The sequence below is a fragment of the Acidovorax sp. LjRoot117 genome, assembly GCF_964252695.1.
Taxonomy (GTDB): Bacteria; Pseudomonadota; Gammaproteobacteria; order Burkholderiales; family Burkholderiaceae_C; genus Acidovorax.
The window spans coordinates 55,202-111,189 of sequence record NZ_CAXUPO020000007.1; the positions used below are offsets into that span (position 1 = coordinate 55,202).

At 66.0% G+C, this 55,988-nt stretch carries 50 protein-coding genes and 8 tRNA genes (1 of these 58 cut by a window edge); 39 read left to right on the forward strand and 19 right to left on the reverse strand.

Features of this window, described 5'->3' with window-relative positions; genetic code table 11:
* Window positions 1-189, forward strand: partial view of a ribonuclease E activity regulator RraA gene (gene rraA / locus ACSQ3D_RS18090; protein WP_056171945.1) — the end only. Its footprint begins 324 nt before the window's first position; 189 of the gene's 513 nt are visible here — the last part of the coding sequence; the start codon falls outside the window, past its left edge; it ends in the stop codon at window positions 187-189.
* 45 nt (window positions 190-234) lie between these two features.
* Here the strand turns inward: rraA and ACSQ3D_RS18095 are convergent, their stop codons facing one another.
* Window positions 235-1,182, reverse strand: coding sequence for a DMT family transporter (locus ACSQ3D_RS18095; protein ID WP_436127820.1), 948 nt, complete (start codon window positions 1,180-1,182; stop codon window positions 235-237).
* 38 nt (window positions 1,183-1,220) lie between these two features.
* On the opposite strand from ACSQ3D_RS18095, the gene ACSQ3D_RS18100 reads away from it, so the two are divergent.
* From ACSQ3D_RS18100 to ACSQ3D_RS18155, 12 genes are all read left to right on the forward strand, one after another.
* Window positions 1,221-1,625 (forward strand): gamma-glutamylcyclotransferase family protein, encoded by a 405-nt coding sequence (locus ACSQ3D_RS18100; RefSeq protein ID WP_436127821.1) that lies wholly within the window; start codon window positions 1,221-1,223, stop codon window positions 1,623-1,625.
* Between the two features lie 361 nt (window positions 1,626-1,986).
* Window positions 1,987-3,318, forward strand: a complete 1,332-nt coding sequence (gene aceA / locus ACSQ3D_RS18105; RefSeq protein WP_056171944.1) for an isocitrate lyase — start codon at window positions 1,987-1,989, stop codon at window positions 3,316-3,318.
* 350 nt (window positions 3,319-3,668) lie between these two features.
* Window positions 3,669-5,606 (forward strand): threonine--tRNA ligase, encoded by a 1,938-nt coding sequence (gene thrS, locus ACSQ3D_RS18110; RefSeq protein WP_436127822.1) that lies wholly within the window; start codon window positions 3,669-3,671, stop codon window positions 5,604-5,606.
* Between the two features lie 80 nt (window positions 5,607-5,686).
* Window positions 5,687-6,292 (forward strand): translation initiation factor IF-3, encoded by a 606-nt coding sequence (gene infC / locus ACSQ3D_RS18115; RefSeq protein WP_082485817.1) that lies wholly within the window; start codon window positions 5,687-5,689, stop codon window positions 6,290-6,292.
* Between the two features lie 204 nt (window positions 6,293-6,496).
* Complete coding sequence (gene rpmI / locus ACSQ3D_RS18120; RefSeq protein ID WP_056413729.1) at window positions 6,497-6,700, forward strand: 50S ribosomal protein L35; 204 nt, start codon at window positions 6,497-6,499, stop codon at window positions 6,698-6,700.
* 25 nt (window positions 6,701-6,725) lie between these two features.
* The gene (gene rplT, locus ACSQ3D_RS18125; RefSeq protein ID WP_056171937.1) at window positions 6,726-7,085 is read left to right on the forward strand and encodes a 50S ribosomal protein L20; all 360 of its coding nucleotides are present in this window, start codon (window positions 6,726-6,728) and stop codon (window positions 7,083-7,085) included.
* Window positions 7,086-7,186: 101 nt separating this feature from the next.
* Window positions 7,187-8,239: a phenylalanine--tRNA ligase subunit alpha gene (pheS, locus tag ACSQ3D_RS18130; RefSeq protein ID WP_056413726.1), complete on the forward strand. Its 1,053-nt coding sequence runs from the start codon at window positions 7,187-7,189 to the stop codon at window positions 8,237-8,239.
* A gap of 78 nt (window positions 8,240-8,317) precedes the next feature.
* Window positions 8,318-10,765: a phenylalanine--tRNA ligase subunit beta gene (gene pheT, locus ACSQ3D_RS18135; protein WP_436127823.1), complete on the forward strand. Its 2,448-nt coding sequence runs from the start codon at window positions 8,318-8,320 to the stop codon at window positions 10,763-10,765.
* A 34-nt stretch (window positions 10,766-10,799) separates the two neighbouring features.
* Window positions 10,800-11,129, forward strand: coding sequence for an integration host factor subunit alpha (locus tag ACSQ3D_RS18140; RefSeq protein WP_056413865.1), 330 nt, complete (start codon window positions 10,800-10,802; stop codon window positions 11,127-11,129).
* A gap of 102 nt (window positions 11,130-11,231) precedes the next feature.
* On the forward strand, window positions 11,232-11,666 hold the full coding sequence (locus ACSQ3D_RS18145) for a MerR family transcriptional regulator (protein ID WP_056171931.1): 435 nt from the start codon (window positions 11,232-11,234) through the stop codon (window positions 11,664-11,666).
* 29 nt (window positions 11,667-11,695) lie between these two features.
* Window positions 11,696-11,772: transfer RNA gene (locus ACSQ3D_RS18150), tRNA-Pro, on the forward strand.
* A gap of 183 nt (window positions 11,773-11,955) precedes the next feature.
* On the forward strand, window positions 11,956-12,261 hold the full coding sequence (locus ACSQ3D_RS18155; protein WP_056413605.1) for a single-stranded DNA-binding protein: 306 nt from the start codon (window positions 11,956-11,958) through the stop codon (window positions 12,259-12,261).
* Window positions 12,262-12,313: 52 nt separating this feature from the next.
* Here ACSQ3D_RS18155 and ACSQ3D_RS18160 read toward each other — a convergent pair whose 3' ends face one another.
* Window positions 12,314-12,514, reverse strand: coding sequence for a hypothetical protein (locus ACSQ3D_RS18160; protein ID WP_436127824.1), 201 nt, complete (start codon window positions 12,512-12,514; stop codon window positions 12,314-12,316).
* Window positions 12,515-13,161: 647 nt separating this feature from the next.
* Between ACSQ3D_RS18160 and nirB the strand changes: the two genes are divergently transcribed.
* From nirB to ACSQ3D_RS18185, 5 genes are all read left to right on the forward strand, one after another.
* Entirely contained in the window at window positions 13,162-15,705 is a 2,544-nt protein-coding gene (gene nirB, locus ACSQ3D_RS18165; protein WP_056413599.1) for a nitrite reductase large subunit NirB, read from the forward strand.
* Window positions 15,706-15,782: 77 nt separating this feature from the next.
* Window positions 15,783-16,139, forward strand: coding sequence for a nitrite reductase small subunit NirD (gene nirD / locus ACSQ3D_RS18170; protein ID WP_436127825.1), 357 nt, complete (start codon window positions 15,783-15,785; stop codon window positions 16,137-16,139).
* Between the two features lie 93 nt (window positions 16,140-16,232).
* Window positions 16,233-17,552, forward strand: coding sequence for a nitrate- and nitrite sensing domain-containing protein (locus tag ACSQ3D_RS18175; RefSeq protein ID WP_436127826.1), 1,320 nt, complete (start codon window positions 16,233-16,235; stop codon window positions 17,550-17,552).
* Between the two features lie 372 nt (window positions 17,553-17,924).
* Complete coding sequence (locus ACSQ3D_RS18180) at window positions 17,925-18,737, forward strand: formate/nitrite transporter family protein (protein WP_056413592.1); 813 nt, start codon at window positions 17,925-17,927, stop codon at window positions 18,735-18,737.
* 71 nt (window positions 18,738-18,808) lie between these two features.
* Entirely contained in the window at window positions 18,809-20,554 is a 1,746-nt protein-coding gene (locus ACSQ3D_RS18185; protein WP_436127827.1) for a protein kinase domain-containing protein, read from the forward strand.
* A gap of 42 nt (window positions 20,555-20,596) precedes the next feature.
* Here the strand turns inward: ACSQ3D_RS18185 and ACSQ3D_RS18190 are convergent, their stop codons facing one another.
* A complete protein-coding gene (locus ACSQ3D_RS18190; RefSeq protein WP_436127828.1) occupies window positions 20,597-20,977 on the reverse strand; it encodes a hypothetical protein in 381 nt (126 codons plus the stop codon).
* A gap of 455 nt (window positions 20,978-21,432) precedes the next feature.
* Here ACSQ3D_RS18190 and ACSQ3D_RS18195 point away from each other — a divergent pair, with 455 nt between their 5' ends.
* The 5 genes from ACSQ3D_RS18195 (at window position 21,433) to ACSQ3D_RS18215 (ending at window position 27,462) form a co-directional block, all read left to right on the forward strand.
* Window positions 21,433-22,377 carry a LysR family transcriptional regulator gene (locus tag ACSQ3D_RS18195; protein WP_436127829.1) on the forward strand — a complete coding sequence of 315 codons (945 nt, stop codon included), beginning with the start codon at window positions 21,433-21,435 and terminating at the stop codon, window positions 22,375-22,377.
* Window positions 22,378-22,501: 124 nt separating this feature from the next.
* The gene (locus tag ACSQ3D_RS18200; RefSeq protein WP_436127830.1) at window positions 22,502-23,128 is read left to right on the forward strand and encodes a LysE family translocator; all 627 of its coding nucleotides are present in this window, start codon (window positions 22,502-22,504) and stop codon (window positions 23,126-23,128) included.
* A gap of 146 nt (window positions 23,129-23,274) precedes the next feature.
* A complete protein-coding gene (locus ACSQ3D_RS18205; RefSeq protein ID WP_056413584.1) occupies window positions 23,275-23,832 on the forward strand; it encodes an RNA polymerase sigma factor in 558 nt (185 codons plus the stop codon).
* An 86-nt stretch (window positions 23,833-23,918) separates the two neighbouring features.
* Window positions 23,919-24,971, forward strand: a complete 1,053-nt coding sequence (locus ACSQ3D_RS18210; RefSeq protein WP_436127831.1) for a FecR family protein — start codon at window positions 23,919-23,921, stop codon at window positions 24,969-24,971.
* 100 nt (window positions 24,972-25,071) lie between these two features.
* A complete protein-coding gene (locus ACSQ3D_RS18215; RefSeq protein ID WP_436127832.1) occupies window positions 25,072-27,462 on the forward strand; it encodes a TonB-dependent siderophore receptor in 2,391 nt (796 codons plus the stop codon).
* A 195-nt stretch (window positions 27,463-27,657) separates the two neighbouring features.
* Here ACSQ3D_RS18215 and ACSQ3D_RS18220 read toward each other — a convergent pair.
* The 7 genes from ACSQ3D_RS18220 to ACSQ3D_RS18250 all read right to left on the reverse strand — a co-directional run bounded on the left by ACSQ3D_RS18220 (window position 27,658) and on the right by ACSQ3D_RS18250 (window position 35,502).
* A tRNA-Thr gene (locus ACSQ3D_RS18220) sits at window positions 27,658-27,733 on the reverse strand.
* A 12-nt stretch (window positions 27,734-27,745) separates the two neighbouring features.
* Complete coding sequence (locus tag ACSQ3D_RS18225; protein ID WP_436127833.1) at window positions 27,746-28,753, reverse strand: class 1 fructose-bisphosphatase; 1,008 nt, start codon at window positions 28,751-28,753, stop codon at window positions 27,746-27,748.
* Window positions 28,754-28,796: 43 nt separating this feature from the next.
* Entirely contained in the window at window positions 28,797-29,648 is an 852-nt protein-coding gene (locus ACSQ3D_RS18230; protein WP_056413579.1) for a tetratricopeptide repeat protein, read from the reverse strand.
* A gap of 14 nt (window positions 29,649-29,662) precedes the next feature.
* Window positions 29,663-32,461, reverse strand: a complete 2,799-nt coding sequence (pepN, locus tag ACSQ3D_RS18235; protein ID WP_436127834.1) for an aminopeptidase N — start codon at window positions 32,459-32,461, stop codon at window positions 29,663-29,665.
* Entirely contained in the window at window positions 32,445-33,158 is a 714-nt protein-coding gene (locus ACSQ3D_RS18240) for an HAD family hydrolase (protein WP_436127835.1), read from the reverse strand. The genes pepN and ACSQ3D_RS18240 overlap by 17 nt, the downstream gene beginning before the upstream one ends.
* A gap of 3 nt (window positions 33,159-33,161) precedes the next feature.
* A protein-coding gene (gene prfB / locus ACSQ3D_RS18245) for a peptide chain release factor 2 (protein WP_436127836.1) occupies window positions 33,162-34,266 on the reverse strand; the annotation gives its coding sequence in 2 pieces (ribosomal slippage) (window positions 33,162-34,184 and window positions 34,186-34,266; 1,104 coding nt in all).
* A gap of 327 nt (window positions 34,267-34,593) precedes the next feature.
* On the reverse strand, window positions 34,594-35,502 hold the full coding sequence (locus ACSQ3D_RS18250; protein ID WP_436127837.1) for an alpha/beta fold hydrolase: 909 nt from the start codon (window positions 35,500-35,502) through the stop codon (window positions 34,594-34,596).
* A gap of 229 nt (window positions 35,503-35,731) precedes the next feature.
* Between ACSQ3D_RS18250 and ACSQ3D_RS18255 the strand changes: the two genes are divergently transcribed.
* Window positions 35,732-36,793, forward strand: a complete 1,062-nt coding sequence (locus ACSQ3D_RS18255; RefSeq protein ID WP_436127838.1) for an aldo/keto reductase — start codon at window positions 35,732-35,734, stop codon at window positions 36,791-36,793.
* Between the two features lie 230 nt (window positions 36,794-37,023).
* Here ACSQ3D_RS18255 and ACSQ3D_RS18260 read toward each other — a convergent pair whose 3' ends face one another.
* Both ACSQ3D_RS18260 and ACSQ3D_RS18265 read right to left on the reverse strand, forming a co-directional pair.
* On the reverse strand, window positions 37,024-38,448 hold the full coding sequence (locus tag ACSQ3D_RS18260; protein WP_436127839.1) for a M20 family metallopeptidase: 1,425 nt from the start codon (window positions 38,446-38,448) through the stop codon (window positions 37,024-37,026).
* Window positions 38,449-38,486: 38 nt separating this feature from the next.
* The gene (locus ACSQ3D_RS18265; protein ID WP_436127840.1) at window positions 38,487-39,497 is read right to left on the reverse strand and encodes a Bug family tripartite tricarboxylate transporter substrate binding protein; all 1,011 of its coding nucleotides are present in this window, start codon (window positions 39,495-39,497) and stop codon (window positions 38,487-38,489) included.
* A gap of 177 nt (window positions 39,498-39,674) precedes the next feature.
* On the opposite strand from ACSQ3D_RS18265, the gene ACSQ3D_RS18270 reads away from it, so the two are divergent.
* The 3 genes from ACSQ3D_RS18270 to plsY all read left to right on the forward strand — a co-directional run bounded on the left by ACSQ3D_RS18270 (window position 39,675) and on the right by plsY (window position 41,954).
* Window positions 39,675-40,634, forward strand: coding sequence for a LysR family transcriptional regulator (locus tag ACSQ3D_RS18270; RefSeq protein WP_436127841.1), 960 nt, complete (start codon window positions 39,675-39,677; stop codon window positions 40,632-40,634).
* A 103-nt stretch (window positions 40,635-40,737) separates the two neighbouring features.
* Window positions 40,738-41,229, forward strand: coding sequence for an aminoacyl-tRNA deacylase (locus tag ACSQ3D_RS18275; RefSeq protein WP_436127842.1), 492 nt, complete (start codon window positions 40,738-40,740; stop codon window positions 41,227-41,229).
* Window positions 41,230-41,285: 56 nt separating this feature from the next.
* The gene (gene plsY / locus ACSQ3D_RS18280; protein ID WP_436127843.1) at window positions 41,286-41,954 is read left to right on the forward strand and encodes a glycerol-3-phosphate 1-O-acyltransferase PlsY; all 669 of its coding nucleotides are present in this window, start codon (window positions 41,286-41,288) and stop codon (window positions 41,952-41,954) included.
* Between the two features lie 82 nt (window positions 41,955-42,036).
* Here plsY and ACSQ3D_RS18285 read toward each other — a convergent pair whose 3' ends face one another.
* From ACSQ3D_RS18285 to ACSQ3D_RS18295, 3 genes are all read right to left on the reverse strand, one after another.
* Entirely contained in the window at window positions 42,037-43,056 is a 1,020-nt protein-coding gene (locus tag ACSQ3D_RS18285; protein WP_436127844.1) for an HD-GYP domain-containing protein, read from the reverse strand.
* A 48-nt stretch (window positions 43,057-43,104) separates the two neighbouring features.
* Window positions 43,105-43,752 carry a retropepsin-like aspartic protease family protein gene (locus ACSQ3D_RS18290; RefSeq protein WP_436127845.1) on the reverse strand — a complete coding sequence of 216 codons (648 nt, stop codon included), beginning with the start codon at window positions 43,750-43,752 and terminating at the stop codon, window positions 43,105-43,107.
* Between the two features lie 169 nt (window positions 43,753-43,921).
* Window positions 43,922-44,407, reverse strand: a complete 486-nt coding sequence (locus tag ACSQ3D_RS18295) for a YajQ family cyclic di-GMP-binding protein (protein WP_056413553.1) — start codon at window positions 44,405-44,407, stop codon at window positions 43,922-43,924.
* Window positions 44,408-44,487: 80 nt separating this feature from the next.
* Between ACSQ3D_RS18295 and murB the strand changes: the two genes are divergently transcribed.
* Window positions 44,488-45,564, forward strand: coding sequence for a UDP-N-acetylmuramate dehydrogenase (murB, locus tag ACSQ3D_RS18300; protein ID WP_436127846.1), 1,077 nt, complete (start codon window positions 44,488-44,490; stop codon window positions 45,562-45,564).
* A 256-nt stretch (window positions 45,565-45,820) separates the two neighbouring features.
* On the opposite strand, the gene argG is transcribed toward murB, so the two are convergent.
* From argG to ACSQ3D_RS18320, 4 genes are all read right to left on the reverse strand, one after another.
* On the reverse strand, window positions 45,821-47,158 hold the full coding sequence (argG, locus tag ACSQ3D_RS18305; protein WP_396504554.1) for an argininosuccinate synthase: 1,338 nt from the start codon (window positions 47,156-47,158) through the stop codon (window positions 45,821-45,823).
* Window positions 47,159-47,200: 42 nt separating this feature from the next.
* A complete protein-coding gene (locus ACSQ3D_RS18310) occupies window positions 47,201-47,518 on the reverse strand; it encodes a pyrimidine/purine nucleoside phosphorylase (protein ID WP_056413542.1) in 318 nt (105 codons plus the stop codon).
* Between the two features lie 172 nt (window positions 47,519-47,690).
* Window positions 47,691-48,332 carry a glycine zipper 2TM domain-containing protein gene (locus ACSQ3D_RS18315; protein ID WP_056171798.1) on the reverse strand — a complete coding sequence of 214 codons (642 nt, stop codon included), beginning with the start codon at window positions 48,330-48,332 and terminating at the stop codon, window positions 47,691-47,693.
* Window positions 48,333-48,467: 135 nt separating this feature from the next.
* Window positions 48,468-48,854, reverse strand: a complete 387-nt coding sequence (locus ACSQ3D_RS18320) for an arsenate reductase (protein WP_436127847.1) — start codon at window positions 48,852-48,854, stop codon at window positions 48,468-48,470.
* Window positions 48,855-48,902: 48 nt separating this feature from the next.
* On the opposite strand from ACSQ3D_RS18320, the gene folC reads away from it, so the two are divergent.
* The 11 genes from folC to ACSQ3D_RS18375 all read left to right on the forward strand — a co-directional run bounded on the left by folC (window position 48,903) and on the right by ACSQ3D_RS18375 (window position 55,720).
* Window positions 48,903-50,228, forward strand: a complete 1,326-nt coding sequence (gene folC / locus ACSQ3D_RS18325; RefSeq protein ID WP_436127848.1) for a bifunctional tetrahydrofolate synthase/dihydrofolate synthase — start codon at window positions 48,903-48,905, stop codon at window positions 50,226-50,228.
* A 34-nt stretch (window positions 50,229-50,262) separates the two neighbouring features.
* On the forward strand, window positions 50,263-51,129 hold the full coding sequence (locus ACSQ3D_RS18330) for an SPOR domain-containing protein (RefSeq protein ID WP_436127849.1): 867 nt from the start codon (window positions 50,263-50,265) through the stop codon (window positions 51,127-51,129).
* A 28-nt stretch (window positions 51,130-51,157) separates the two neighbouring features.
* A complete protein-coding gene (locus ACSQ3D_RS18335; protein WP_396504588.1) occupies window positions 51,158-51,646 on the forward strand; it encodes a CvpA family protein in 489 nt (162 codons plus the stop codon).
* A gap of 84 nt (window positions 51,647-51,730) precedes the next feature.
* Window positions 51,731-53,236: an amidophosphoribosyltransferase gene (purF, locus tag ACSQ3D_RS18340; RefSeq protein WP_436127850.1), complete on the forward strand. Its 1,506-nt coding sequence runs from the start codon at window positions 51,731-51,733 to the stop codon at window positions 53,234-53,236.
* Between the two features lie 306 nt (window positions 53,237-53,542).
* Entirely contained in the window at window positions 53,543-54,973 is a 1,431-nt protein-coding gene (gene gltX / locus ACSQ3D_RS18345) for a glutamate--tRNA ligase (protein WP_436127851.1), read from the forward strand.
* Between the two features lie 65 nt (window positions 54,974-55,038).
* Window positions 55,039-55,114: transfer RNA gene (locus ACSQ3D_RS18350), tRNA-Ala, on the forward strand.
* Window positions 55,115-55,144: 30 nt separating this feature from the next.
* Window positions 55,145-55,220, forward strand: a tRNA-Glu gene (locus ACSQ3D_RS18355).
* Between the two features lie 52 nt (window positions 55,221-55,272).
* Window positions 55,273-55,349, forward strand: a tRNA-Asp gene (locus ACSQ3D_RS18360).
* A gap of 64 nt (window positions 55,350-55,413) precedes the next feature.
* A tRNA-Ala gene (locus ACSQ3D_RS18365) sits at window positions 55,414-55,489 on the forward strand.
* A 27-nt stretch (window positions 55,490-55,516) separates the two neighbouring features.
* Window positions 55,517-55,592 (forward strand) — tRNA-Glu (locus ACSQ3D_RS18370).
* Between the two features lie 51 nt (window positions 55,593-55,643).
* Window positions 55,644-55,720: transfer RNA gene (locus ACSQ3D_RS18375), tRNA-Asp, on the forward strand.
* Window positions 55,721-55,988: the final 268 nt, after the last annotated feature.

The following is a 55,988-nucleotide window of genomic DNA, read 5'->3' on the forward strand; positions in this document are numbered from 1 at the left end:
GTCGCCGAGCTGAACGCAGCGGCCGTGGGCATCCGCGCGCTGGCGCTCATCCCGCTGCCCACCGAGCGGCGCGGGGAGGGCCAGCGTGACGTGCCGGTGCAGGTGCAGGGCGTGTGGGTGCGCCCGGGCGACTGGCTGTATGCCGACGCCGACGGCATCGTCGTCAGCGCCACGGCCCTGCACGCCTGACCCCCTTACCGGCTGGCCGACCGACCCGCCGACCTCCTGGCCGCGTCAGCCGCGGCGGCCCAGCCGCAAGGCCGCCCGTGAGGGCAGCGTGGCCAGCAGCACGCTGGCGAGCGCAATCACAAACGCCACCAGTTGCAGGCCTGTGAGCGATTCGCCCAGCGCCAGCACGCCCACCAGGGCGGCGCTGACCGGCAGCAGCACCGAGAACACCCCGCCTTGTGCGGCGGGCACGGCCTTGAGACCGGTCATCCACAGCCACACTGTCCACATGCACGCGGCCAGCGCATAGAACACCAGCAGCGCCCAGGTGCTCCAGCCGACGGCCCCGAAGTCAAAACCCAGCGCCACGTACAGGCCTGCCGGTGTGGTCAGCACAAAGCCCCACAGGTTGATGAGCGAGGTGATGCGCTTGGGCCCCAGGCTGCCCGTGAGCTTCTTGCCGATGACGGTGTATGCGGCCTCGCACAGTACCGCGCCCACCAGCAGCAACTGGCCCAGCCACACCAGGTTGTGGCTGTTTTTGCCGTCTACCGCTTGCCCAGCATGCGCTGCCAGCTCTGGTTTTGATAGCGCGAACAGCGCAATACCGAACACCGCACACACCACCGCCGCCCAGGTGCGCGGCGCCACGCGCTCTTTCAGGAAGGCCCAGCCCATCACGGCCACCGCGGCCGGAATGGCCGCCAGCGTCACGCCGGCAGAGATCGCATCGGTCAGGGTCACCCCGTACAGCATGCAGATGGTGAACATGAAGTTGCCCAGAAAGGATTCCAGGAACAACAGGCGCTTGGTTTGCGGGGTGAGCGGGGGCTCGTTGGCCGGCTTGCGCAGCCAGTGCACCATGGCAAGGCCGCCGATGCCGAACCGCATCCAGGCCAGCAGAAACACCGGCAGCACCGCAGCCAGCGGTTTGGACAGCGCCACGTAGCTGCCCACCAACGCCATGCTCAGGGCCAGGCACAGGTAGGCGAAGGGGCGGCTGGGAGTGGTCACTAAACTGCGGGCTGTTCAACAAAAAATGAGTGCGCATCATGCCCGACGAAACCAGCCCCCTTCCGCCGTCCCGCTGGGTTTTTGTGTACGGCACCCTGCGCCAGGGCTGCAGCAACGACATCACGCGCCTGGAGCCGCCGCCCCTGTTCGTGGGGCGGGGGCGCATCGCCGGCATCCTGTACCACCTGGGCGCCTACCCGGGCGTCACGCTCGGTGGGGCGGAATGGGTGCATGGCGAGGTCTACGCCATCGAGCCCGCGCTCGAAGACGTGCTGGACGAGATCGAGTCGCTGGGTGAGAACCCCACGGACGAATACATCAAGCGCGAGATCGACGTCGAAGTGAATGGTGAGCCGTTGCCCTGCCTGGTGTACGAGATCAACCCCCGCTTCGTGCTGTCGGCCGCGCGCGTTCCGGAAGGGGATTGGGTGAAGTTCTTGTGACAGCCTGGTGGGCGCAAGGGGAGGAGAAGGGGCACGGAGGGGTAGGGTGAGCCCAGGTGATGCAAAGGCTGACACACAGTATCTCTACGATCAGTCAACGAGGCAATCCAATTTTGCGATACGGAATTTTGATTCCACATGGCAAAACGCGATAGATGTTGCATTGCCGCAATTTTTCTCGATATGAGAAATCAATTTCTGTATTGAGAAATTGCGTGTTTAAGCTGTTGTTTTGCAAGGAAAAAATTTATCTCTTGTATAAGACATAAGAGCTTGCTCAAGTCTTATAGAAGACTTAAAGTTGTCTCCAAGGGCGGCACCAGCAGCCCGGCGTTTTCAACCAACCTTCGGAGTGATCCCCATGCCCCAATCCCTCAACGAACAACTGAGCCGCGAACAGCAAATTGCCGCCCTGGAAAAAGACTGGGCCCAGAACCCCCGCTGGAAGGGTGTGAAGCGCGGCTACTCCGCTGCCGACGTGGTGCGCCTGCGCGGCTCGCTGCCCATCGAGCACACGCTGGCCAAGCGCGGCGCTGAAAAGCTGTGGGACAAGATCAACGGCGGCGCCAAGAAGGGCTACGTGAACGCGTTCGGCGCCATCTCGGCCGGCCAGGCCATGCAGCAGGCCAAGGCAGGCCTCGAAGCCGTGTACCTGTCGGGCTGGCAAGTGGCCGCTGACGGCAACACCTCCGAGACCATGTACCCCGACCAGTCGCTGTACGCCTACGACTCGGTGCCGACCATGGTTCGCCGCATCAACAACACCTTCAAGCGCGCTGACGAAATCCAGTGGGGCCGCGGCATCAACCCCGGCGACAAGGAATTCATCGACTACTTCCTGCCCATCGTGGCCGACGCGGAAGCCGGTTTCGGCGGCGTGCTGAACGCCTTCGAACTCATGAAGAACATGATCCAGTCGGGCGCTGCAGGCGTTCACTTCGAAGACCAGCTGGCCGCAGTCAAGAAGTGCGGCCACATGGGTGGCAAGGTGCTGGTGCCCACGCAGGAAGCCTGCGAGAAGCTGATCTCCGCCCGTTTTGCCGCTGACGTGATGGGCGTGTCCACCATCGTGCTGGCCCGCACCGACGCGGAAGCCGCCAACCTGATCACGTCCGACCACGACGCCAACGACAAGCCCTTCCTGACCGGCGAGCGCACGCAAGAAGGCTTCTACCGCGTGAAGAACGGCCTGGAGCAAGCCATCAGCCGCGGCGTGGCCTATGCCCCCTACGCCGACCTGGTGTGGTGCGAAACCGGCGTGCCGGACATCGGCTTCGCCCGTGAATTCGCCCAGGCCGTGCACGCCGCCTGCCCCGGCAAGCTGCTGTCGTACAACTGCTCGCCATCGTTCAACTGGAAGAAGAACCTCAACGACAGCCAGATCGCGTCGTTCCAGGAAGACCTGTCGGCCCTGGGCTACAAGTACCAGTTCATCACGCTGGCCGGCATCCACATCAACTGGTTCAACACGTTCCAGTTCGCCCACGCCTACGCCAACGGCGAAGGCATGAAGCACTACGTGAACATGGTGCAAGAGCCGGAATTCGCCGCACGCGACAAGGGCTACACCTTCGTGTCGCACCAGCAGGAAGTGGGCGCAGGCTACTTCGACGACGTGACCACGGTGATCCAAGGTGGTTCGTCCAGCGTGAAGGCCCTGACGGGTTCGACCGAGGAAGAGCAGTTCCACTGATCAGCGGGGTGGACGGGGGTCTTGCGCCGCCGCGGTGTGGCGCAAAACCCATCAAAACCCGCCAGTCTGTGAAGCCCGGAGCACCCGCTTCGGGCTTTTTGCTTTGCGCAGGGTTAAAATGGCGGGAAATTCACTGCACAAGAGCGAGAAAGGCAATCTGGTTATGACACCGCGAACTACATCGGAGATGTCGACCGGCCGTTAAGGCTGGCTGTTCGCGCCTGCACGAGATTGCACACCCCTCCAAAAGCGCGGACCTGTTCCGCGCTTTTTTGTTTTTGGGCTTGGCGCGTGCCCGCACCCACCCTCACACCTTTTCGTACTGATTCCAAAGAAAGAGCAGTCGTCCCATGATTCACATCACCCTTCCCGATGGTTCGCAGCGCGAGTTTCCCGGCCCGGTCACGGTCGCTGAAGTGGCCGCGTCGATTGGCACCGGCCTGGCCAAGGCCGCCCTGGCCGGCAAGATCCCTGCCGAAGGTGGTGAAGGCTTCAAGGTCGTGGACACCAGCTACCAGATCACGGCCGACAGCCCGCTGTCCATCGTGACGGCCAAGGATGCCGACGGGCTGGACGTGATCCGCCACTCCACCGCCCACTTGCTGGCCTACGCCGTCAAGGACCTGTTTCCGGAAGCCCAGGTGACCATCGGCCCGGTGATCGAGAACGGTTTCTTCTACGACTTTGCGTACAAGCGCCCCTTCACGCCCGAAGACCTGGTCGCCATCGAAAAGCGCATGACCGAGCTGGCCGCCAAGGACGAGCCCGTGTCGCGCCGCGTACTGCCGCGCGACGAGGCGGTGGCGTACTTCAAGGGCCTGGGCGAGAACTACAAGGCCGAGATCATCGCCAGCATCCCCAGCAACGAGGATGTGAGCCTGTACCGCGAAGGCGCGTTCGAAGACCTGTGCCGCGGCCCCCACGTGCCCAGCACCGGCAAGCTCAAGTTCTTCAAGCTGATGAAGGTGGCTGGCGCCTACTGGCGTGGCGACCACCGCAACGAGATGCTCCAGCGCATCTATGGCACGGCCTGGGCCACGAAGGACGAGCTGCAGCAGTACCTCACCATGCTGGAGGAGGCCGAAAAGCGCGACCACCGCAAGCTGGGCCGCGAACTCGACCTGTTCCACATGGACGAGCACTCGCCCGGCACCGTGTTCTGGCACCCCAAGGGCTGGGCGTTGTGGCAGGAGGTGGAGCAGTACATGCGCCGCGTGTACCGCAACAACGGCTACCAGGAGGTCAAGGGCCCGCAGATCCTGGACAAGCAGCTGTGGGAGAAGACCGGCCACTGGGACAAGTACCACGAGAACATGTTCACGACCGAGTCGGAAAAGCGCGAGTACGCGCTCAAGCCGATGAACTGCCCCGGCCACATCCTGATCTACAAGCAGGGCATCAAGAGCTACCGCGACCTGCCGCTGCGGTACGGCGAATTCGGTGCCTGCCACCGCAACGAGCCCACCGGCGGCCTGCACGGCATCATGCGCGTGCGCGGCTTCACGCAGGACGACGGCCACATCTTCTGCACCGAAGAGCAGGTGCTGGAAGAGTGCGCCAACTACACGGCGCTGGTGCAGAAGGTCTACAAGGACTTCGGCTTCACCAACATCATCTACAAGGTGGCCACCCGGCCGGCCGCGCGCATCGGCACCGATGAGTCGTGGGACCGCGCCGAAAAGGCGCTGATGGACGGCTTGCGCCATTCGGGCTGCGAGTTCGAGATCGCCGAAGGCGAGGGCGCCTTCTACGGCCCCAAGATCGAATACACGCTGAAAGACGCGCTGGGCCGCCAGTGGCAATGCGGCACGATGCAGATCGACCCCAACCTGCCCGAGCGCCTGGACGCCGAATACGTGGCCGAAGACGGCACCCGCAAGCGCCCGCTGATGCTGCACCGCGCCACCGTGGGCAGCATGGAGCGTTTCATCGGCATGCTGATCGAACACTACGCCGGCGCCTTCCCTCTGTGGCTGGCTCCGGTGCAGGTGGCGGTGCTCAATATCACCGACGCGCAGGCCGACTACTGTCGCGAAATTGCAGCAAAGCTTGAAAAAGCGCTGCCGAATCAAGACCTTAGGGTGGCGGTAGATCTGCGCAACGAGAAGATTACGTATAAAATACGGGAGCATTCGTTGCAAAAGCTGCCGTACATCCTCGTCGCGGGCGACAAGGAAAAGGCCGCAGGCGCCGTCGCAGTGCGCGCCCGGGGCAATCGTGACCTCGGAGTGATGTCCATTGAAGCGTTCGCTGAGTTGATCGCCCAGGACATCGCCACCAAAGCCTGAGTTTGATTCAAAACATGCTTTGTCGCATGCCAGCTGCGCGGTTGTAGCTACATTTTTTGTAGTAATTTGATTGAAGGAAGATAGCCATCGCTACTGAATTTCGTGATCGTCGCCACCGTGAAGAGCGCAAGCACCGCCTGAACCGTGAAATCATGGCCCCGGAAGTCCGTCTGTCCGGGCCAGAGAACGAGCCTTTGGGCGTGGTCAGCCTCATGGAAGCCCTGCGCATGGCAGGCGAGCTGGATGTGGATCTGGTGGAAATCGCTGCCACAGCGAATCCGCCGGTGTGCCGCCTGATGGACTACGGCAAGTTCAAGTACCAGGAGCAAAAGCGCGCTGCCGAGGCCAAGGCCAAGCAGACGGTCATCGAGATCAAGGAAGTCAAATTCCGTCCCGGTACGGACGATGGCGACTACAACATCAAGATGCGCAACATCCGCCGCTTCCTGGCAGAGGGTGACAAATGCAAGATCACGCTGCGTTTTCGCGGCCGTGAAATCACGCACCAGGAACTGGGGCTGGCACTGCTCAACCGCATTCGCGATGAGCTGGCCGATTCCATCGTCATCGAGCAGTTTCCCAAGCTGGAAGGCCGCCAGATGATCATGATGATCGCACCAGGCAAGAAAAAGCCTGCACCGGTCAAGCCCGCTGCCGAAGGCACGCCTTCGGGCAGCGCCGCCTGAGGCGGCGAAGCCGCCGCCGCAGCAGCAGAGACAAAGAGACAGAATTTGCCAGGCTTGCTCCGCAAGGGGTACGCCGGGCAATAGGCAGCGTTCACGCGCTGCCATGCAGCTGGTGCAAACCGGCTGAAAAAGTGGCTCGGGGCCAACAAGTTTGCAGATCGGTTTGCAAACGCCTCGCGAGCACAATGAAAAAGGAGCATTCACATGCCCAAAATGAAGACCAAGAGCAGCGCGAAAAAACGTTTCCGCGTTCGTCCCGGTGGCACCGTCAAGCGCGGTCAAGCCTTCAAGCGTCACATCTTGACCAAGAAGACCACCAAGAACAAGCGCCAGTTGCGTGGTGCAGTGGCTGTGCATGAGACCAATATGGGTCACATCGCGCAAATGCTGCCCGGCATGGGCGTTTAATTAACGACGAACAAGGAGTACATACATGCCTCGCGTCAAACGTGGTGTAACGGCCCGTGCCCGTCACAAGAAAGTTCTCGCCCTTGCCAAGGGTTTCCGTGGCCGCCGCGGTAATGTCTACCGTATCGCCAAACAGGCGGTAATGAAGGCTGGGCAATATGCCTACCGTGACCGCCGCAATAAGAAGCGCGTGTTCCGCCAGCTGTGGATCGCCCGTATCAACGCCGCTTCGCGCGAACTGGGCCTGACCTACAGCCAGTTCACCAACGGCCTGAAGAAGGCATCCATCGAGATCGACCGCAAGATGCTGGCCGACCTCGCAGTGCACGACAAGGCTGCCTTTGGCAGCATCGTAAGCCAAGTCAAGGCCAAGCTGGCTGCTTGAGTTCACGATGGGCGGCTATCTTTTTGATAGCTGCCTGCGCAATAACAACAAGGGCTAGGGCTTGAAAGAGCGCTAGCCCTTGTTCATTTTCAAGAGTCGATATGAACGAGTTGGATTCCCTGGTCGAAAGCGCGACGCAACTGTTTGCCCAAAGCGCCACCCCTGCTGATCTGGAAAACGCCAAGGCGCAGTTTCTGGGCAAGTCGGGTCGCGTGACCGAGCTCATGAAGGGCATGGCGCAGCTGTCCGTCGAGGAAAAGAAATCCCGCGGCGCCGCCATCAACGTTGCCAAGCAGGCCATCGAAGCCGCTCTCACGGCACGGCGCCAGGCGCTGGCCGATGCCGAGCTGCAGGTGCAGCTCAAGGCCGAAGCGCTGGACGTGAGCCTGCCGGGCCGCCAGCGCGGACAGGGCGGGCTGCACCCGGTGTCGCTCACGCTCGAGCGCATCGAGGGCATCTTCGGCTCCATGGGGTTCGACGTGGCCCAGGGCCCCGAGATCGAGACCGACTGGTTCAACTTCACCGCACTGAACACGCCGGAAGACCACCCTGCGCGCTCCATGCACGACACCTTCTACGTGGAGGGCGGCACTGACACCGCCCCCAACCTGCTGCGCACCCACACCAGCCCCATGCAGATCCGCCACGCGGTGCAGCATGTGAAAAAGCACCGTGCACTGCTGGATGCCGGCCAGGCCATGCCCGAGATCCGCGTGATCGCGCCCGGCCGCACCTACCGCGTGGACAGCGACGCCACGCACTCGCCCATGTTCCACCAGTGCGAAGGCCTGTGGATCGGCGAGAACGTGAGCTTCAAGGACCTGAAGGTCATCTTCACGGCGTTCTGCCGCACCTTCTTCGAAAGCGACGACCTGGTGTTGCGCTTTCGCCCGAGCTTCTTCCCCTTCACCGAGCCCAGCGCCGAGATCGACATCCAGTTCCAGACCGGCCCGCTGGCCGGCCGCTGGCTGGAAGTGGCGGGCTCCGGCCAGGTGCACCCGAACGTGGTGCGCAACATGGGCCTCGATCCGGAAAAGTACATCGGCTTTGCCTTCGGCATGGGCCCCGACCGCCTGACCATGCTGCGCTACGGCGTGAACGACCTGCGCTTGTTCTTTGACGGCGACATCCGCTTCCTGTCGCAGTTCCAGTAAAGCCCGCCGATTGAGTGACGCACGCGCGCATGAACGCCCGGCGGCAGCGCGCCGATCCTTTAGAACAAGAGTCCGACTATGCAATTTCCTGAATCCTGGTTGCGCGAATTCTGCAACCCACCCCTCACGACGGCCGAGCTGGCCGAGACGCTGACCATGGCCGGCCTGGAGGTGGAAGAGCTGCGCCCCGTGGCGCCTCCCTTCACCAAGATCGTGGTGGGCGAGATCAAAGAAGCCGTGCAGCACCCTGATGCCGACCGCCTGCGCGTCTGCCAGGTGGATGTGGGGCAGGGCGCCTTGCTGAACATCGTGTGCGGTGCGCCCAACGCCCGCGTGGGCATCAAGGTGCCTTGCGCGCTGGTGGGCGCCGAACTGCCGCCTGGCGACGACGGCAAGCCGTTCCTCATCAAGGTCGGCAAGCTGCGCGGCGTGGAGAGCCAGGGCATGCTGTGCTCGGCCCGCGAACTCAAGCTGTCCGAGGACCATGGCGGTCTGCTCGAGCTCGATGCCGCAGCGCCCGTGGGCCAGGACATCCGCACCCATCTGAACCTGGACGACACGCTGTTCACGCTCAAGCTCACGCCCAACCTTGCGCACTGCCTCAGCGTGTACGGCATTGCGCGCGAAGTGTCGGCCCTTACTGGCGTGCCGCTGCAGCAGCCTTTGTTCCCTGCCGCGGCTGCAAAGCTGTCCGACAAGCTCGCCGTCAAGGTGAGCGCGCCCGACCTGTGCGGCCGCTTCTCCGGCCGCATCGTGCGCAATGTGAACACGCGCGCCGCCACGCCCCAGTGGATGCTGGACCGCCTGGCGCGCTGCGGCCAGCGCGGCGTGTCGCCGCTGGTGGACATCTCCAACTACGTGATGTTCGAACTGGGCCGGCCGTCGCACATTTTCGACCTGGACAAGATCCACGGCGGCCTGGACGTGCGCTGGGGCAGGCCGGGCGAGCAGCTCAAGCTGCTCAACGGCAACACCATCACCGTGGACGACAAGGTCGGCGTGATCGCTGACGAGCAGCAGGTCGAGTCGCTCGCCGGCATCATGGGCGGCGACGCCACCGCCGTGTCCGACGACACGAAGCACATCTACATCGAGGCCGCCTTCTGGTGGCCCAAGGCCGTGGCCGGGCGCTCGCGCCGCTTCAACTTCTCCACCGATGCCGGCCACCGCTTCGAACGCGGCGTGGACCCGAGCCTCACGGTCGAGCACATCGAGCGCATCACCCAGCTGGTCATCGATATCTGCGGCACCCCGGACACCGCCTGCGGCCCCATGGACGACCAGTCCGTGAACCTGCCGGTGCCCCAGCCCGTCACGCTGCGCGTGGCGCGCGCTTCCAAGGTCATCGGCATGCCCCTGACCCAGGCGCAGTGCGCCGACGTGCTGGCCCGCCTGGGCCTGCCGGTGGTGCAGGGCGAAGGCACGCTCACCGTCACGCCGCCCGCGTACCGCTTCGACATCACCATCGAAGAAGACCTGATCGAAGAAGTGGCGCGCATGGTGGGCTACAACAACCTGCCCACCACGCCGCCCCTGGCGCCCATCACGCCCAAGCTGCCGGCCGAGGCCACGCGCAGCCCATTTGCCGTGCGCCGCTCGCTGGCCGGGCTGGGTTACCAGGAGACCATCAACTTCAGCTTTGTCGAAGAGCGCTGGGAGCATGAGCTGGCCGCGAACGCGCAGCCCATCAAGCTGCTCAACCCCATCGCCAGCCAGATGAGCGTGATGCGCTCGACGCTGCTGGGTTCGCTGCTGCAGGTGCTGAAGTTCAACCTGGACCGCAAGGCCCAGCGCGTGCGCGTGTTCGAACTGGGCCGCGTGTTCCTGCGCGACGCCACGGTGCGCAACACGGACACCACCGTCGAAGGCTTCAACCAGCCCATGCGCGTGTCCGGTCTGGCCTACGGCCCGAACGACGCGCTGCAGTGGGGCCGCAAGGAACAGGCCATCGACTTCTTCGACGTGAAGGGCGACGTGGAGGCCTTGCTGGCCCCGCTGCAGGCCAGCTTCGAGCCCGCCACGCACCCTGCCATGCACCCCGGCCGCTGCGCACGCGTGCTGGTGGACGGCCGCGCCATCGGCTTCGTGGGCGAGCTGCACCCGCAGTGGCGCCAGTCCTGGGACCTGCCGCTGGCTCCGGTGATGTTCGAGCTCGAACTCGACGCCGTGCTGCAGCGCGTGGTGCCGCAGTTCAAGGCCGTGGCCAAGCACCAGGCCGTGGAGCGCGATCTGGCCGTGGTGGTGGCCGAGCGAGTCACGCACGGCGACATCATGTCGGCGGTGCAGCAGGCCGTGCCTGGCGGCATGTTGCGCTCGGCCGTTCTGTTCGACGTGTACCGTCCCAAGCCCGTGCGTGCGGGTGAAGAGGCGCCCACCGGTGGTCTTGCCCAAGGTGAAAAGAGCCTGGCCGTGCGCCTGACCCTGGCGCGGGACGAGGCCACGCTGACCGAAGCGGAGATCGAGACGGCTGTGCAGGCTGTGGTTGCCCAGCTGGTGCAGCGCACGGGTGCGCGCCTGCGTGTTTGATGACAACGAAATTGCCCAAGAGGGGAGTGATGCCATGATCGAATTTGCCGTCGAAAGCCTGGAGACACCGGCACTGACCAAGGCGCAACTGGCCGATCTGCTGTTCGATCAGATCGGCCTGAACAAGCGCGAGTCCAAGGACATGATCGATGCGTTCTTCGATCTGATCGCGCAAAGCCTGGTCGAGGGCAAGGACGTCAAGCTCTCGGGCTTTGGCAACTTTCAGATCCGCACCAAGGCACCGCGCCCCGGCCGCAACCCGCGCACCGGGGAGGCGATCCCGATCAAGGCGCGCCGCGTGGTGACGTTTCACGCCAGCAGCAAGCTCAAGGAGCAAATTCAGACCGCGGCCGTGGCGTCCTGAGTGAATTTGTGCCGTCTTTGTGACCGGAATGTGGCTGGTCACTGGCGGTCTTTGCGTCTGTGCAGTACGCTACGCGGCTCCCTGGTCTGAAACGCTTTCTCGATGGGCACACCTCTTCCTTCCATACCCGCCAAACGCTACTTCACCATCGGTGAGGTAGCGGAGCTGTGCGGCGTAAAACCCCACGTGCTGCGGTACTGGGAGCAGGAGTTCACGCAGTTGCGGCCCATGAAGCGGCGCGGCAACCGCCGCTACTACCAGCACCACGAAGTGCTCATGATCCGCCGCATCCGGGACCTGCTGTACGACCAGGGCTTCACCATCAGTGGCGCCCGCAATCGTCTGCAGGAACTCGCGCATCCGGCCCGCGATGAGGCCGGTGCAGAAGGCGATGCCGCGGACGGCGGCACCGAGCTGCCCAGCATGCTGATCGACAGCGCGCAGAGCTTGTCCATCGATGCGGTGGGCTATTCGCTGGACTCGAATGCGGTGCGCAAAGAATTATTTGAGATTCGTGCGCTACTTTCTCTGACCTAGTGTTTTTCTGCATATAATCTAAGTCTTGTCGGCGTGTAGCGCAGCCTGGTAGCGCACTTGCATGGGGTGCAAGGGGTCGCGAGTTCGAATCCCGCCACGCCGACCATTGATAGCAAAAGCCCAGAACCGAAAGGTTCTGGGCTTTTTTGCTGGCGCCGCCCAATGCGGGCTCGTCATCTCTGCGGTGCTTCGGCTGCGGCGCCACCCAGGGCCCGCTTCAGGTGCCCCACAAACCAACTGCCCCCGCTGCCACGTGCCCCCCGGTGCGTCCCCGGGGCCAAGGATTCGCATGATCGATGGATTGGTGTCAGGGCGCCTGTACGGCGATGCCGAGCAGCGGACCGACAAGACCGGCAAGCTCTTCACCGTGGCCAAGGTGCGTGCCAGCACTTCCGATGGCGAGACGCTGTTCGTGAACGTGATTGCGTTCGACAGCGATGTGCGTGCGTCGCTGCACCACCTGCGCGATGGCGATGCGCTGGCCCTTGCCGGCAGCCTGGTGCCCAAGGTCTGGACCGACAAGCAGGGCATCACGCGGCCCGCGCTGGACATGGTGGCGCACCGGGTGCTCACGGTGGCCGACAACGGGCATTGATGGGCTCTGGCCGCGCCGGCTGGCGCCGAGGTTGCGCGTGCGGCGGCCCGGATCAGCCGGGTTTTGGGGAGGCCGGCCCGCCTTGCTGGAACCCCAGGGCACGAAGTTCTTCGTCGCTCAGGTGCAGCTCGGTCAGTTCGGGTTGCCGCGCCTCGATCGTGCGCCGCCGTTCGTAGTGTGTGGGAGGGCCTTGTTCCTCCTGCCGGCGGTCGGTGCCGCTGCGCCTGTCGCTGGTGGATCTGCGTTCTGTCATGGTGGTGTCTCTATGGCTGCGGTGAGAGAAGGTCTCCCCGAGGGCTATGGCTTCCCGCGGAAGTTTGCATCCGGATCGCGGGTTTGAACACCAAAAAATGGCCGCGCACGACCGGCCGGACCCGAAGCGACAGCAGGGTTCGGGCGAAGTGGTCAGGCATCGGCATTCCACGCCGCGTGTCGGCGGCATTGCGTACGCCCAGCCCCTCACCTGAGCCCGCGTGCCGGGGGCCGTGGCCCCTGGGCCCTGTGCCTGCCTGGCACGGCCGCTGCAGACGCCCTCCCGCCCTATGTTGGGGCTGCCTTGCACCGCATTGATGCGCCATGCCACGGCACGTGCAGGCAGCGTGGCGCGCCATCGCTCAAAAGGCCCTGCGCGCCGGTTTCTCCGCGCCATCACACCCCGGCATGGATATTGCAGTTGGGTCAGTGCCCGCCGGTGAAGCTGCCTGCGGGCCGACGACACCCCTCCGCTAATGATGGCGGAACCCAGGCGGGCCTAGGCCTCGTTGCCTTTCGCCTGGTTGTTCCAAACCACACCCGTGCTACCGCGGAGGGTGAGGGTGCGGCGCCGACCCACGGTCCGGCACGCATGCCCATCCTGCTTCGAGCTCTCCAGGTCAGCCGGGTCATTGCAGGACCACGATCATGAAAATTGTTCTCATCGGCCACGGAATGGTGGGCCACAAGTTCCTCGAAAGCCTGGCGGAAACCGGCATGACCGGCGTGGAAGTCACCGTGCTGTGCGAGGAGCCCCGCGCTGCCTACGACCGGGTGCATCTATCCGCCTTCTTCAGCGGCACCTCGGCCGAACAACTCTCCCTGGTGGAGCCGGGCTTCTTCGAGCGCACGGGCTTCACCCTGCGGCTGGCCGCACGGGCCGCGTCGGTAGACCGCCGCATCCGCACCGTGACCACGGCCGATGGCGAAGTGCTCACCTACGACAAGCTGGTGCTGGCCACCGGCTCCAACCCCTTCGTGCCGCAGGTGGCCGGGCGCGACCGCGAGCACTGCTTCGTCTACCGCACCATCGAGGACCTGGAGGCCATGCAGGCCTCGGGCGCCAAGTCCAAGACCGGTGTGGTCGTGGGCGGCGGCCTGCTGGGCCTGGAATGCGCGAAGGCGCTGAGCGACATGGGCCTGGAAACGCACGTGGTCGAGTTCGCCCCGCGCCTCATGGCCGTGCAGGTGGACGAGGGCGGCGGCCGCGTGCTGCGCGCCAAGATCGAGGAGCTGGGCGTGCAGGTGCACACCGGCCGCAACACGCAGGAGATCACCGACGGCGCTCGCGCACGCCACCGCATGGTGTTTGCCGACGGCACCTACCTGGAGACCGACATGATCGTGTTCTCCGCCGGCATCCGCCCGCGCGACGAACTGGCCCGCCAGAGCCTGCTGGCCATCGGCCCGCGCGGTGGCGTGGCCATCGACAGCGCCTGCCGCACCAGCGACCATGACGTCTATGCCATCGGCGAATGCGCCTCGTGGAACGAACAGACCTTCGGTCTCGTGGCCCCGGGCTACGACATGGCCCGCGTGGCGGCCCGCCACATTGCGGGCGATGCCGACGCCGCGTTTGTCGGCGCCGACATGAGCACCAAGCTCAAGCTCATGGGCGTGGACGTGGCCAGCATCGGCGACGCGCATGGAAAGACTCCGCACAGCCGCACCTGCCAGTATGTGGACGAGCGCCGCCAGGTTTACAAGAAGATCGTCATCAGCGAAGACGGCAAGCAGCTGCTGGGCGCCGTGCTGATCGGCGACGCGACCGAATACGGCACGCTGCTGCAGATGGCCCTGAACGGCATCGCGCTGCCCGAAGACCCCGAGTTCCTGATCTTCCCGTCCAGCGACGGCAAGGCCAAGCCCGGCCTGGGCGTGGATGCCTTGCCCGACACGGCGCAGATCTGCTCGTGCAACAACGTCACCAAGGGCGGCATCTGCGAGGCCGTGGGCAATGGCGTCTGCACCATCGCCGAGATGAAGGCCTGCACCAAGGCCGGCGCCACCTGCGGCGGCTGCGTGCCCCTGGTCACCCAGGTCATGAAGGCCGAGATGGCGCGCCGCGGCATGGCAGTCAACAACCACATCTGCGAGCATTTCGCGTACTCGCGCCAGGAGATCTACCACCTGGTGCGCGTGGGCCAGATCAAGAGCTTCGACGACCTGCTGGCCAAGCACGGCAAGGGCCTGGGCTGCGACATCTGCAAGCCGGTGGCGGCCAGCGTCTTCGCATCGTGCTGGAACGAGTTCGTGCTCAAGAAAGAACTGGCGGGCCTGCAGGACAGCAACGACTACTACCTGGGCAACATCCAGAAGGACGGCACCTATTCGGTCGTGCCGCGCATGCCCGGGGGCGAGGTCACGCCCGACGGCCTGATCGCCGTGGGCCAGGTGGCCAAGAAGTACGGCCTGTACACCAAGGTCACGGGCGGTGCCCGGGTGGACATGTTCGGCGCACGCCTGGAGCAGTTGCCCTTGATCTGGGAAGAGCTGATCACCGCCGGCTTCGAGTCGGGCCACGCGTACGGCAAGTCGCTGCGCACGGTCAAGAGCTGCGTGGGCTCGACCTGGTGCCGCTATGGCGTGGGTGACAGCGTCGGCCTGGCCGTGGAGCTGGAGAACCGCTACAAGGGCCTGCGCGCCCCGCACAAGATCAAGTTCGGCGTCTCGGGCTGCACGCGCGAATGCGCCGAGGCGCAGGGCAAGGACATCGGCATCATCGCCACCGAAAAGGGCTGGAACCTGTACATCTGCGGCAACGGCGGCATGAAGCCGCGCCACGCCGAGCTGTTCGCGTCCGACCTGAACAAGGACGAGCTGGTGCGCATGATCGACCGGGTGCTGATGTTCTATGTGCGCACGGCCGACCGGCTGCAGCGCACCAGCACCTGGCGCGAGAACCTCGAAGGCGGCCTCGACTACCTCAAGGACGTGCTGCAAAAGGACAGCCTGGGCCTGTGCGCTGAGCTGGAAGCGCAGATGCAGAGCGTGGTCGACACCTACCAGTGCGAATGGAAGACCGCCGTGACCGACCCCGAAACGCGCAAGCGCTTCCGCTCGTTCGTGAACAGCGACAAGGGCGACGAGAACGTGCTGTTCGTACAGGAGCGCGGCCAGATCCGTCCTGCCACCGCCGATGAACGCGTGCGCGGTGCAGCCAAGGTCATCCCCATCGCCCAGGCAGCCTGAGCGTGGAGCGCGCAGCCGTCCATCTGGCCGGCTGTGCCTCCACCGCATGCGCAACCCACTTTTGAAAGCATCACGCCATGAGCGCACTTCCCCAAAGCACTGAAGACACATTCGCCTGGACCGACATCTGCGCGGTCGACGACATCCTGCCCAGCACCGGCGTGTGCGCACTGGTGGCCGACCGGCATGTGGCGGTGTTTCGCCTCGGCGCCGACCGCTTCTTCGCCATCGACAACGTGGACCCCAAGTCGGGCGCGAGCGTGCTGTCCCGCGGGCTCATCGGCAACATCGGTGACCGCGTCGTGGTGGCCTCGCCGCTGTACAAGAACCACTTCGACCTGGCCACCGGCGAGTGCCTGGAATCGCCCGAGCAGTCGGTACGGGCCCACAATGTGCGGGTCGACGGCGGCCGCGTCAGCGTGGCCGTGGCCTGAATGGCCATCACAATGGTGTATCGATGGCGCAGCGACGGGCCCCATCGCCCCTCACGCCGATAACACGATAACTTTCGAACCCAGGAACCCTGCATGCTTGACCCGGTGGCGACCTTGTCCGTCTCGAACCTTGTCCTGCGGTCCAAGCAACTGGAGATCGATGCGGTGCGGCACCTGGCCCGCCGCGCAGAGCTGGTGGATGTGATCGGGCAACTGATCCAGGGCCTGCAGCGAGAGCGCGGTGCATCCGGCGTGTACCTGGCATCCCGCGGGCAGCGCTTTGCCGACGTGCGCCGCAAGATGGTGGACGAGGTGGTGCTGCTCGAGACGCGGCTGCGCGAGGTGTTTGCCGAACATGTCGAGCCTGCCCAGGGTGCCACGGCCAAGGCGCTGTCACTGATGGCGTGGGCCCTGTTGGGCATGGAGTCGCTGCCCGCGCTGCGCACCCAGGTCGAGCGGCAGGCGATGTCGGCCCATGACTCCGTGGCCGCCTATAGCCACCTGATCGCAGGCTTGATCGAGCTGGTCTTCCACGTGGCCGACGCGGCGGGCCTGCCCAGCGTGTCGCGCCTGCTGGTGGGCCTGCTGCACCTGGTGCAGGCACAGGAAGAGGCGGGGCAGGAGCGGGCCCTGGGCGCGCTGCTGTACGCATCGGGCACCGGCAGCGAGGCGCACCAGCAGCGGGTTCTGCACCTCATCGACGCGCAGGAGCGCAGCCTGCGCATCTTTGCCGAGTTTGCCGACCCCGCACTGCGCACCCGGTGGGAACAGCAACAGCTGTCGCCCAGCGTGGCCCAGCTGGAGCGGCTGCGCCGCACGCTGTGCGTGGCCCGGCCGGGCGCGGTGCTCGACAGCGACCTGAGCGACGTCTGGTTCGATGTGTGCTCCGAGCGCATCGACGCGCTGTGGCACCTGCAGGTCGATCTGGTCAAGCAGCTGCGCGATGACTGCGCAGCCCGCATCCAGGAGGCGCAGCAGGACTTGCAGGATTCCAAGGGCCTGCTGCGCGGCCTGCGCGACAACCCGCCGCAGCGCACCCACGCGGTAGACCGGTTCTTCGACATGGCACTGGCGCCCACCGCCGTGCCCGAGCAGCCCGGCAGTGCCTACGGCAACGAGGCCGCGTCGCTGCTGGACCTGCTGCAGGCCCAGTCGGCGCGCATGTCCACCATGGAGGCGGAGCTCGATGCCGCCCGCCGCACGCTGAACGAGCGCAAGGTCATCGAGCGGGCCAAGGGCGTCTTGATGGCCCGGCTGGGCATGAACGAGGAAGTGGCCTTCCGGGTGCTGCAAAAGACCTCGATGGACCAGAACCGCCGCCTGCTCGATGTGGCCGAGGCCACGCTGTCGCTGCCGGATCTGGCGGTGGCGCTGCAGCAGGGCCTGCGCGCCCCAAAGACGCCCCCCGAGTGATCCAACTTGGTGCCGGGCTGCACAGAAGCGAGGCGCGTGGACTGCTGCGGCTTCCAAAGCAATCTCGGAACGCGCGTTGCACGCCTTGGCGACGGCCCCGTTGACGGTACAGAACTTGCTCATACACAGCACAGTGCCGGGCTGACGAAGGCCCGCGCTGCCCGCCCTGCAGGCCACGATGTGGTCAGAGGGTTGCGGAAATCGCGCATCCAAGGATAACGGCGTCCCTGTGTGTCACCCGGTCAGACGGGTTGCATGCTGGACGCCGTTTTCCTTTGTTGCGCCCCCTCGTGCCGAGGGCTAGACGGGGCAGTCACTCACTCAGTCGGTCTGTCTGTCAGTCAGTCAGTCACCGCACCCCAAGGAAACTCCATGGCCTATCTCGCCCCTTCCGAATTCGTGACCAAGATGGTCGATTCCGGCGAATCCAAGCTGCTCATGTCCACCCGCGATACGCTGATCCGGTCCTTCATGGCCGGTGCCATGCTGGCGCTGGGCGCTGCCTTCGCCGTCACCGTCACGGTCAATACCGGTAACGCACTGCTGGGCGCTATGCTGTTCCCGGGCTGCTTCATCCTGCTGTACCTGCTGGGCTATGACCTGCTGACGGGCGTGTTCACCCTGGCACCGCTGGCCGTGCTCGACAAGCGCCCGGGCGCCACCTGGGGCGGCGTGTTCCGCAACTGGGCCCTGGTGTTCTGCGGCAACTTCGGCGGGGCCTTCATGGTGGCCGTGTTCATGGCCATCATCTTCACCTTCGGCTTCAGCGAGGCGCCCAACGCGGTCGGCGTGAAAATCGGCCACATCGGCGAAGGCCGCACGGTGGGCTATTCCGCGCACGGCGCCGCCGGCATGCTGACCCTGTTCATCCGCGGCGTGATGTGCAACTGGATGGTATCCACCGGCGTGGTGGCCGCGATGATGTCCACCTCGGTGTCGGGCAAGGCCATCGGCATGTGGATCCCCATCGCGCTGTTCTTCTACATGGGCTTCGAGCACAGCATCGTCAACATGTTCCTGTTCCCCTCGGGCCTGCTGCTGGGCGGCAACTTCACCGTCATGGACTACCTGGTCTGGAATGAAATCCCCACCGTGATCGGCAACCTGGTGGGTGGCCTGACCTTCGTGGGCGCCATGCTGTACTCCACCCACTACAAGACCGCGCCCAAGCGCAAGGTGGCCTGAAAGGCGCTGAACGAAATGCAGACACTGCAGGGCCGGAGCGGTTCGGCCTTGCCTGCGATGACACCTGTGCCATGAGCGCAAAGAACCACACCCTGCGCGTCACGCTGGGCCAGCATTCGAGGGCGGGGCAGGGCGGCGTCAACCAGGACTTCCACGGCGCCGTGCTGCCGGCCGAGCCGCTGCGCAGCACCAAAGGCATTGCCGTGGCACTGGCCGACGGCATCGGCTCCAGCGCCGTCAGCCAGGAGGCCAGTGCCGCTGCGGTACGCAGCTTTCTGGACGACTACTACGCCACCTCCGACGCCTGGTCGGTGCGCCGGTCCGCGCAGCGTGTGCTGGGTGCCACCAATGCCTGGCTGCATGCCCAAACCATGCGCAGCCATGCGCGGTTCGACAAGGACCGGGGCTATGTCTGCACCTTCAGCGCGCTCATCCTCAAAGGCCGCGACATCCACCTGCTGCATGTGGGCGACTCGCGCATCTACCGGGTGCACGCGCAGTCGCTGGAGCCGCTGACGCAAGACCACCGCGTGCATCTGTCGTCGGTGGAGTCCTTCCTCGGCCGCGCGCTGGGCACGGGCCCCAACGTCGAGATCGACTACACCAGCCTGCCGGCGGACGTGGGCGCGATCTACCTTCTGGCCACCGACGGCGCATACCTGCACATCGACGCCGCGGCAGTGCACGAGGCACTGGCGCTGTATCCCGACGACTGGGATCACGCCGCGCAGGCGCTGGTGGACACCGCGCAGGCACGCGGTGCCGACGACGACATGACGGTGCAACTGCTGCGGGTCGATGCGCTGCCCGAGGTGCCGCTGCGCGACCTGCAGACCCTGCGGGCCGACCTTGCCACCGCACCGCTGCTCGTGCCCAACGCCCTGTTCGAAGGCTATCGCATCGTCCGCGAACTGCACGCCAGTGCCCGCAGCCATGTCTACCTGGCGGTCGATGGGGAGACGGGCCAGCAGGTGGTGATCAAGACGCCCTCCACCGACATGGCCAGCGATGCGCAGTACCTCGACCGATTCCTGCTGGAGGAATGGGTGGCCCGGCGCATTCAGAGCCCGCACGTGCTGCGGCCCCATGTGCACGAGCGCCGCAGAAGGCACATGTACGTCGCCATGGAGTTCGTGGAGGGGCATACCCTGGGCCAGTGGATGATCGACCACCCCCACCCGGACCTCGACACCGTGCGCGGCCTCATCGCCCAGGTCGGCAAGGGGCTGCACGCCTTTCACGTCAAGGAGATGCTGCACCAGGACCTGCGCCCGGACAACGTGATGATCGACCGCCAGGGCACCCTGCGCATCATCGACTTTGGATCGACGCATGTGGCGGGGCTGCAAGAGGGGCGGCAGGACCAGCGCGCGGACTTCATCGCCGGCACCCTGCAGTACACCGCGCCTGAATACTTCGTAGGGCACGAGGGCAGTGCGCAGTCCGACCTGTTCTCGCTGGCCGTGCTGGCCTACCAGATGCTGACCGCACAGCTGCCCTATGGCCTGCACGCCGCGCGCGTCCGGTCGGTGGCGGACATCAAGGCACTGCGGTATGTGCCGGTACGCCATTTCAGGCCCGACCTTCCGGCGTGGCTGGACGGCGTGTTGCAAAAGGCCTTGAGCGCAGACCCGGCCCGCCGTCAGGAGGCGGTGTCGGAGTTTCTCTTCGACTTGCACTCGCCGGGTCGGCCCTTCCATGATCGCCCGTCGGTGCCGCTGGTGCAGCGCAACCCGGTGGTCTTCTGGCAGGCCGTCAGCCTGTTGCTGGGCCTGGTGGTGGTGGCCCTGATCGCCGCGCGCGTGTTCGGCTGGTAGGCACTGCGCTCCCCATGCCGCCATGGCAGTCAAGGATCCTTTTCAGGACGCCTTCAGGAATGCGTTGCCTGCGGGCCTGAACAGAAAGAAAACGATCACCGCGAACAGAACCGCCCCTGGAATGAGCGCCGTCTTGACGGGCGACGTGGCGAACCCGATGAGCAGGCCCATGGTGCCCCAGCCGGTGTAGACCAGCCGGCCCCAGGGCCGCCCCCTGAGGATGGCGATGGCGCAAACCACCTGCACTGCGAGCCCGAAGTAGCCGATGCCGTACTGCAGCAGCAGAGGCAGCGGGTTTTGCCGCATCACGTCCTCGGCCAACGAGTTTCCATGCGAGGTGGCAAAGCCAGCCAGGGCCACCGCGCTGGACGCGATCAGGAGCCATGCAATGACAGTGAATGAAGTCGGGCGATTTTTGGGCATGGGGTATCCGCAGGGTTGAGGGCAAAACAATGAAGCGCTGGATGGTCTTGCATGGGCTCGCCAAGATAAAGAGGCGGCCTGTTATCGAAGCCATTAGCCATTCTTTGGACCCTGGCCGCCCATCGGCGCGTGAACTTTGCGAAGATCGGGGCCTGGCCCATCCAGGCCAACCCCGTGCACCCCTCACCCAGGGACCGCAGCGCGCAGGCCGGGCGCCATCACAAAATAAATGACGCCGCTGTATCCGGCAAACGCACTTCCCGTGCGTCTACGTACGGAACCCTCCTCCCGCATGGCCGACCAGGACGTGGCGGCCCCTTCGATTCAGTGCGCCCAGTGATGAGACTTCTGATGTGTGTTGTTGCCAGCATGGCCGCGGCGGTGCTGCGGTCTGACGGTCTGTGCGCCTCTTCGCCCGCCTGCTGTCGCCTGAAACCACCCACGTTGCCTTTGCCATGAGCTCCATGCACTCGAATACGGGCTCTTACTTCAGCGTGGAGCAACTGCGGCGGCTGGAGCTCGTCGTGCAGCTGGGCAGCTTTACCCTGGCGGCAGGGCAACTGGGGCTGACCCAGCCTGCGGTGAGCCAGCAGATACGGGTGCTCGAGCGGCAACTGGGCGTACGGCTGCTCGAGCGCTTCGGTCGGACGGTCGTTCCCACCTCGGCGGGTCTGGATCTGCTGAAGCACCTGCCGCACATCAATGCCGCGATGGAGTCGGCCTATGCCGCTGTGTCGGCCTACGCGGACGATGTGATGGGGACGATACGGATCGGGGCGGGAGCCACCAATTGCCTGTACCTGCTGCCCACCGTCCTGGGCAGACTGCGGCAGGTGTTTCCCAAGGTCCGGTTGATCATCAGCACCGGCAACACCGACGACCTGGTCCGGCGTGTGGAAGACAACGCCCTGGATATCGCGCTGGTCACGTTGCCGGTGTCCAGCCAACTGGTCAGCCCCAACATCATCCTGGAGGATGAAATCGTGGCGATCCGGCAGCGGAGTGCCGGTAGTTTTCCTGACAGGGTCGACGCCCCATCGCTCATCGGCATGCCTTTGATCATGCTCAGCGCTGGGACCTCCACCCGCGGGTTGATCGATGCCTGGTTCGGCAGCCACGGCATGAAGCCCATCCCCGAAATGGAGCTCGACAGCGTCGAAGCCATCAAGGCGGTCGTCGCCTCCGGTGCCGGGTGCAGCCTGCTGCCGAGAATGGCGGTCGTGGGCACCGGCCATCATCCGGACCTGGACGTCAGCCCCGTATTCCCGCCGCTGCACCGCACACAGGTGAGTGTGACCCGCCACGACAAGACCATGACCGCCGCTTTGCGCGTGGTGATGAACGCCATTGCAAGCGAAGGCAAGCGTTTGAGCGGCGCAGCCGCCGGGCCGGCGCAGTGAGCCCGCGTGCTTCGACGACAGGCCTGGCCCGGTGGCTGCGCCTTGGGCCATCGGGTCAAACACCTTGCGGCGGCTGGCGAAGCAGCGCGCTCCGCTGGCGACATTTGTTATCTGCAGGATTCCCATGCCCACCAACGAACTGATTTTCCTGGCCAGCATTGCCGGTCTCTACCTGATGCTGGCCATCAGTCCCGGTCCCAATTTTCTGGTGATCACCGCCACGGCCATCGGCCAGTCACGGGCGCGTGCCGTGTGTGTGGGCCTGGGTGTTTCCACCGCGAGCGTGGCGTGGGCCAGCCTGGCGGCGGTGGGGCTGGGCGTGGTGGTGGCCCAGTACCAATGGGTTCAGCAGGCATTGCGCATCGCCGGCGGGGTCTACCTGCTCTACATCGGCGCCCGGATGTTCTTTCAGGCCGGCCGGCCGTTGGCGGGGCGCGACGGCATGGCTGCAGGCAAGACGGCCTGGCAGGCCTACCGTTTCGGTCTGGCCACCAACCTTGCCAACCCCAAGTCGCTGGTTTTTTTCACCAGCGCATTCGCCACCTTGTTCACGCCGGACCTGTCCCTCTGGGCCAAGATCGCCGCGGTCCTGGTGGTGGGGGCCATCTCGCTCACGTTGAACGTGGTGATCGCAGGCCTGTTCTCTTCGGCCGTGGCCCGGCAAGGGTATGGCGCCGCGAAGCCCGCCATCGACCGGGTGACGGGCGGACTGATGGCCTTCTTCGGCATCAAGCTGCTGCTGGGCCGATAGGCCAGCGGCCCGCTGGGCCGCCAGGGTGCAGGCGCGGGCCCTGCCGGCTGCCGCGCAGATAATTCAGGCCATCTATTTTCAACTCGCTTGAGGCTGGCCACGCTGGAGCCAGCCTGTAGAGCCAACGTGCGGGCTACTCAGACACCGTGTTCGAGCGTTACTACCGCGAATTGCTGAATTTTCTGGCGCGCAAGGTGAGCGACCGCGACACCGCGGCCGACTTGACGCAGGAAAGCTTTGCACGGATCTACGCCGCGCAGCAGGCCGGCCAGGCGGTGCGCGAGCCCCGCGCATGGCTCTATGCCACTGCGCGCAACCTCCTGACGGACCACCACCGCCGCGCTGCGGTGCGCGAAACGGGCGCTGCAGACGGCGATGGAGACCGGGGTGATGCCGACGCCCATGTCGGCCCGCCATCCCTGGAGCCCGACGCCATCCTGTCCGGCCGCCAGCGCCTGGCCGCCATCGAGCAGGCGCTGCTGCAGCTGTCGCCACGCCCGCGCGAAGCCTTCGTGCTGTTCAAGCTGGAAGGCCTGAGCCGCAGCGAAGTGGCGCAGAAGATGGGCGTCAACGTCAAGACGGTGGAGACCCACCTGGAAGTCGCGATGGACGCCTGCATGCGCCAGCTGCAGGCGCTGGAGGGCGAAGTGGTGCCCCCGGCCGGCGGTCGCCGCCGCCGCCGTACAGGCAGTGCCCCACCGTGAACCACCGTGCCCGTGTGCGGGCTCCGCACCGAAGACTCCGGCTTTGAGGCCGCTCGTTCGTCTACAACCCGACACCTCCCGCGATCATGATGCCCATAGAGCCCACGACCGATGAAGCCCGCCGACGCCAGGAAGTGGCGGGATGGTTTCTGCGCCGCGATGCCGGGGATGGTGCGTGGTCCGCGGCGGACGAGGCCGCTTTCACGCAGTGGCTCGGTCGCGATGCCGGTAACCGCCAGGCCTATGCGCGCTGGGCCACCGACTGGGCCTTGATCGACACGATGCCGCGCGACACCGCAGCCAGACTGCGCGCGCTGGTGGCCGCTGAGCGCGCGCCGGCCGCAGTGCCGGTGCCGCGGCGCCGTGCGATGGCGGGGTGGGCCCTGGCGGGCGTGGCTGCGGTGGCCGTCACGGGGGGCTGGTTTGGCTGGCAACACCTGGAGGCCCGCCCGGTGTACGAGCAGGCCTTCGGCACGCAGCGCGGCCAGCAGTCTCACGTGACGCTGCCCGATGGCTCCGAGCTGCGGCTGGACACCTCCACCACACTCATGGTGACGTTCTTTCGCGGCCGGCGCGAGGTGCAGCTTGTCCAGGGACAGGCCCTGTTCACGGTGCGTGCCGACCCGGACCGGCCTTTTCAGGTCACGGCGCAAGACGTGCGTGTGACGGTGGTCGGGACGCGCTTTACCGTGCGCTCGACACCCGGCATTCCCTCGCGGGAAGGCGTTGAAGTCGCGGTGGAGCATGGCCGCGTGCGGGTGGCGAACGGCCTGGTGGCGGGCGGTGGTGCGGACGCTGCGGCGCATCAGGTGGAGCTCACGGCCGGCCAGCATCTGGTGCTCCAGGGGCCCGGTGCGCAGCCGGTCGTGAAGGCGCTGCCCACGGACGGCGCGGCGGTCTGGCACCAAGGGGCGCAGATCAGCTTCAGCAACGCCCCGCTGAAGACGGTGATGGCCGAGATGGGGCGCTACGCCGATCTGGGCCTGGTGGACGTGGACCGATCAGCGCTCGACCTTCGGCTCTCCGGCACCTTCGATCCGCGCGATGCGGCCGCGGCGCGCCGCCTGCTGGCTGGCGCGCTGCAACTGCAACTCGTGCCCCTGGGTGACGGCTACGCGCTGCGGCGGCAGGGTGGATGAGCAGCGATTTTTGAAAATGTTTGGCCCAGGTATCCGGCAAACGCCCTGCCGGTACGTCTACACGAACGAGAACCATTCGTATCTTGTTGGTGAAGTGACCATGAAAAAACCTCCATTGCCCTCTTCGGCAGCGCTTGCGCTGGCCATCCCTTTCGCCGTCGCGTCGGGTGCGTTCACCGCATCCGCCGGGGCGCAGGCGGTCGACAGCGCGCTGTCGTCCGCTGCCGAGCGCGACATCGCCATCGCCGCCCAACCGCTGGGCGATGCGATCAACGACTGGGCCAGGCAAGCCCGCATGCAGGTGGCGGTGCCGCAGTCGCTCGTGGCCGGCAAGACGGCCCCGGCAGTCAGTGGCCGCATGACGCCCCGGCAGGCGCTGGACAGGCTGCTGGCCCACAGCGGCCTGATGGCGGTCAGCGAAGGCGCCTCCGTGCTGATCCGTGCCGTGCCGCCCCCGGGCTCTGCCGCGACGCTGCCCTCGGTCACAGTGAATGCCAGCGCCGAGCCAGAGACCGCCACTGGCCCCGTCCCGCGCTATGTGGCCCAGCGCAGCGCCACGGGCACCAAGACGGACAGCTCCATCCTGGAGGTTCCGCAGTCGCTGTCCGTGATCGGCCGCCAGGAGATGGAGGCGCGCGGCGCCCTGGATCTGATGGACGTCGTAGGCCAGACGCCGGGCGTGTCCGTCGCTGCCTACGGGCCCGACAACCGTGGCTGGGAATACCTGTCCCTGCGCGGCTTCCCGGGCAACAGCAGCAGCTTCCGCGACGGCCTGCCCCAAAGCCAGTTCGGCGTCATCTACCGCATGACGGAGACCTACGGCCTGGAGCGGGTGGAGGTGCTGCGGGGGCCCTCGTCGGTGCTGTACGGACAGGGCGATGCCGGCGGCATCGTCAACCGGGTGAGCAAGGCGCCGGGGCCGCAAGCCACGCGGGAGGTCGAACTGCAGGTGGGCAACTTCAACCGCAAGCAGTTGGGCGTGGACCTGGGGGGCTCGGTGGGGGAGGGCGGCGACCTGGCCTTCCGGCTGGTCGGTGTGGCCCTGGACAGCCAGGACCAGGACCGGTACGCGAACGGCGACCGCATCACCCGGCAGCGCGCTTACCTGGCACCGTCGCTGCGCTGGAGCCCGAGCGCAGCGACCTCGCTCACCGTGTTTGGCGAACTGCTCAACGACGAGTCCGGCGAGGACCCGTACTACGCCATCTTCACCGACCCCGGCGGTGTCCGCAGGCAGGTCAAGTATGGAGACCCTTCCTTCAGCCGTTTTCAGCAGGACCAGTACTCGGTGGGCTACCGGTTCGACCATGCGCTCGGCAATGGATGGAGCGTGCGGCAGAACGCGCGCTATACCGACATCTCGATGGCACGGCGGGCCTTGTGGGGCGACACGCTGCAGCCCGACGGCCACACCCTGTCGCGCATGACCCGGTCCTGGGACGACGCGCTCGAACAGGCATCGGTGGACACGCAACTGCAGGGCAGCCTGATCACCGGCACCACGCAGCACCAGTTGCTCTTCGGCGTGGACTGGAACCATCTGAAAGGCACCGCCTTGCGCTGGCGTGGCACCGGGCCTGACCTCGACCTGCTCAACCCGGTGTACGGCATGTCGGTGCCGCAACCCCGCCTGCCGTGGGCCGACTTCCGCCAGAGCATGCAGCAGGTGGGGGTCTACGCCCAGGACCAGATCCGGTTCGGTGATCGCTGGATCGCGACGCTGGGCGGTCGCCACGACCATGTCAGGTCCACCATCGACAACCGCCTGAGCACCCGGTCCACGCAGAACGACCACGCCTTCAGCGGCCGGGCCGGGCTGAACTACCTGCTGGGCAATGGCTGGGCGCCGTATGCGAGCTATGCCCAGTCGTTCCTGCCGACCAGCGGCGTGGATTCCGCCAACAACCCGTTTCAGCCCAGCCGGGGCCGGCAGGTCGAGGTGGGCGTCAAGTACAGGCCGCACGATGGCGGGAGCCTTTTCACGGCGGCCTTGTTCGAGCTGCGCAAGACGAACATCGTGACCAACGACAGCATCACGTTGGAAGCGCGGCAGATCGGCCAACAGCGTTCCCGGGGGCTGGAGCTCGAAGCCAAGACCGACCTCACCCACCGCCTGAGCGCCACGGCCTCTGCCACCTGGATGAGCGTGAAGGTCCTTCAAAGCGCCAATGCGGCCGAGGTCCACAAGAGCCCCGCCGCAGTGCCCGGCAAGATGGCATCGCTCTGGCTCGACTACGCCGTGGGCGCGGGCCTGGGCGTGGGCGCAGGCGCCAGCTATGTGGGCCCACGGCAGAACGACGAGGCCAACACCTCGACCGAAGGCGGGTTCACGCTGCTCAATGCCGTGCTGCAGTACGACCAGGGCCCTTGGCGCTTTGCCCTGAACGTGACCAACCTTCTGAACAGGAAGTACAACTCCATCTGCTACCACGGCGAGTGCTACCTGGGCCGGGAGCGCACGGTGACGGCATCGGCCAAGTACAGGTTCTGAGGGGGCTGTTCGCGTGGTTTCAGATCGCCCCACAGGCCAAGGTGGCCGGTGGGGCGATGGCGGTTGCCTGGTGATGTCGGGTGCTGCGTGGTGCGTGGTGGGCCTGGCATCGTGTCGTACCGTTGCCAACTGCGCTGCCGCCAAGGCCCCCCACAACAAAAAAGCCCTGACTCTTGCGAATCAGGGCTTTTCATTTGGTGCCGGAGAGATGAATCGAACACCCGACCTTCTCATTACGAATGAGCTGCTCTACCGACTGAGCTACACCGGCGTAAGCCTCAAATTATAGCGCGGAATGGTAGCTTGTCACGCGCTCGACCTCATTTTTGGAGCCGAGGATCACGCTGACGCGCTCGTGCAACTGGGTGGGCTGGATTTCCAGGATGCGCTGCTTGCCGTTGGTGGCGGCGCCGCCGGCCTGCTCGACCAGCCAGCCCATGGGGTTGGCCTCGTACATCAGGCGCAGCTTGCCCGGCTTGTTCGGCTCGCGCTTGTCCCAGGGGTACATGAAGATGCCGCCACGGGTCAGGATGCGGTGCACGTCGGCCACCATGGACGCGATCCAGCGCATGTTGAAGTCCTTGCCGCGGGGGCCGTCCTTGCCCTGCAGGCATTCGTCGATGTAGCGCTTCACGGGCTCGTCCCAGTGGCGCATGTTGCTCATGTTGATCGCGAATTCCTTGGTGTCGTCGGGAATGCGCACGTTCTCTTCGGTCAGCACGAAGGAGCCTTGCTCGCGGTCCAGCGTGAACATGGCCACGCCGTCGCCCACGGTCAGCACCAGCGTGGTCTGCGGGCCGTAGATGCAGTAGCCCGCGGCCACCTGTGCGGTGCCGGGCTGCAGGAAGTCTCCAGCCTCCACGCCGCGGTCGTCGTCGGGCTTCTTGAGCACGCTGAAGATGGTGCCGATGCTCACGTTCACGTCGATGTTGGAAGAGCCGTCCAGGGGGTCGAACAGCAGCAGGTATTCGCCCTGCGGGTAGCGGTTGGGCACCAGGTAGATGCCGTCCATTTCTTCGGACGCCATGGCCGCCAGGTGGCCGCCCCATTCATTGGCTTCGATCAGCACTTCGTTGGCGATGATGTCCAGCTTCTTCTGGATCTCGCCCTGCACGTTCTCGCTGGAGGCCGTGCCCAGCACGCCGCCGAGCGCGCCCTTGTTGACGGCCTGGCTGATGCTCTTGCACGAGCGGGCCACCACTTCGAGCAGCAGGCGCAGCTGCGAGGGGATGAGCCCGTCGATGCGTTGCTGCTCGACCAGGTAGCGGGTGAGGGAGATGCGGGAGCTCATCGGTGGATCGTCCTTGAGGCTGTGGGTGGTGGTGTGAAAGGGGTCAGCGCGACTGCTCGCGCTCGGTCAGCTCTGCCAGGGTCGCCTCGGTTTCGGCCAGCAGGTCGTCGTCGCCGCTGGCATGCGCGATGGCCACGCGTTGCTGGAACAGGCTGCGGGCCAGCGCGGAGTCGCCGCCTTCGTGGGCGAGCACGCCTTGCTGGAAGAGGGTGTCCAGCACGATGCCGTCGTCGTGCAGCGCCTGGCCCAGGGCGAGGCGCTGCGCCAGATACTGCCGTGCCTGGGCATGGTCGCCCAGCTCGTAGGCGTTTTGCGCCAGGTTGTTGATCAGGCCCGACAGGCGCACGTCCTTGTCGGAGCCAAAGGCGCTCTGGGCATCGCTGAGCAGCTGCTGGTTGTGCGCCAGGGCCTCGGCAAAGCGGCCGGCTTCGTGCAGGGCGTAGCCGATCTCCTCGCGGATGCCCAGCTTCTGCTCGGGGCTCAGCACCGCGCCGTCCTGCTCGGCCCATTGCGCCGACTGGCGCAGGTGTTCGATGGCGGTGTCGTATTCCTCGGACTGCAGGGCCGATTCGCCGATGGCGTAGTGCTGCTGGTAGCGGTCGGTGGGCGTGAGCTGGCCCAGTGCCGCGCGGATAGCCAGCGCACGCAGGCCCAGGGGCAGGCCCTCGTCGTCCATCTGGCGTTTGGAATAGACCACGAACTGCAGCCACAGCAGCTCGGCCAGCTCGGGCGATTCGGCCCCCAGGCCCTCGGCCAGGGGGCGCAGCGCCGCCAGGTCGGCCGACATGGCCGAGCCGCTGAACATGGCGCCCTCGTCGTACACGGTGTCGCGCAGCGGGTTGAAGCGCTGCGCGAACTGCTGCGCGGGGCTGGAGGTTCGGGAGAACAAGGCCATGCGTGCGGTCCGGCTCAGTCGGCCAGTGCGCGGGTGACCACCTCGCGCACGTCGTTGGACAGGTCGGGCTTGGCGGCCACGCGGGCGATGGCTTCGCGGGCGGCGGTGCGCCAGGGCTCGGCCAGTTTCTTCCAGCGGTCCAGCGCGCGCGCCAGGCGGGCAGCGACCTGCGGGTTGATGGCGTCGAGCTCGATCACCCGGTCGCTCCAGAAGACGTAGCCTGCGGCATCCGCGCGGTGGAAGGCGCCGGGGTTGGCGCTGCAGTAGCTGAAGATCACGCTGCGCGCGCGGTTGGGGTTCTTCAGGCTGAAGTCCGGGTGCTGCATGAGCTGGCGCACGGCGGGCAGCACGTTGCCACCACGGTCGGGGGCGCCGGCCTGCAGCGCGAACCACTTGTCGATGACGAGCGGCTCGTCCTTGAACATCGCATGAAAGCGCGCCAGCGCTGGCGCCGCCAGCTCACTGCCGCTGGCCACCAGCGCGGTCAGGGCGTTGAAGCGGTCGGTCATGTTGCTCGCCACCTTGAAGCGCTGCAGCGCCTTGCCGGGCCAGACGGCGTCGCCGGTCTTTTGCGCGGCGATGCACAGCATGTGCAGCGCCAGGCCGCTCAATGCGCGGCGGCCGGAGGAGACCGGGTCGGGGCTGTAGCCGCCGGTGTCCTGGTTGTGCTCCCACACGGTCTCCCAGTCGGCTTGCAGCGACACGGCCAGTTGCTCGCGCATGGCTTCGCGCACCGCGTGGATGCGCTGCGGGTCGACCACGGCCAGCTGTTCGGCGATGTAGGTCTCGGACGGCAGCGTGAGCACCAGCTCCTTGAACGCAGCGTCCAGCAGCGGGTTGCGCAGCACGGCGCGCATGGCGTCCACAAACTCTGCAGGCAGGATTTGAGAGTCTGATGGGCCGCTACCGCTTGTCTGTTGTGCGCTACCAGCTACAACATTGATAGCGGCGCACGCAAAGCGCAGGGCCAGGCGCTGGCCAGCTTCCCAGCGGTTGAACGCGTCGGTGTCGTTGGCCAGCAGGGCCAGCAGCTGGGCGTCGGTGTACTCGATGTCCAGCACCACCGGGGCGCTGAAACCGCGCAGCACGGATGGCACGGGCTCGGCGTCCACGTTGGTGAAGGTGAGCGTCTGCGATGCCTCGGTGAGGACGACCACGCGCGACGTGGGCACCGCGGCATCAGCAGCGTCGGTGCCAGCGCCTTCACCCGACAGGTGCAGAGGCAGGGCGGCGCCGGTGGCGGCGTCGATGAGGCCCAACTCCACCGGTATCACGAAGGGCAGCTTCTCGCTCTGGCCGGGCGTGGGGTCGCAGCTTTGCGCCAGGGTGAGCGCATAGCAGCGCGTGGCGGCATCGTAGCGGCCCGTGGCGCGCACGCGGGGCGTGCCGGCCTGGCTGTACCAGCGCTTGAACTGGGGCAGGTGCTGCGCCAGGGGGCTGCCCGGGTTGGCGTCGGCAATGGCCTGCACGAAGTCGTCGCAGGTCACGGCGTGGCCGTCGTGGCGTTCGAAGTACAGCTTCATGCCCTTGGCAAAGCCTTCGCGGCCCACCAGGTTGTGCTGCATGCGCACCACTTCCGCACCTTTTTCATAAATGGTGACGGTGTAGAAGTTGTTGATCTCGACGTAGCTGTCGGGCCGCACCGGGTGGGCCATGGGGCCCGCGTCTTCGGGGAACTGGGCGGTGCGCAGCACGCGCACGTCTTCGATGCGCTTGACGGCGCGGGCCGACGGGCTGCCGGCCAGGTCCATGCTGAATTCCTGGTCGCGGAAGACGGTGAGGCCTTCTTTCAGCGACAGCTGGAACCAGTCGCGGCAGGTCACGCGGTTGCCCGTCCAGTTGTGGAAGTACTCATGGCCGACCACGCTTTCGATGTTGGCGAAATCCACATCGGTGGCCGTCGATTCGCTGGCCAGAACGTACTTCGTGTTGAAGATGTTCAGGCCCTTGTTCTCCATGGCGCCCATGTTGAAGTCGCTGGTGGCGACGATCATGAAGCGCTCCAGGTCCAGCGGCAGGCCGAAGCGGGCTTCGTCCCAGGCCACGCTGTACATCAGCGAGTTCATGGCGTGTTCGGTCTTGCCCAGGTCGCCGGGGCGCACGTACACCTGCAGCAGGTGGTCGGTGCCCGAGCGGCTCTTGATGTGCTGCTCGCGCGCCACCAGCTTGCCCGCCACCAGGGCGAACAGGTAGCAGGGCTTCTTGTGCGGGTCGACCCACTTGGCGAAGTGCCGGGCGCCGTTCGGGCCGTCTTCCAGCGGACCGCTGTCCACCAGGTTGCCGTTGCTCAGCAGCACCGGGTACTGGGCCTTGTCGGCGCGCAGCGTGACGGTGTAGCTGGCCATCACGTCGGGCCGGTCCAGGAAGTAGGTGATGCGGCGAAAGCCCTCGGCCTCGCACTGCGTGAAGAATGTGCCCTGGCTCACGTACAGGCCCATGAGCTGGGTGTTCTTGGCGGGGCAGCAGGTGGTGAAGATCTCGAGCGTGAAGGGCTCGTTGCCGTTGTCTTCGATGGTGGGCAGGTTCTCCAGCACCAGGCGGGAGCCTTCCATCTTGAACGAGGTGCCCTGGCCGTTGACCAGCACGCGCGCCAGGTTCAGCTCGTCGCCGTCGAGCTTGAGCGGCTGCGCGGCCACGTCGGGGTTGCGGCGCAGCAGCATGCGGTTGAGCACGCGGGTCTTGGCGGGGTCCAGGTCGAAGGTCAGCTCGACGCTGTCGATCCAGTAGGCGGGGGCGGTGTAGTCCTCGCGGCGGATGGCGGCCGGGTGGGCCACTGCGTCTCCGCTTCCGTCTGCTTTATGCAGTTGCAACATGGATGCTCTCCAGAAAGTCGGTGTTCATGAGTTCGGTGTAGTCGCGCACGGCGGCCACCACGTGGGGGCCCGCCAGTTCGTCTGCACTGTGGGTGCTGCAAATGGCCACGGCACGCATGCCGGCGCGCCGCGCGGCCTCGATGCCGAAGGGCGCGTCTTCAAACACGATGCAGTGCTCGGGCGCCACGCCGATGCGGCGCGCGGCCTCCAGAAAGATCGCCGGCTGCGGCTTGCCGGGCAGGCCCTCGTCGCCGCGCACGATGGCCAGCGGAGCGGGCTGCAGGGCGAGGTGGCCCAGCGCGAACTCCACGTTGCCGATATCCCCCGCCGTGCCCACCGCCACCTTCAGGCCGCGCGCATGCACCTGCGCCGCGAACGCGCGAAAGCCGGCCACTTCGGCAAAGCGTGGCGCGAACAGCTCGCGGTAGATGGTTTCCTTCTCGTGCGTGAGCGCGTCGGCTTCTTCCTGCGACACCGCGCGGCCCAGCAGCTCCACGATGCACTCGGTGCCATTCTTGCCCGTGGTGCGGGCCATGAGGTCGGGCACATCGATGTGCATGCCGCGGCGGCGCGTGAACTCGACCCAGGCCTGGGCGTGCCAGGGCATGGAGTGGATCATGGTGCCGTCCATGTCGAAGATGATGGCTTCGGTGTGCGCGGGCGCACCTGCAGTGCGCAGCAAAGGGGTGGCGGACATGGATTACACGCCCTGCTTGAGCGAGGCTTCGATGAACGCGTCCAGGTCGCCGTCCAGCACCTTTTGCGTGGCCGAGATTTCGACGTTGGTGCGCAGGTCCTTGATGCGGCTGTTGTCCAGCACGTACGAGCGGATCTGGTGGCCCCAGCCCACGTCGGTCTTGGTGTCTTCCAGCTTCTGGGCTTCTTCCTGGCGCTTGCGCATCTCGAAGTCGTACAGCTTGGAGCGCAGGCGCTGCCACGCGATGTCGCGGTTGCCGTGCTGGCTGCGGCCGTCCTGGCACTGCACCACGATGCCGGTGGGGATGTGGGTCAGGCGCACGGCCGAGTCGGTCTTGTTGATGTGCTGTCCGCCCGCGCCGGATGCGCGGTAGGTGTCGGTGCGCACGTCGGCCGGGTTGATGTTGATCTCGATGGAGTCGTCGATCTCCGGGTAGACGAACAGCGACGCGAACGAGGTGTGTCGGCCGCCCGAGCTGTCGAACGGGCTCTTGCGCACCAGGCGGTGCACGCCGGTTTCGGTGCGCAGCAGGCCGTAGGCGTACTCGCCCTCGACCTTGATCGTGGCGCTCTTGAGGCCGGCCACGTCGCCCGGGGTTTCTTCTTCGACCGTGGTCTTGAAGCCCTTGCGCTCGGCGTACTTGAGGTACTGGCGCAGCAGCATGCTGGCCCAGTCGCACGCCTCGGTGCCACCGGCGCCGGCCTGGATGTCCACAAAGCAGTTGAGCGGGTCGGCCTCGTTGCGGAACATGCGGCGGAACTCCAGCTCTTCGATGAGCGGGCGCAGCTTGGCGGTCTCGGCCTCGATGGTCATCAGGCCGGGTTCGTCGCCTTCTTCCTTGCTCATGTCATAGAGCTCGGTGTTGTCGGCCAGCTCACGCGTGAGCTTGTCGAGCGTGACGACCACGCCGGACAGCGACTTTTGTTCCTTGCCCAGCTCCTGGGCCTTCTTCGGGTCGTTCCAGACCGAAGGGTCTTCCAGCGATGCGTTTACCGTGCGCAGGCGTTCGAATTTGGCATCGAAGTCAAAGATACCTCCGTAACTCTTGCGTTCGCAGAGTCAGGTCGCTGAGGGAGGTGCCGATGAGGTTGATACGTTCTGCGTCCATGATTCTTGTCCTTGGGTGTTCTGTGGAATAACCCGCGATTTTCTCATGGGACGGCCGCTTCACTGCGCAAAGCCCTCTGGGGCGCTGACGGGTGGGGCCGCTGGCGCGCGCTGCACAGCCGCCTGGGGCAGAAAATTTCAAAAATGATAGCTGCTCGCGCTTGCTGGACAAGCGGTGGCGGCCATTTTGGCTTTAAATACCGCAGTTGGCACCGCCGTGGATGTGCCAGTGGGGCCGTACACGGCGCGTCGGTTGCACGCCAGTTCGGCGCCACGGCTGCGTCACCGCCGCGTCGGTGGCACATCGTTCGGCGCTCAGCCGATGGCCTCAGTGGCCGGCCAGGAAGGTCTCGATGAGCTGCGCCACCTGCTCGGGCTGGTCGTGGTGCAGCATGTGCCCGGCGTCCTGCACGACGGCGGTGCGCACGTCGCGCACATGGGTCAGGCGCTGGTGGTATTCATCGAGGCTGTACTTGCCCTTCCACCACTGGCCCAGGCTGTCGTCGCTGGCCTCCACCGCCAGCACCGGGGCGGCGATGCGGTCGTACAGCGCCAACGCCTCGTCCAGCCGGTAGAGCTGCGCACTGGTGATCTTGTGGGCCGGGTCGCCCAAAATTTCCCACTGGCCCTGGGCGTTGGGTCGGGCCCAGTGGCCGGCCAGCCATTGGGCCTTGTCATCGGACAGGCGCGGGTTGGTCTTCATCAGCCGGCGGGCCACACCGTCCTGGCTGTCGTAGGTCTTGAGCGCCAGCTCGCCGCTGCGCAGCTGCTTGAGCTCGTCGATCCACTGCGCATAGCGCTTGGGCGCCTGCTCGGGCTTGGAAGCAGGCATGCCGAAGCCCTCCAGGTTGACCAAGCGCCGGATGCGCTCGGGGCGCACGCCCGCATACATCATGGCGATGTTGCCGCCCATGCTGTGGCCCACCAGGTCGATGGCTTCGCCGGGGGCGTAGTGGTCCAGCAGCATGTCCAGGTCGGCCAGGTAGTCGGCAAAGAAGTAGTGGTCGGCCTGCGCGGTGGAGGTGAGCCCAAAGCCGCGCCAGTCGGGCGCGATGATGCGGCGGTCCTGCTGCAGCGCATCCACGGTGAACTGGTACGACGCGCCCACATCCATCCAGCCGTGCAGCAGCACCAGCGTGGGCAACGGGCTCTGTTCCGGGCCCCAGTGGCGGACGTGGTAGTTCAGGTGGCGCAGGGGCAGCGTGCTGCTGCGGGAGGGCTTGAGCGGGGTGTACATGGGCGGCGGCGCGAAGTGGGGCAGCAAGAAGGTTCCGCAAAGCCATTGGCCTGCAGGTGCCACTGGATGGTAATGGGGCGGCCCTCTGCACTGCCGCCATCGGTGTCGCCTGCGCGGCTGGTGGGGTAGGGGCGAGGCGGGGTCGTCGGGCCGCCCTGGGGCGGCCTGCAGAGCGCAGCGAAATCCATTATTCTGCGCAGTCCTTCGTTTGCCCGTACTCCTTCTTCCCATGCAAAAAATCCAACTCGGCACCAGCGATCTGCAGGTCACTCCCATCTGCCTGGGCACCATGACTTTTGGCGAGCAGGTGGCAGAGGCCGATTCGCACGCCATCCTCACGCGCTCGCTCGACCGGGGTGTGAACTTCATCGACACGGCCGAGATGTACTCGGTGCCGGCCAAGGCCGAGACCTTCGGCGCTACCGAGACCATCATCGGCAACTGGTTCGCCAAGAACCCCGGCGCTCGCCAGAAGCTGGTGGTGGCCACCAAGGTCGCAGGCCCCTCGCGCGGCATGCCCTGGGTGCGTGAAGGCAAGGGCATGACGCCGGCCGACATCGTGGCCTCGTGCGACGCCAGCCTGCGCCGCCTGCAGACCGACGTGATCGACCTCTACCAGATCCACTGGCCCGAGCGCCATGTGCCCGCCTTCGGCAACCTGTACTACGACCCCGCCAAGGAAACGTCGCAGACCTCCATCCATGAACAGCTCGAAGCGCTGGCTGGCCTGGTCCAGGCCGGCAAGGTGCGCCACATCGGCCTGTCCAACGAGAGCCCTTACGGCGTGCACGAATTCGTGCGCCTGGCCGAGCAGCACGGCCTGCCGCGCGTGGCCACGGTGCAAAACCCGTACTGCCTGATCAACCGCACCTGGGAAAACGGCCTGGACGAAACCTGCCACCGCCTGAACGTGTCGCTGCTGGCGTACTCCCCGCTGGGCTTCGGTTTGCTGACCGGCAAGTACGACGACAGCGGCCTGACGGGCCCCGGCGCGCCGCAGGGTGCGCGCATCGCCACGTACGAGTCGGTGCGCAAGCAGCGCTGGGGCCGCCCCGAGGCGCTGACCGCATCGCGCCGCTACAACCAGCTGGCCCGCGACAACGGCCTCACGCCCACGCAACTGGCCCTGGCTTTCTGCTACACCAAGTGGCAAGTGGCCAGCACCATCATCGGCGTGACGTCGGTGGCGCAACTGGATGAGGACCTGAACGCCTGGGACACGAAGCTCTCGACCGAGGTGCTGCAGGCGATCGACGCGATCCGCTGGGAAATCCGCGACCCTGCTTTGTGATTTGCGGCGTTCCCCGTCGCGTTGAAGCAGCTGAGCACCACCACCACCGTTCACGCTGAGCCTGTCGAAGCGCCGCGCAGCGTTTCGACTTTTCTGCTGTGGGGTGGGCGTTCGGCAGGCTCCACACCGCTGTTGCGTCGGTGATGGAGTGCGCTCCGTGAAGGGGCTTGAGGATCGCTGACCTCTTCGGGCACCGCCAGTGCACCTTTGCACTGGCGAGCGTGCCTTCATCAGGCTGCTGCGGCTTCTGCCGTCAGCGCGCCGTCCTTCCACGGCACGCCGTGGGCCTCGCCCAAATCCCAGAACAAGCCTGCCATCACCGCCAGCCCTTCGCGCGCCACCGACGCCAGCAGATGCTCGTTCGGCGCATGCTGTGCGCAGGCCGGGTACGAATGCGGCACCCACAGCGTGGGCAGTCCCAACTGGTCGGCAAAGATGTCGTTGGGCAGCGAACCCGCCAGGTTGGGCAGCAGCGTGGCGGCCTGGCCAGCGCTGGACTGCAGCGACGCCAGGGTCCAGTCCACCCAGGGGTTGTGCAGGTCCAGCCGCGTGGCGCCGCACACCATGCCCATGGTGATCTCTACCCCAGCGAAACCATGGGCGTCCAGGTGCTCGCGCAGGGTGCGCTCCACGTTGCGCCAGTCGGTGCCCACCACAAAGCGCAGCTGGCAGTGCGCCACCGCGCTGGACGGTATGGCATTGATCGGACGTTGCGCATTGCCAGAGCCCAGCGCCAGCACCTCCAGCGTGTTCCAGCCCACCAGTTGCTCGGCGGGCGTGAGGCCCGGCTCGCCCCAGCCGGGCGTGAGCGCGGGGTCGTCCGCACCGGCGCCGATCACCACGTCTTTCAGCGCGGTGCGCAGCTTGTCGGGCACCGAGGGCGGCAGCAGGCCTTTGACGAGGATGCGGCCTTTGGCATCCACCAGCGTTGCCAGCGCATGCGTGACCACCGTGGCCGGGTTGGCCAGCACGCCGCCCCAGTTGCCGGAGTGGTAGGCCTTGTCGCGGCTGCGCACGGTGAGCGAGAAGTTGATCGCGCCGCGCGACCCGAGAAAGAGGGTGGGGTGGCCCGCATTCACGCGGGGGCCGTCGCTGGCGACGAAGAGGTCGGCCTTCAGCGCATCGCTGTGCTGCTCGCAGAACGCCGCCAGGCCGGGTGAGCCGGCTTCTTCGCCCATCTCCATGATCAAGGTCACGTTGTAGCCCAGGCGGCCGCTGCGCGCTTCGATGGCGTGGGCCAGAGCTGCCAGGCTCACCGTGTGCTGGCCCTTGTTGTCGGCCGTGCCGCGGCCATACCAGCGGTTGCCTTCGATGGTCATCTCCCAGGGAGAGAGGCCTTCGCGCCAGTTGCTCTCCTGCCCGTTGACCACGTCGCCGTGGCCGTAGGTGAGCACGGTGGGCAGGGCCGGGTCTTCCACGCGCCGCGCGACGAGAAAAGGACCGCCCTGGGGCGAGGGGTTGCCCAGCACCTGGCATTCGAAGCCCAGGGGCGCCAGCCACGGCACCATTTCATCGGTCAGGTACATGCGCAGTTCGGGTGGCACCTTGCCGGTGTCGCTCTCGGTGCGCCAGGCCACGCGGCGGCGCAGGTCGCCTTCGAAGCGGCCGTCGTCGAAGTAGCGCTGGACGCTGTCTATCAGTTGTTCGCGGGTCATCGTGCGGGTCCTTCCGGATGTTGTCGTCTCTGCATTCATCAGTCCACCACGATCTTGGCGCGGTGGGCCAGCGCGCGGTAGCGGCCGATCTCGTTGTCCATGGCGGCGTGCATGGCTTTGGGGCCGATGAACACCGGCTCCATGCCCTGGGCGCGGATCTGCTCTTGCAGCTGCGGGTCGCGCAGGGCGGCTTCCACTTCCTTGAGCAGCTTGTCCACGATGGGTGCCGGCGTGCGCGCGGGCGCGGCCACGGCATACCACCCATCGAAGGCGGCGTCGGGCAGCTTGAGCTCTTGCACGGTGGGCACCGTGGGCAGGGCGCGGGCGCGTTCGTTGCCCGCAATGGCCAGGGCGCGCAGCTTGCCGGACCGCACGTGCGGCGCGGCGCTGGCCACGGTGTCGACGGCCATCTGGATCTCGCCGCCGATCAGGCCCATCATGGCCTGGGCGCTGCCGCGGTAGGGCACGTCCTGCAGGCGCACATCGGCCGCCTGCTCGATCAGCGCGCCCACCAGGTGCGGTGCAGAGCCCGAGCCGAAGGTGGCGTAGTTGATGGTCTTGGGCGCGGCTTTGGCCGCTGCCAGCAGCCCCGCCAGGTCCTTGTACGGCGAGGTGGCACTGACCACCACCACTAATGGTGCGCGCGCAATGATGGCCACGGGGGCCAGGTCCTTGAGCGGGTCGTAGGGCAGCTTGGGGCGCAGCGCGGCGTTGACGGTGTAGCTGGTGGAGCCCGACACCAGCAGGGTGTAGCCATCGGGCTCAGCTTTGACCACGCTGTCGGTGCCGATGATGGTGGAGGCGCCGGGCTTGTTGTCGACGACGACCGGCTGGCCCAGGCGGGTGGCCAGCTTCTGGCCCAGCGCGCGGGCCACGGCGTCGGTGCCGCCGCCGGGCGGAAACGGCACCACCAGGCGCACGGACCGCTGGGGCCAGGCATCCGGCTGCGCAGCCGTCTGGGCGAAGGAGGGGCTGCCGACACCGGCAAGGACTGCAAAGGCGGTCAGTAGGGCGGACAACAACGAGGGGCGGACAAGGCGTTTTTTCATGCGGACTCCGGTGGTGAGGCCTGGGCGCAGGTTGCAGCTGCCACAAGGCGGCGCGGCATGTGCACACGGGCATGGATGAATTGGAGCCCTAAGCCATGCAAGATGGAAGCCGGTTTACCATTGCTTTGAATAGAGATTTGGCAACTGACCATTGCCTTTTTATGACTTGACGCCGCCATGCCGATTTCATTGCTCAGCCTGTCCGTGCGCTACTTTCTGGAAGTGGCGCGCACGGGCTCCGTCAACCAGGCGGCGCAGCGCCTGCACGTGGCCGCATCGGCCGTGAGCCGCCAGTTGGGCAAGCTGGAGGACAGCCTGGGCGTGGTGCTGTTCGAGCGACAGGCACGCGGCATGGCGCTGACCGAGGCGGGCACCCACCTGCTGGCCCACGCCAATGCGCACGACGCGCAGGCCACTGAGCTGGTGGATCAGCTGCAGGGCTTGTCGGCCCAGGGCGCGGTGCGCGTGCGCGTGGCCTGCACCGAGGGCTTTGCCGCCACGTTCATGCCGCTGGTGATGTCCAGCTTTCGGCAGGCCTACCCGCAGGTCCAGCTGCAACTGCAGGTGGCTGTGCCGCAGGAGGTGTCGGCCCTGGTGCTGCGCGGGGAGGTCGACCTGGCGCTCAAGTACAGCGTGGCGCCGGAGAAGGGGCTGCAGGTGCTGCACTCGGCCATCGCACCCATCTACGCCATCATGCCGGCGCAGCACCCGCTCGCGCGCCAGCGCAGCGTGTGCGTGGCCGATGTGGTGCGGTACCCGCTGCTGATGGGCGCCAGCAGCACCACCGGGCGGCAGTTGTTCGACCTGAGCTGCGCGGTGCAGGGGCTGCGCTATGTGCCGGCGGTGGAGAGCAACTTCTCGTCCGCGCTGCTGCCGCTGCTCAGCGGCCAGGACGTGGCGCTGGCCAGCTACCTGACCGCGGCGCGCTGGGTGGAGGCCGGCCTGCTGGCGGCCCGGCCTTTCGACGAGGCGCAGCTGCAGCAGCGGCGCCTGCAGGTGCTGGCGGGCGACGGGCGGGTGCCGTCGGCGCTGGTGCAGCAGTTCACCGATGCGCTGGTGGCGGCCATCGAGCAGTACGGCAAGCGCAAGGTCGGGCGGCGCAAGTCACGCGACGCCGCGCAGGCTGCGTGGCCTTGATGGCACCGGCGGCACTGGTGGCGGCACTGGCGTCGGCAGCCGTCGCACGGCGGGCGGGCGGCTCTGCAAGTGGCTACCATTCGCTTCCTACCCAGACCGCACCATGGCCAAGAAAGAACACGTCTCCGAAACCCAAGCCACCCAGTTGCTCAAGGCGAACAAGGTGGCCTTCACCGAGCATCCGTACGAGTACCTGGAGCACGGCGGCGCGCTGCACAGTGCCGAGGTGCTGGGGCTCGACCCTTTCACCGTCGTCAAGACGCTGGTGATGCAGGACCAGGACGCCAAGCCGCTTTTGGTGTTGATGCATGGCAACCGCAAGGTTTCCACCAAGAACCTGGCGCGCCAGATCGGCGCCAAATCGGTGGAGCCGTGCGCGCCCGAGGTGGCCAACCGGCACAGTGGCTACCTGGTGGGCGGCACGTCGCCGTTCGGCACGCGGCGCGCCATGCCGGTGTACATCGAAGAGACCATTCTGGAACTGTCCCGCATCGCCATCAACGGCGGGCGGCGGGGCTTTCTGGTGCAGCTGGACCCGCAGGTGTGCGTGCAGTTGCTGGGTGCCAAGCCCGTGCACTGCGCGCTGGCAGAATAGGCCGCCCTGACCACAGCCCGCCAGAAGGCTGATCCACCGACCAACGAGGAATTGCTTTGACCGCCGTCTACCCCCTGCTTGCCACCGTGGCCGCCTACCTGCTGGGCTCGCTGTCGTTCGCCGTCATAGTGACGCGCGTCATGGGCCTGAGCGACCCGCGCACCTACGGCAGCAAGAACCCTGGCGCCACCAATGTGCTGCGCTCGGGCTCCAAGGCCGCGGCCATCATCACGCTGCTGCTCGACGCCCTGAAGGGCTGGCTGCCCGTGGCGCTGGTGATGTGGTTCGGCCACCCCTATGGCCTGGAAGACGGCACGGTGGCCCTGGTGGGCCTGGCGGCGTTTCTGGGGCATTTGTGGCCCGTGTTCTTCCGCTTCGAGGGCGGCAAGGGCGTGGCGACCGCACTGGGCGTGCTGATGGGCATCAGCCCGTGGCTGGGCCTGGCCACGGCGCTCACCTGGGTCATCATCGCGTTCTTCTTTCGGTACTCGTCGCTGGCCTCGCTGGTGGCTGCGGCGTTTGCGCCGGTGTACTACCTGCTGGTGGACGGCGTGGTCTGGTATGCCGAAGGCACGATCGCGGTGTCCATCGTGGTGATGGCGCTGCTGCTGGCCTGGCGGCACAAGGAAAACATCCAGCGGCTGATTGCGGGCAAGGAATCCCGCCTGGGCAGCAAGAAGACCGCGCAGGCTGCAGAGGCTGCGGGCAACAAGGCCGCCAAGTAGGTCTGATGTTGGCGGCGCCGACGGGCGATCGCTGCCGGCCAGGTTTGCGCAGTGCGTTGGTGCCTGCCGTGCCGAACGTGTTCTAGAGCGCGCTCGGCCCCGTGGTGAAGCTGCGCAGCCCCGCGCTGTGCTGCGCGGCATACAGGCCCAGGCGCATCATCGTGCGGTGGTTGAGCTCCAGGCTCACGGCAGAGCGGGCCAGGGCCGACTGGATGCGGGGCTTGCCGCTGGCGGTCTGGTACAGGCTCGGCTGGGCGTGGTGATGGCCGCTGCGGTCCAGCAGGCTGGCGACCAGCGGGTGGTTAGCCTTCTCGCTGCGGCGCAGCACGATGGCGGTTTCACCGTTGTCCAGTTTCACGAAGGTGCCGGGCGGGCACAGGCCGATGGAGCGCACCAGCGTGTAGCTCACCTCGTCGCGCTGGTCGATCTCCTGCCCCACGATGGCCCGCACCGAGTCGGTCGCGCTGCGGCCGGCGCGGGACTTTCGCGGGCTGATCATGGCCGCGTAGCGGTCAATGGTGCCCAGGATGCGGGTCAGGCGGTCTTCGGGGTCCTGCTGCGCCAGCGGTACCCGGTCGGCAATGCTCGCGTGGTGCTGCCCCACCACATCCAGCCACAGGGTGTCGTTGATGAACAGGCGCTCCAGCACCAGCATGCTTTCTTCCGGGTGGCTCTTGATGGCTTCCTGCTGCGCGCTGGTGGGGCGTTCGCGCTGCTCGGCCAGCTCGTCCTGCAGGGCGGTCATGCCGATGTTCATCGTCAGGGCTGCGCGCACCAGGCTGTCGCGCTCCCGCTGGGGCAGCTGCAGCTCCTGCGCCATGATGTGGCACAGCGTGCCGCACACCAGCGCGTGCGACGCGCTGTAGCCCACGGTGGACGTGGCCGCGAGCTGGAACATCAAATACAGCGCGGCGTCGATGTCGTGCGCCACCAGGTCCTGCAACCAGCCGTCGAACTGGCGCACCTTGGCCGGAAAGTCCTGCACCTGCAGGGGCCGCGAGAGCAGCACCGACAGGGCGGCCTCCAGGTCCGACCACAGGCTCAGCAGGTCCTCGTATTCGCCTTCGGCGTGGTGGTTTCCGTTGGGGTATTGGACGGACATGGCCGGGTGTGAGGGGCGTGCTGGGGTGCTGGTGGGCTGGCTGCGCGGTCAGTTGCGCTTTTCCAGCACCATCTCGTTGTTGATGCGGGTCATCTGGAACTCGTTCAGCAGGCTGTTGCCCAGCAGCACATAAGGCATGGGTTGGGGCGTGATGACCGCCTCGACACCGAACACTTCCACGTCGCCCAGCCGTACGGAATCGAGCTTGATGCGCCAGCCCTGCGTGACGCCGTTGGCGGTGTTCATGCGCACCGGCTGGCCGTTCAGGTAGTTCAGGCCCATGCGGTCGGCATCCGCACGTCCGATGGCCACCGACGACGCGCCGGTGTCCACCATGTACTGCATCACCCGGCCGTTGATCATGCCGCTGTTCAAAAAATGCCCGCGGCTGTCCGCCATCAGCACCACGCGCCGGCCGCTGCCACCTTTCCTGCCCACGCTCACCGGCGCCTCGCCCAGGCGCAGCACGCGCTGTGCGCCCTTGACCTCGACCGTGGCTTCCTCCTTGCCCACGGAGAGCACCTTCACCCCCTGGAACTCATCCCCCGCGCCCAATGCCCGTGGCGGATGCGCATCCACCACCAGCAGCGCCTTGCTGCCCAGCATGCCCGCAATGCCCACCGACTGGGCGTGCGCCCAGACAGGTGCCAGGCACAAGGCGGCGATGGCGAGAGAAACAAACGATCGGGTTTTCATGGATTCACCGCTCTGGGTTGTGCAGCGACTGCGCTTCGAGACTGTCGCTGCCCAGGCCCGCAGACGCCGCGCAAGGGCCGCCCCGCCGCGCTGGCGTCGTCCCCCTTCCCGCGCAAAGCGCGAGAGAAGGGGGAAGGCGCGCAGCGCCTCAGGGGGTTGCCACACAGGCCTAGTCCCTGAAGTTGTCGAACGACAGCGGCACGTCCGTCACATCCTTGCGGATCAGTGCCATGGCGGCCTGCAGGTCGTCGCGCTTGGCGCCGGTCACGCGCACCTTGTCTTCCTGGATGGCGCCCTGGACCTTGAGCTTGCTCTCCTTGAGCAGCTTCTGGATCTTCTTGGCCAGCTCGCTCTCGATGCCGTTCTTCACCTTGATGACCTGCTTGACCTTGTCGCCGCCGATCTTCTGCACGTCGCCCATGTCCAGAAAGCGCACATCCACATTGCGCTTGGTGAGCTTGTTGCGCAGCACGTCTTCGATCTGGGTGAGCTGGAAGTCGGCATCGCCGATCAGGGTGATGTCCTTGTCCTTGATTTCAATGCTGGCCGATGTGCCCTTGAAGTCGAAACGGGTGGCGATTTCCTTGGCGGTGTTCTCGACCGCGTTCTTCACTTCGACCAGGTTGGCTTCGCAGACGGTGTCAAAAGATGGCATGGTGACTACTCTCAATCAATCTCGGGGAAACAGGGGGTGTGGGCAGGGGGCACGCAAGGCCCGATGCGACAATCGGGCCAATGGTAGTCGAGAAAAACGCCCCTTTGCAGCCCTGCAACACCTTTGGCATCGCTGCGCGCGCCCAGACCCTGGTGCGCATCCACGCGTCGTCGGATGTACTGGCCGTGCTGGCCGACCCGCAACTGGCGCCCGCCCCCAAGTTCGTGCTGGGCGGCGGCAGCAACATCATCCTGACCGGCGACGTGAAGCCCGTGGTGCTCAAGATGGAGATCAAGGGTCTGCGCCTGGTCGAGGAAACGCCCAAGGCCTGGATCGTGGAGGCCGGCGCCGGCGAGGCCTGGCACGACTGCGTGGCCTGGACGCTGGCGAACGGCTTTCCGGGGCTGGAGAACCTGGCGCTCATCCCGGGCACGGTGGGGGCATCGCCCGTGCAGAACATCGGCGCCTACGGCGTGGAGCTGCAGGACCGCTTCGAGTCGCTGGACGCCATCGACCTGGCGACAGGTCGCACCTTCACGCTCGATGCGGCGCAGTGCGGCTTTGGCTACCGGGACTCGGTGTTCAAGCACGGCGCGCCCTCGGACGCCTTGGGCGCAGACGGCCTGCCGCGCGGCATGGGCCTGGAAGGGCGGGCCGTCATCACCCATGTGCGCTTTCATTTGCCCAAGCCCTGGAAGCCGGTGCTGGGCTACGTGGACCTGGAGCGGCGCATGGCCGACGAGGGCGTGCAGCAGCCCACCGCCCAGCAGATCTTCGACTGGATCTGCGAGATTCGCCGCGCCAAGCTGCCCGACCCCGCGGTGGTGGGCAACGCCGGCAGCTTCTTCAAGAACCCCACCGTCTCGCCCGACCAGTGCGCCGACATCATCGCCCGCGAGCCGCGCATCGTGCACTACCCCATGCCGGACGGCAGCATCAAGCTGGCCGCCGGCTGGCTCATCGACGCCTGTGGCTGGAAGGGCAAGTCCATCGGCAAGGCGGGCGTGTACGAAAAGCAGGCGCTGGTCCTGGTGAACCGGGGGCGGGGCGCCGACAGCGTAACCGGCGGCGAGGTGATGACCCTGGCCAAGGCGATCCAGACCAGCGTGTACGAGCGCTTCGGCATCCGGCTGGAGCCTGAGCCGGTGGTGGTGTAGCGCGTTCGGCCTGGCGGTGCCCCAGCCGGGTAGGGGTGCACGGAGCCCCTCACCATGAAAAAAGCCACCGGATCTGTTGATCGGTGGCTTTGCTATTTATTTGATAGCTGCTAGCGCTTGTCTATCAAGCGGTAGGGGCTATTTTTGTGCTTAGGGAACACTGGTGCAGCCTGGGGAGCCGCGCTCCGTGGCACCGTGGCAGGTGGGTGGGGTGGGGCGGCCGGGATTGCTCTCCGGTGCCGCACCCACCTGGGCCTCACTTGCGGTCGTTATCCAGCTGCGCCAGGGCCGCGTTGCCGCCCAGCGACAGCAGGCCGGACTTGGCGTACACGCCCAGCTTGTTGCGCGTGTCCGAGATGTCCAGGTTGCGCATGGTCAGCTGGCCGATGCGGTCCAGCGGGCTGAACGGCGCGTCTTCGACCTTTTCCATCGACAGGCGCTCGGGCGCGTAGGTCAGGTTGGGCGATTCGGTGTTCAGCAGGGAGTAGTCGTTGCCGCGGCGCAGTTCCAGCGTCACCGTGCCGGTGATGGCGCGCGCCACCCAGCGCTGGGCGGTTTCGCGCAGCATGATGGCCTGGGGGTCGAACCAGCGGCCCTGGTACAGCAGGCGGCCCAGTTTCAGGCCGTTCATGCGGTACTGCTCGATGGTGTCTTCGTTGTGGATGCCGGTCACCAGGCGCTCGTAGGCGATGTGCAGCAGTGCCAGGCCCGGGGCCTCGTAGATGCCGCGGCTCTTGGCTTCAATGATGCGGTTCTCGATCTGGTCGCTCATGCCCAGGCCGTGGCGTCCGCCGATGCGGTTGGCTTCCAGGATCAGCTCGACCGGGTCGTTGAACTCCTTGCCGTTCAGGGCGACAGGCTGGCCTTCATGGAAGGTCACCGAGACTTCTTCGGCCTTGACCGCCACATCGTCCTTCCAGAACGCGACGCCCATGATGGGGTTCACGATGCGGATGCCGCTGGACAGGAACTCCAGGTCCTTGGCCTCGTGCGTGGCGCCCAGCATGTTGCTGTCGGTGCTGTAGGCCTTCTCGGCGCTCATCTTGTAGCCGAAGCCCGCTTGCGTCATGAACGCCGACATTTCGGCACGGCCGCCCAGTTCGTCGATGAACAGCTGGTCCAGCCAGGGCTTGTAGATCTTGAGCGACGGGTTGGTCAGCAGGCCGTAGCGGTAAAAGCGCTCGATGTCGTTGCCCTTGAAGGTCGAGCCGTCGCCCCAGATGTTGACGTCGTCTTCCTTCATGGCCGCCACCAGCATGGTGCCGGTCACGGCACGGCCCAGGGGCGTGGTGTTGAAGTAGGTCAGGCCGCCGGTGCTGATGTGAAAGGCGCCGGCCTGCAGCGCGGCGATGCCTTCGTGGGCCAGCTGCACGCGGCAGTCGATCAGGCGGGCCTTTTCAGCGCCGTACTCCATCGCCTTGCGGGGGATGGCGTCGTAGTCGGGCTCGTCGGGCTGGCCCAGGTTGGCAGTGTAGGCGTAGGGCACGGCGCCCTTGAGCTTCATCCAGTGCAGGGCTGCGCTGGTGTCGAGGCCGCCGGAGAAGGCGATGCCGACCTTCTGGCCGGTGGGCAGGTTTTGGAGGATGGTGGCCATTGCGGTGTCCGTTGTCGTCGTCGTCGAAGGGGAGGGGCCGGATCAGCCGAAATGGCAGATGTAGTGGTACGCCTCGGTCACGCGGATGTCGAACTTGGAGTTGCCCGGCACGCTGAACTTCTCGCCCGCCGCGGACTTCACCCAGCTGTCGGTGCCGTCGAGCTTGTACTCGCACGAGCCCGCCACGCATTCCATGATTTCCGGAGCGCCGGTGTTGAACGTGAGCGTTGCGGGCAGCACCACGCCCACCGACTTCTTCGTGCCATCAGGGAAGGTGATGCCGTGGCTCACGCACTTGCCGTCAAAGTACACGTTGGCCTGGGTGGTGACGGACACGCCGTCGATTTTTTCGGTGGTCATGGATGCGCTGGTTTGGGTTGGAGGAAACCCGCGATTTTAGGGCAGGGGGCGTGGCCTGCCCGACAGCGCGCTCGCAGTGTCTGTGCGGTGCGGCGCTGCGGGTTTGCAAAGGCCATGAAAAAAGAGCCCTCAAAGGGCTCTTTTGGGCTACCAAGCAGGCCCTGCGAGGGGCTTAGCGCCAGTACGGATTGCGGTGGTGGTAGGGGCGGTCGTACCCGTACTCGATCACTGTCACGGGCGGCGTCACGTAGGTGGGCTGCTGGTACACAGGCTGCACCGGATAGGTCGACGTGACCACGCCAGGCTGGCTGTACACGCCCTGGGACGCATACGGGTCGGGCTGCGTGGAATAGGTCTGGCCGGGCTGCACGCTCACCGGAATCCAGCGGCCTGGGTCGTGCTGGGTGCGGGTGGTGTACTGGCGGCCGGCATATTCATAGACCACGTCGTAGCCCACGGTGCGGTTCTGGTAGTAGGTTTCGGTGGTGCAGCGCTGCACGTTCTGGTACTGCGGCTGGCCGCCCTCGATCTGGTTGCCGATCACGGCGCCACCGATCAGGCCGATGGCTGTGGCGGCGGCCCGGCCGCTGCCCTTGCCGATGGCATTGCCGGCTGCGCCGCCAGCAATCGCGCCCACCACGGCGCCTGCGCCGGTGGTGCGGTTGCCGTTGTAGACGGTTTCATTGCCGCAGACCTGCTGGGGCGTGGCGATTTGCTGCACGACAGGCGTGGCCGACAGCACGCGGCCCTGTTCCTGAGCGCTGGCCACCGTGGCAACGGCTGCGATGGCGGAAAAAATGACGATCTTTTTCATGGAGAAACTCCTTTCGGGTCGGTACATAACGCACCAGACTGTGGAAAAGTTTAGGCCTGCGAGGTCAATTCCGGGCCGTGGAGCCGTAAATCTGCGTAAAGATTTGTGCGATATCTCCGGTCTTCACGCATTGATTCAGGCTTTTTCGCCCTCTCCGCGCCAAGCCAGCCACTGATCCGGCACAAAACCCACTGAAACATGGGTCTTGCCCCCTTGGTGCCACTCCACCACCGGGCGCTTGACGACACTGGGCTGGGCCTGGAGGAGGGTGCCGGCACTGCTTTCATCCTTCACGGCCGACTGGGTGTCGGAGTCGAGCTTGCGCCAGGTGGTTCCCTGGCGGTTGACCAGCTTTTCCCAGCCTACGGCGTTCATCCAGCCGGGCAACCGGTCGGCGGGCACGCCCTGTTTCTTGAAGTCGTGGAACACATGCTCCAGCCCCTGTTCCGTGAACCAGGCGCGGGATTTCTTGACCGTGTCGCAGTTGGGAATGCCGTAGAGAGTGATGTGTGAGGTTGTCATGGCGCACATCATCCGGCAATTGCGCGGTGGGCGACAATCCCGCCCTGTATGCACACCACCCATCACACCCTGGAAGACTGGCTGCGCCACTGCGAGCAGCTGCACCCCCGCAACATCGACATGGGCCTCGACCGTGTGCGCGAGGTGGCCCAGCGCATGGCGCTGCGCTTCGACTGCCCCGTGATCACCGTGGCAGGCACCAACGGCAAAGGCTCCACCTGCGCCATGCTGGAGGCCGTGGCCCTGCAGTCGGGCTATCGCACGGGGGTGTACACCTCGCCCCACCTGGTGCACTTTGAAGAACGCTGCCGCATCCACGGCGAGATCGTGGGTGCTTCTGATTTGATAGCGCACTTCGCTGCCGTGGAAAGCGCCAGGGTGCAAAACGGCGATGAAATTTCGCTCACGTATTTTGAATTCACCACGTTGGCCATCCTGCGCCTGATGAGCCAGTCGCGCCTGGACCTGGCCATCCTGGAGGTGGGCCTGGGCGGGCGGCTCGACGCCACCAACGTGATCGATGCCGACTGCGCCATCATCACCAGCATCGACATCGACCACACCGAGTTCCTGGGCCCTGACCGGGAGAGCATCGGCCGCGAAAAGGCCGGCATCATGCGCACCGGCCGCCCCGTGGTGGTCAGCGACCCGATGGCTCCGCAGAGCGTGGTGGACCACGCCCTGGAGATCGGGGCGGACCTGTGGCGCTTTGGCAAGGACTTCAACTTTTCGGGCGACAAGCAGCAGTGGAGCTGGGCCGGGCGGGGCCGCCGCTACGCCGGCATGGCCTACCCGTCGCTGCGCGGCGCCAACCAGCTGATCAACGCGTCGGGCGTGCTGGCGGCGTTCGAAGCTCTGCGCGAACGCATTCCCGTCACCGCCCAGGCGGTGCGCAACGGCTTGGCCATGGTCGAGCTGCCCGGCCGCTTCCAGATCGTGCCGGGCCAGCCGACGCTGGTGCTGGACGTGGCGCACAACCCGCATTCGGTGGCGGCGCTCACGGCCAATCTGGATGCGATGGGGTTCTTTCCCACCACCCACGCAGTTTTCGGAGCCATGGCCGACAAGGACCTGGCGCCCATGCTGGCCAAGGTGGGGCCGCTGATCGACCGCTGGTACTTCACCAACCTGCCCACGCCCCGGGCCGAGACGGCAGCCGTGCTGCAGCAGAAATGGAACGCCGTGCACATGGTGGCGGGCGGGCGCCGCGATGTGGAGTCGAGCTTGCACGCAGACCCCGTGGCAGCCCTGCAGGCAGCGGTCGAGGCGGCAGACCCCGCTGATAGAATCGTGGTCTTTGGCTCGTTTTTCACGGTGGGCGGTGTGTTGGTCAACGGCACGCCCCGCCTGCACGCCAAACATCTGGGCCAATAGGGACGCATCCGAGGTCTGAACGAGTCGTTACTCCATGGCATTTTTCAAGTTTCGCTGGCCCGGTCAGAGTGAGCAGGCGCCGGCCGAAAAGCCCGCCAAGCGTCCGCGTGCCCCGCAGGCGGACAGCATCGAAGTGATGCGGCGGCGTGCCCGCCACCGGCTCATCGGTGCGGCTGTGCTGGTGCTGGTGGGCGTCATCGGCTTTCCCATGCTGTTCGACACGCAGCCCCGGCCGATCCCGGTCGACATTCCCATCGAGATCCCCGACCGCAACAAGGTCGCACCGCTGGTGGTGCCCGGCCCGGTGGCGCAGGCGCCCGCAGCTGCCGCGCCCCGGCCCGCAACGCCTCCGGCTGCAGAGACTGCCGCGCCTGCGCAGCGCCCGGCACCCGCGCCGGCACCCACGCCTTCCCGCAGCGCCTCGCCCGGCAATGGACTGACGGATGGCGAAGAACTGGTGCAAGGCTCGTCGCGCCCCGCAGCATCCAGGCCTGCAGTGGCTGCAGCCACGCCCGCCAAGCCTGAAGCGAAGCCGGAGCCCAAGCCCGAACCCAAACCTGCGCCAGAGCACAAGCCGGTCACCCGGCCCGACGATGCGGCGCGCGCGCGTGCACTGCTCGAAGGCCGCCAGGCCGAGCCCGCAGCGCCAGCCACTGCGGCCAAGACCGACGAAAGCCGGTTCATCGTGCAGGTGGGTGCCTTCGCCGACGCCGAAAAGGCCCGCGAGGCACGCACCAAGGTCGAGCGATCCGGCATGAAGACCTATACGCAGGTGGTGGACACCAAGGATGGCAAGCGCACGCGGGTTCGCGTCGGGCCCTTCGCCGACCGTGCCGAGGCCGACAAGGCCGCCGCCCGCATCAAGGCGCTGGACCTGTCGGCTTCCGTGCTGACGCTCTAGGCCCCGCAGCAGCTGACCGAACGTGTCCGTGGCGGCCCTGGACTGGATTTTTGTGGCGGTGCTGCTGGCGTCGATGCTGATCGGCGCGTGGCGCGGCCTGGTGTTCGAGGTGCTGTCGCTGCTCGGGTGGGTGGTGTCATTTTTTGTGGCGCAATGGTTCGCCGAAGACATGGCGGCCCTGCTGCCGATGGGCGAGTCGGCCGGGTCGCTGCGCTATGCCGCCGGATTTGCAGTGGTGTTTGTGGCGTCGGTGTTTGCGTGTGGCTTTCTGACCTGGCTGGCCAAGAAGCTGGTCGAGGCCATCGGGCTGCGCCCTGCAGACCGCACGCTGGGTGCGGTGTTCGGGGTGCTCCGGGGCCTGGTGCTGCTGCTGGCCGTGGCCGTGGTGGCGGGCCTCACACCCCTGCATGAGGCGCCCTGGTGGCAGGAGTCGTGGGGTGCGCCGGTATTGGCCGAGTTGCTCAAGGGGTTGAAACCGGCGTTACCGGAAGAATTTGGAAGGCATCTGCCTTCCTGAGGTGGATATCGACGTGGCGGCGGCCAGAAGCTGCCGTTGTGTCATTACCGCGGGGCTGTTCCCGCAAACGGATGGAAAAAACTTATGTGTGGAATCGTCGGCGTCGTCAGCACAACGCCCGTCAACCAGCTGATCTATGACGCACTGCTGCTCCTGCAGCACCGCGGCCAGGACGCAGCAGGCATCGTGACCCAGCAGGGCCGCAAGTTCTTCATGCACAAGGCCAAGGGCATGGTCCGCGACGTGTTCCGCACGCGCAACATGCGGGCCCTGCCCGGCAACGTGGGCCTGGGCCAGGTGCGCTACCCCACCGCCGGCAATGCCTACAGCGAGGAAGAGGCCCAGCCCTTCTACGTGAATGCGCCTTTCGGCCTGGTGCTGGTGCACAACGGCAACCTGACCAACGCCCAGACCCTGCGCACGGAGCTGTTCCAGACCGACCACCGCCACACCAACACCGAGAGCGACTCGGAAGTGCTGCTCAACGTGTTCGCGCACGAGCTCGAGCGTGCCACAGCCGGCGTGCCGCTGCGCCCCGAAGATGTCTTCACCGCCGTGCGCGCCGTGCACAAGCGCATCAAGGGCTCGTATGCCGTGATCGCCATGATCGCCGGCCACGGCCTGCTGGCCTTTCGCGACCCGCACGGCATCCGCCCGCTGGCGATCGGCCGCAGTGCGGACGGCAACGTCATGGTGGGCAGCGAATCGGTGGCCCTGGAAGGCACCTCGCACGTGTTCGAACGCAACGTCGAGCCCGGCGAAGCCGTGTTCATCACGCTCGATGGCACCGTGCATTCGGCCCAGTGCGCCGAGAACCCGCAGCTCAACCCCTGCATCTTCGAGTTCGTCTACCTGGCGCGCCCCGATTCGGTCCTGGACGGCATCTCGGTGTACCAGGCCCGCCTGAACCTGGGCGAGGCCTTGGCCAAGCGCGTGGTCTCCACCGTGCCGCCCAATGAAATCGACGTGATCATCCCCATCCCCGAGTCGAGCCGCCCCAGCGCCACGCAGCTGGCGCACCTGCTGGGCGTGCCGTACCGCGAAGGCTTCGTCAAGAACCGCTACGTGGGCCGCACCTTCATCATGCCCGGGCAGGGCGTGCGCAAGAAATCCGTGCGCCAGAAGCTCAACGTGATCGCCAGCGAGTTCAAGGGCCGCAACGTGCTGCTGGTGGACGACTCCATCGTGCGCGGCACCACCAGCCGCGAGATCGTGCAGATGGCGCGCGATGCCGGTGCGCGCAACGTCTACCTGGCCAGCGCCGCGCCACCGGTGCGCTACCCCAATGTGTACGGCATCGACATGCCCACCAGCAGCGAACTGGTGGCGCATGGCCGCACCGTCGAGGAGATCCGCCAGGTCATCGGCTGCGACGCGCTGATCTACCAGGACGTGGACGGCATGAAGAAGGCCGTGGGCTCGCTCAACAAGGCGATCGTCGGCTTCGACGCATCGTGCTTTGACGGCACCTACGTCACGGGCGATATCACCGCCGAAGACATCGTGCGCCTGAACGAAGGCCGCGTGGGTGTGGAAGAAAACGAGGAAGACACCTCGCGCCTGGCCCTGCCCAACGCACAGGACGCGTGACGCGGCTTTACCTTCAACCGGCTAACGTCGTTGGGGAGCCTTGCCGTGCTACAGCACTGTCTGCGGCTCCCCGCCTAGTTATCCGGCTGAATCCAAACCCGCAGGATAGTTTTTGGTGCGGCGCTTTGTGCACCGCGCGCTTTGCTCACTGAATATCCGCCCATGGGCGCGCCGACCAGTCGGGGCGCCCGTGCCGTTTCAGGCCTGCGGACATCCGCCCGCGGCACGGCATTTATCATTTGGCATTGACCGCCGCCCGCGCACTCCCGGCATTGGCCAGGGCAGGGCGGCCCACCCAGCAAGACTATGACCGACCAGAACAACACCTCCACCCCCGCCACCGGCCGCGTGCGCACCCGGTTCGCACCGTCGCCCACCGGCTTCATCCACCTGGGCAACATCCGCTCGGCGCTGTACCCCTGGGCCTTTGCGCGCGCCATGGGCGGCGACTTCATCCTGCGCATCGAAGACACCGATGTCGAGCGCTCGAGCCAGGTGGCGGTGGACGTGATCCTGGAGAGCATGGAGTGGCTGAACATGCAGCCCGACGAGGGCCCGTTCTACCAGATGCAGCGCATGGACCGCTACCGCGCCGTGCTCGAAGACCTCAAGGCCACGGGCCTGGTGTACCCCTGCTACATGAGCATTGCCGAGCTCGATGCCCTGCGCGAGAAGCAGATGGCCGCCAAGGAAAAGCCGCGCTACGACGGCACGTGGCGCCCCGAGCCCGGCAAGACCCTGCCCGCCATTCCCGAAGGCGTGCTGCCCGTGCTGCGCTTCAAGAACCCGCAGGGCGGCGTGGTCGCCTGGGACGACAAGGTCAAGGGCCGCATCGAGATCAGCAACGACGAACTCGATGACCTGGTGATCGCGCGCCCCGACGGCACGCCCACCTATAACTTCTGCGTGGTGGTGGACGACATCGACATGGACATCACCCACGTGATCCGCGGCGACGACCATGTGAACAACACGCCGCGCCAGATCAACATCTTCCGTGCGCTGGGCAAGGAGCCACCGGTGTACGCCCACCTGCCCACCGTGCTCAATGAGCAGGGCGAGAAGATGAGCAAGCGCAACGGCGCCAAACCCGTCACGCAGTACCGTGACGAAGGCTATCTGCCCGATGCCATGGTCAACTATCTGGCGCGCCTGGGCTGGAGCCACGGTGACGACGAGATTTTCAGCCGCGAGCAGTTTCTGGCCTGGTTCAACCTGGACCACCTGGGTCGCAGCGCCGCGCAGTTCGACGAAGCCAAGCTGCGCTGGGTGAATGCGCAGCACATCAAGGCCCTGGCCGACGATGCACTGGCCGCCCTGGTGGCGCCGCAGCTGCAGCAGCGGGGCATCTCTGCGCAGGCGCTGGCCGACGGCCGGCTGGTGCGCATCTGCGCACTGTTCAAGGACCGCTGCGACACCACCGTGGCCCTCGCCAACTGGGCGCAGGTGTTCTACGGCGACGTGACCCCGGTGGACGCCGAGCGCGCCCAGCATGTCACCGAAGCCATCGCCCCCGCACTGGACGCACTGGCAGATGCCCTGTCTGCCTGCGCATGGGACAAGGCCTCCATCAGCGCTGCGTTCAAGCAGGTGCTGGCGAGCCAGGGCCTGAAGATGCCACAACTGGCCATGCCCGCGCGCGTGCTGACGGTGGGCACGGCCCACACGCCATCGGTCGATGCGGTGCTGGAATTGGTCGGACGTGAAAAAGTTGTAGCGCGTTTGCGAAACCGCTAAAAATCTGTCTATAATTCAAGGCTCAGATGATGACAACAAACACAGTGTGTTGAGAGTCATTCAGTGGGGGTATAGCTCAGCTGGGAGAGCGCTTGCATGGCATGCAAGAGGTCATCGGTTCGATCCCGTTTACCTCCACCACAATTTGAGTTCGGTTAGTTCCAAGGTTTTGACCCTATCGTCTAGAGGCCTAGGACATCACCCTTTCACGGTGAGTACCGGGGTTCGAATCCCCGTAGGGTCGCCAAGTTGTAGCGCTTGGCTTGTGTTGATGAAATGCAAGCGAAAGCTGCCTGCCAGGAGTGGTAGTTCAGTTGGTTAGAATACCGGCCTGTCACGCCGGGGGTCGCGGGTTCGAGTCCCGTCCACTCCGCCAGTCAAAAGCCCTTGCAGGTCTTTGATATGCAAGGGTTTTTCTTTGGATTCGTCCAGAGATCCGTGGGGGTATAGCTCAGCTGGGAGAGCGCTTGCATGGCATGCAAGAGGTCATCGGTTCGATCCCGTTTACCTCCACCACAGTTTGTCGGTTAGTTCCAAGGTTTTGACCCTATCGTCTAGAGGCCTAGGACATCACCCTTTCACGGTGAGTACCGGGGTTCGAATCCCCGTAGGGTCGCCAAGTTGTAGCGCTTGGCTTGTGTTGAAGAATGCAAGCGAAAGCTGCCTGCCAGGAGTGGTAGTTCAGTTGGTTAGAATACCGGCCTGTCACGCCGGGGGTCGCGGGTTCGAGTCCCGTCCACTCCGCCAGATTTTCGCCACGCAGCAGATTTTGTTGTGGGGTGATCAAAAATAAACGGACTGCAGTTTTCATGACTGCAGTCCGTTTTTCTTTGCCTGCCTGTTTTTCTACCGCATGCGCAGTGGTAAAACCTCGGCACCGATAAATGGCAGACCGAAAAGGCGGACCGCGTGACATGCCGGTGGCGATTTTCTGCCGCTGGGTAATCCGTTGTTGGATGTGGCAGCGTTCGGCCTTGGGTTTTCCGGTGCGGGTCCAGGGGTGTGTGCTCGCCGT

Excerpts from the sequence above, each read along its gene's own strand:
- ACSQ3D_RS18100 (WP_436127821.1), top strand. The coding sequence starts at position 1,221 with ATGCCCGACGAAACCAGCCCCCTTCCGCCGTCCCGCTGGGTTTTTGTG.
- aceA (WP_056171944.1), top strand. The coding sequence starts at position 1,987 with ATGCCCCAATCCCTCAACGAACAACTGAGCCGCGAACAGCAAATTGCC.
- thrS (WP_436127822.1), top strand. The coding sequence starts at position 3,669 with ATGATTCACATCACCCTTCCCGATGGTTCGCAGCGCGAGTTTCCCGGC.
- rpmI (WP_056413729.1), top strand. The coding sequence starts at position 6,497 with ATGCCCAAAATGAAGACCAAGAGCAGCGCGAAAAAACGTTTCCGCGTT.
- rplT (WP_056171937.1), top strand. The coding sequence starts at position 6,726 with ATGCCTCGCGTCAAACGTGGTGTAACGGCCCGTGCCCGTCACAAGAAA.
- pheS (WP_056413726.1), top strand. The coding sequence starts at position 7,187 with ATGAACGAGTTGGATTCCCTGGTCGAAAGCGCGACGCAACTGTTTGCC.
- pheT (WP_436127823.1), top strand. The coding sequence starts at position 8,318 with ATGCAATTTCCTGAATCCTGGTTGCGCGAATTCTGCAACCCACCCCTC.
- ACSQ3D_RS18140 (WP_056413865.1), top strand. The coding sequence starts at position 10,800 with ATGATCGAATTTGCCGTCGAAAGCCTGGAGACACCGGCACTGACCAAG.
- ACSQ3D_RS18145 (WP_056171931.1), top strand. The coding sequence starts at position 11,232 with ATGGGCACACCTCTTCCTTCCATACCCGCCAAACGCTACTTCACCATC.
- ACSQ3D_RS18155 (WP_056413605.1), top strand. The coding sequence starts at position 11,956 with ATGATCGATGGATTGGTGTCAGGGCGCCTGTACGGCGATGCCGAGCAG.
- ACSQ3D_RS18160 (WP_436127824.1), bottom strand. The coding sequence starts at position 12,514 with ATGACAGAACGCAGATCCACCAGCGACAGGCGCAGCGGCACCGACCGC.
- nirB (WP_056413599.1), top strand. The coding sequence starts at position 13,162 with ATGAAAATTGTTCTCATCGGCCACGGAATGGTGGGCCACAAGTTCCTC.
- nirD (WP_436127825.1), top strand. The coding sequence starts at position 15,783 with ATGAGCGCACTTCCCCAAAGCACTGAAGACACATTCGCCTGGACCGAC.
- ACSQ3D_RS18175 (WP_436127826.1), top strand. The coding sequence starts at position 16,233 with ATGCTTGACCCGGTGGCGACCTTGTCCGTCTCGAACCTTGTCCTGCGG.
- ACSQ3D_RS18180 (WP_056413592.1), top strand. The coding sequence starts at position 17,925 with ATGGCCTATCTCGCCCCTTCCGAATTCGTGACCAAGATGGTCGATTCC.
- ACSQ3D_RS18185 (WP_436127827.1), top strand. The coding sequence starts at position 18,809 with ATGAGCGCAAAGAACCACACCCTGCGCGTCACGCTGGGCCAGCATTCG.
- ACSQ3D_RS18190 (WP_436127828.1), bottom strand. The coding sequence starts at position 20,977 with ATGCCCAAAAATCGCCCGACTTCATTCACTGTCATTGCATGGCTCCTG.
- ACSQ3D_RS18195 (WP_436127829.1), top strand. The coding sequence starts at position 21,433 with ATGAGCTCCATGCACTCGAATACGGGCTCTTACTTCAGCGTGGAGCAA.
- ACSQ3D_RS18200 (WP_436127830.1), top strand. The coding sequence starts at position 22,502 with ATGCCCACCAACGAACTGATTTTCCTGGCCAGCATTGCCGGTCTCTAC.
- ACSQ3D_RS18210 (WP_436127831.1), top strand. The coding sequence starts at position 23,919 with ATGATGCCCATAGAGCCCACGACCGATGAAGCCCGCCGACGCCAGGAA.
- ACSQ3D_RS18215 (WP_436127832.1), top strand. The coding sequence starts at position 25,072 with ATGAAAAAACCTCCATTGCCCTCTTCGGCAGCGCTTGCGCTGGCCATC.
- ACSQ3D_RS18225 (WP_436127833.1), bottom strand. The coding sequence starts at position 28,753 with ATGAGCTCCCGCATCTCCCTCACCCGCTACCTGGTCGAGCAGCAACGC.
- ACSQ3D_RS18230 (WP_056413579.1), bottom strand. The coding sequence starts at position 29,648 with ATGGCCTTGTTCTCCCGAACCTCCAGCCCCGCGCAGCAGTTCGCGCAG.
- pepN (WP_436127834.1), bottom strand. The coding sequence starts at position 32,461 with ATGTTGCAACTGCATAAAGCAGACGGAAGCGGAGACGCAGTGGCCCAC.
- ACSQ3D_RS18240 (WP_436127835.1), bottom strand. The coding sequence starts at position 33,158 with ATGTCCGCCACCCCTTTGCTGCGCACTGCAGGTGCGCCCGCGCACACC.
- ACSQ3D_RS18250 (WP_436127837.1), bottom strand. The coding sequence starts at position 35,502 with ATGTACACCCCGCTCAAGCCCTCCCGCAGCAGCACGCTGCCCCTGCGC.
- ACSQ3D_RS18255 (WP_436127838.1), top strand. The coding sequence starts at position 35,732 with ATGCAAAAAATCCAACTCGGCACCAGCGATCTGCAGGTCACTCCCATC.
- ACSQ3D_RS18260 (WP_436127839.1), bottom strand. The coding sequence starts at position 38,448 with ATGACCCGCGAACAACTGATAGACAGCGTCCAGCGCTACTTCGACGAC.
- ACSQ3D_RS18265 (WP_436127840.1), bottom strand. The coding sequence starts at position 39,497 with ATGAAAAAACGCCTTGTCCGCCCCTCGTTGTTGTCCGCCCTACTGACC.
- ACSQ3D_RS18270 (WP_436127841.1), top strand. The coding sequence starts at position 39,675 with ATGCCGATTTCATTGCTCAGCCTGTCCGTGCGCTACTTTCTGGAAGTG.
- ACSQ3D_RS18275 (WP_436127842.1), top strand. The coding sequence starts at position 40,738 with ATGGCCAAGAAAGAACACGTCTCCGAAACCCAAGCCACCCAGTTGCTC.
- ACSQ3D_RS18285 (WP_436127844.1), bottom strand. The coding sequence starts at position 43,056 with ATGTCCGTCCAATACCCCAACGGAAACCACCACGCCGAAGGCGAATAC.
- ACSQ3D_RS18290 (WP_436127845.1), bottom strand. The coding sequence starts at position 43,752 with ATGAAAACCCGATCGTTTGTTTCTCTCGCCATCGCCGCCTTGTGCCTG.
- ACSQ3D_RS18295 (WP_056413553.1), bottom strand. The coding sequence starts at position 44,407 with ATGCCATCTTTTGACACCGTCTGCGAAGCCAACCTGGTCGAAGTGAAG.
- murB (WP_436127846.1), top strand. The coding sequence starts at position 44,488 with ATGGTAGTCGAGAAAAACGCCCCTTTGCAGCCCTGCAACACCTTTGGC.
- argG (WP_396504554.1), bottom strand. The coding sequence starts at position 47,158 with ATGGCCACCATCCTCCAAAACCTGCCCACCGGCCAGAAGGTCGGCATC.
- ACSQ3D_RS18310 (WP_056413542.1), bottom strand. The coding sequence starts at position 47,518 with ATGACCACCGAAAAAATCGACGGCGTGTCCGTCACCACCCAGGCCAAC.
- ACSQ3D_RS18315 (WP_056171798.1), bottom strand. The coding sequence starts at position 48,332 with ATGAAAAAGATCGTCATTTTTTCCGCCATCGCAGCCGTTGCCACGGTG.
- ACSQ3D_RS18320 (WP_436127847.1), bottom strand. The coding sequence starts at position 48,854 with ATGACAACCTCACACATCACTCTCTACGGCATTCCCAACTGCGACACG.
- folC (WP_436127848.1), top strand. The coding sequence starts at position 48,903 with ATGCACACCACCCATCACACCCTGGAAGACTGGCTGCGCCACTGCGAG.
- ACSQ3D_RS18330 (WP_436127849.1), top strand. The coding sequence starts at position 50,263 with ATGGCATTTTTCAAGTTTCGCTGGCCCGGTCAGAGTGAGCAGGCGCCG.
- purF (WP_436127850.1), top strand. The coding sequence starts at position 51,731 with ATGTGTGGAATCGTCGGCGTCGTCAGCACAACGCCCGTCAACCAGCTG.
- gltX (WP_436127851.1), top strand. The coding sequence starts at position 53,543 with ATGACCGACCAGAACAACACCTCCACCCCCGCCACCGGCCGCGTGCGC.